This window comes from Halomonas sp. AOP43-A1-21 (assembly GCF_052376775.1).
Classification (GTDB): domain Bacteria; phylum Pseudomonadota; class Gammaproteobacteria; order Pseudomonadales; family Halomonadaceae; genus Vreelandella; species Vreelandella colorata.
In genome coordinates this window covers 115,344-172,450 of sequence record NZ_JBQSWC010000001.1, presented here as the reverse complement: position 1 = coordinate 172,450, position 57,107 = coordinate 115,344, and the positions used below count along the sequence as shown (strand labels likewise).

General features: G+C 55.0%; 53 protein-coding genes and 1 other RNA gene (1 of these 54 only partly in view). 44 read left to right on the top strand and 10 right to left on the bottom strand.

From position 1 onward, the window contains the following. The 4 genes from ACT3R7_RS00805 to ACT3R7_RS00790 form a co-directional block, all read left to right on the top strand. Positions 1-712, top strand: the 3' portion of a protein-coding gene (locus ACT3R7_RS00805; RefSeq protein ID WP_192537202.1) for a cytochrome b. The gene continues 542 nt to the left of window position 1, outside the view; 712 of the gene's 1,254 nt are visible here — the last part of the coding sequence; its start codon lies beyond the left edge, outside the window; the stop codon is at positions 710-712. Continuing rightward, positions 712-1,437: a cytochrome c1 gene (locus ACT3R7_RS00800; RefSeq protein ID WP_192537204.1), complete on the top strand. Its 726-nt coding sequence runs from the start codon at positions 712-714 to the stop codon at positions 1,435-1,437. The genes ACT3R7_RS00805 and ACT3R7_RS00800 overlap by 1 nt, the downstream gene beginning before the upstream one ends. 143 nt (positions 1,438-1,580) lie before the next feature. Continuing rightward, complete coding sequence (gene sspA, locus ACT3R7_RS00795; RefSeq protein WP_192537210.1) at positions 1,581-2,207, top strand: stringent starvation protein SspA; 627 nt, start codon at positions 1,581-1,583, stop codon at positions 2,205-2,207. Between the two features lie 62 nt (positions 2,208-2,269). Beyond that, the gene (locus ACT3R7_RS00790; protein ID WP_496198709.1) at positions 2,270-2,758 is read left to right on the top strand and encodes a ClpXP protease specificity-enhancing factor; all 489 of its coding nucleotides are present in this window, start codon (positions 2,270-2,272) and stop codon (positions 2,756-2,758) included. A gap of 80 nt (positions 2,759-2,838) precedes the next feature. Here ACT3R7_RS00790 and ACT3R7_RS00785 read toward each other — a convergent pair whose 3' ends face one another. From ACT3R7_RS00785 to ACT3R7_RS00770, 4 genes are read right to left on the bottom strand one after another with little or no spacing between them, the layout of a single operon-like run. Next, the gene (locus tag ACT3R7_RS00785) at positions 2,839-3,411 is read right to left on the bottom strand and encodes a BON domain-containing protein (protein ID WP_192537214.1); all 573 of its coding nucleotides are present in this window, start codon (positions 3,409-3,411) and stop codon (positions 2,839-2,841) included. A 50-nt stretch (positions 3,412-3,461) separates the two neighbouring features. After that, positions 3,462-4,055, bottom strand: a complete 594-nt coding sequence (locus ACT3R7_RS00780; RefSeq protein WP_018915763.1) for a phosphoheptose isomerase — start codon at positions 4,053-4,055, stop codon at positions 3,462-3,464. A gap of 24 nt (positions 4,056-4,079) precedes the next feature. After that, positions 4,080-4,448, bottom strand: coding sequence for a YraN family protein (locus ACT3R7_RS00775; protein ID WP_018915764.1), 369 nt, complete (start codon positions 4,446-4,448; stop codon positions 4,080-4,082). After that, a complete protein-coding gene (locus ACT3R7_RS00770; protein WP_192537216.1) occupies positions 4,441-5,946 on the bottom strand; it encodes a penicillin-binding protein activator in 1,506 nt (501 codons plus the stop codon). The genes ACT3R7_RS00775 and ACT3R7_RS00770 overlap by 8 nt, the downstream gene beginning before the upstream one ends. Positions 5,947-6,056: 110 nt before the next feature. On the opposite strand from ACT3R7_RS00770, the gene rsmI reads away from it, so the two are divergent. The 17 genes from rsmI to lpxC all read left to right on the top strand — a co-directional run bounded on the left by rsmI (position 6,057) and on the right by lpxC (position 25,059). Beyond that, positions 6,057-6,914, top strand: coding sequence for a 16S rRNA (cytidine(1402)-2'-O)-methyltransferase (gene rsmI, locus ACT3R7_RS00765; protein WP_192537218.1), 858 nt, complete (start codon positions 6,057-6,059; stop codon positions 6,912-6,914). A gap of 32 nt (positions 6,915-6,946) precedes the next feature. After that, positions 6,947-7,320: RNase P RNA component class A (rnpB, locus tag ACT3R7_RS00760), an RNA gene on the top strand. Positions 7,321-7,373: 53 nt separating this feature from the next. Next, on the top strand, positions 7,374-8,330 hold the full coding sequence (rsmH, locus tag ACT3R7_RS00755) for a 16S rRNA (cytosine(1402)-N(4))-methyltransferase RsmH (protein ID WP_192537220.1): 957 nt from the start codon (positions 7,374-7,376) through the stop codon (positions 8,328-8,330). 2 nt (positions 8,331-8,332) lie between these two features. Continuing rightward, positions 8,333-8,668 carry a cell division protein FtsL gene (gene ftsL, locus ACT3R7_RS00750; RefSeq protein ID WP_192537222.1) on the top strand — a complete coding sequence of 112 codons (336 nt, stop codon included), beginning with the start codon at positions 8,333-8,335 and terminating at the stop codon, positions 8,666-8,668. A gap of 20 nt (positions 8,669-8,688) precedes the next feature. Further along, the gene (locus tag ACT3R7_RS00745; RefSeq protein ID WP_225736069.1) at positions 8,689-10,374 is read left to right on the top strand and encodes a peptidoglycan D,D-transpeptidase FtsI family protein; all 1,686 of its coding nucleotides are present in this window, start codon (positions 8,689-8,691) and stop codon (positions 10,372-10,374) included. Positions 10,375-10,392: 18 nt separating this feature from the next. Next, complete coding sequence (locus ACT3R7_RS00740) at positions 10,393-11,889, top strand: UDP-N-acetylmuramoyl-L-alanyl-D-glutamate--2,6-diaminopimelate ligase (protein ID WP_496198708.1); 1,497 nt, start codon at positions 10,393-10,395, stop codon at positions 11,887-11,889. Continuing rightward, on the top strand, positions 11,886-13,244 hold the full coding sequence (locus ACT3R7_RS00735) for a UDP-N-acetylmuramoyl-tripeptide--D-alanyl-D-alanine ligase (RefSeq protein WP_192537227.1): 1,359 nt from the start codon (positions 11,886-11,888) through the stop codon (positions 13,242-13,244). The genes ACT3R7_RS00740 and ACT3R7_RS00735 overlap by 4 nt, the downstream gene beginning before the upstream one ends. A gap of 9 nt (positions 13,245-13,253) precedes the next feature. Further along, entirely contained in the window at positions 13,254-14,336 is a 1,083-nt protein-coding gene (gene mraY / locus ACT3R7_RS00730; RefSeq protein ID WP_192537229.1) for a phospho-N-acetylmuramoyl-pentapeptide-transferase, read from the top strand. A 56-nt stretch (positions 14,337-14,392) separates the two neighbouring features. Next, a complete protein-coding gene (gene murD / locus ACT3R7_RS00725; RefSeq protein WP_192537231.1) occupies positions 14,393-15,772 on the top strand; it encodes a UDP-N-acetylmuramoyl-L-alanine--D-glutamate ligase in 1,380 nt (459 codons plus the stop codon). Continuing rightward, positions 15,769-16,950: a putative lipid II flippase FtsW gene (gene ftsW, locus ACT3R7_RS00720; RefSeq protein WP_192537245.1), complete on the top strand. Its 1,182-nt coding sequence runs from the start codon at positions 15,769-15,771 to the stop codon at positions 16,948-16,950. The genes murD and ftsW overlap by 4 nt, the downstream gene beginning before the upstream one ends. 21 nt (positions 16,951-16,971) lie before the next feature. Further along, the gene (murG, locus tag ACT3R7_RS00715; RefSeq protein WP_318782738.1) at positions 16,972-18,069 is read left to right on the top strand and encodes an undecaprenyldiphospho-muramoylpentapeptide beta-N-acetylglucosaminyltransferase; all 1,098 of its coding nucleotides are present in this window, start codon (positions 16,972-16,974) and stop codon (positions 18,067-18,069) included. Positions 18,070-18,104: 35 nt separating this feature from the next. Next, entirely contained in the window at positions 18,105-19,535 is a 1,431-nt protein-coding gene (gene murC, locus ACT3R7_RS00710; protein WP_192537328.1) for a UDP-N-acetylmuramate--L-alanine ligase, read from the top strand. Further along, entirely contained in the window at positions 19,532-20,473 is a 942-nt protein-coding gene (locus ACT3R7_RS00705) for a D-alanine--D-alanine ligase (RefSeq protein WP_192537246.1), read from the top strand. Before murC ends, ACT3R7_RS00705 begins: the two co-directional genes overlap by 4 nt. A gap of 9 nt (positions 20,474-20,482) precedes the next feature. After that, positions 20,483-21,196: a cell division protein FtsQ/DivIB gene (locus ACT3R7_RS00700; protein ID WP_192537253.1), complete on the top strand. Its 714-nt coding sequence runs from the start codon at positions 20,483-20,485 to the stop codon at positions 21,194-21,196. Positions 21,197-21,506: 310 nt separating this feature from the next. Beyond that, positions 21,507-22,796, top strand: a complete 1,290-nt coding sequence (ftsA, locus tag ACT3R7_RS00695) for a cell division protein FtsA (RefSeq protein WP_192537255.1) — start codon at positions 21,507-21,509, stop codon at positions 22,794-22,796. 34 nt (positions 22,797-22,830) lie between these two features. Beyond that, complete coding sequence (gene ftsZ, locus ACT3R7_RS00690; protein ID WP_192537258.1) at positions 22,831-24,012, top strand: cell division protein FtsZ; 1,182 nt, start codon at positions 22,831-22,833, stop codon at positions 24,010-24,012. 135 nt (positions 24,013-24,147) lie between these two features. Further along, entirely contained in the window at positions 24,148-25,059 is a 912-nt protein-coding gene (lpxC, locus tag ACT3R7_RS00685; protein ID WP_018915781.1) for a UDP-3-O-acyl-N-acetylglucosamine deacetylase, read from the top strand. Positions 25,060-25,161: 102 nt separating this feature from the next. Here lpxC and ACT3R7_RS00680 read toward each other — a convergent pair whose 3' ends face one another. Further along, positions 25,162-25,620 (bottom strand): DUF721 domain-containing protein, encoded by a 459-nt coding sequence (locus ACT3R7_RS00680; protein WP_018915782.1) that lies wholly within the window; start codon positions 25,618-25,620, stop codon positions 25,162-25,164. Positions 25,621-25,728: 108 nt separating this feature from the next. Between ACT3R7_RS00680 and ACT3R7_RS00675 the strand changes: the two genes are divergently transcribed. From ACT3R7_RS00675 to ACT3R7_RS00660, 4 genes are all read left to right on the top strand, one after another. Further along, the gene (locus ACT3R7_RS00675; RefSeq protein ID WP_192537260.1) at positions 25,729-26,091 is read left to right on the top strand and encodes a hypothetical protein; all 363 of its coding nucleotides are present in this window, start codon (positions 25,729-25,731) and stop codon (positions 26,089-26,091) included. A 72-nt stretch (positions 26,092-26,163) separates the two neighbouring features. Continuing rightward, a complete protein-coding gene (gene secA / locus ACT3R7_RS00670; protein WP_192537267.1) occupies positions 26,164-28,920 on the top strand; it encodes a preprotein translocase subunit SecA in 2,757 nt (918 codons plus the stop codon). A gap of 34 nt (positions 28,921-28,954) precedes the next feature. After that, entirely contained in the window at positions 28,955-30,184 is a 1,230-nt protein-coding gene (argJ, locus tag ACT3R7_RS00665) for a bifunctional glutamate N-acetyltransferase/amino-acid acetyltransferase ArgJ (protein WP_192537270.1), read from the top strand. A 129-nt stretch (positions 30,185-30,313) separates the two neighbouring features. After that, entirely contained in the window at positions 30,314-31,270 is a 957-nt protein-coding gene (locus ACT3R7_RS00660) for a Nudix family hydrolase (protein WP_225736070.1), read from the top strand. A 149-nt stretch (positions 31,271-31,419) separates the two neighbouring features. Here ACT3R7_RS00660 and ACT3R7_RS00655 read toward each other — a convergent pair whose 3' ends face one another. After that, complete coding sequence (locus ACT3R7_RS00655; protein ID WP_192537272.1) at positions 31,420-32,334, bottom strand: carbon-nitrogen hydrolase; 915 nt, start codon at positions 32,332-32,334, stop codon at positions 31,420-31,422. Positions 32,335-32,343: 9 nt separating this feature from the next. Next, a complete protein-coding gene (locus ACT3R7_RS00650) occupies positions 32,344-33,399 on the bottom strand; it encodes an agmatine deiminase family protein (RefSeq protein WP_192537274.1) in 1,056 nt (351 codons plus the stop codon). Positions 33,400-33,624: 225 nt separating this feature from the next. On the opposite strand from ACT3R7_RS00650, the gene ACT3R7_RS00645 reads away from it, so the two are divergent. Together ACT3R7_RS00645 and ACT3R7_RS00640 are read left to right on the top strand one after the other, a co-directional pair. Further along, entirely contained in the window at positions 33,625-34,866 is a 1,242-nt protein-coding gene (locus ACT3R7_RS00645; protein WP_018915789.1) for a lipoprotein-releasing ABC transporter permease subunit, read from the top strand. Between the two features lie 10 nt (positions 34,867-34,876). Then, entirely contained in the window at positions 34,877-35,638 is a 762-nt protein-coding gene (locus ACT3R7_RS00640; protein WP_407648019.1) for an ABC transporter ATP-binding protein, read from the top strand. On the opposite strand, the gene ACT3R7_RS00635 is transcribed toward ACT3R7_RS00640, so the two are convergent. After that, positions 35,635-36,186 (bottom strand): DUF2062 domain-containing protein, encoded by a 552-nt coding sequence (locus tag ACT3R7_RS00635; RefSeq protein WP_192537276.1) that lies wholly within the window; start codon positions 36,184-36,186, stop codon positions 35,635-35,637. The two genes, ACT3R7_RS00640 and ACT3R7_RS00635, sit on opposite strands and share 4 nt — an antisense overlap. A gap of 96 nt (positions 36,187-36,282) precedes the next feature. Between ACT3R7_RS00635 and ACT3R7_RS00630 the strand changes: the two genes are divergently transcribed. The 7 genes from ACT3R7_RS00630 to murB are packed head-to-tail and all read left to right on the top strand — an operon-like array spanning position 36,283 to position 43,865. After that, positions 36,283-38,550: a DNA internalization-related competence protein ComEC/Rec2 gene (locus ACT3R7_RS00630; protein ID WP_192537277.1), complete on the top strand. Its 2,268-nt coding sequence runs from the start codon at positions 36,283-36,285 to the stop codon at positions 38,548-38,550. Between the two features lie 56 nt (positions 38,551-38,606). Next, on the top strand, positions 38,607-40,343 hold the full coding sequence (gene msbA, locus ACT3R7_RS00625) for a lipid A export permease/ATP-binding protein MsbA (protein WP_192537279.1): 1,737 nt from the start codon (positions 38,607-38,609) through the stop codon (positions 40,341-40,343). Next, positions 40,340-41,335: a tetraacyldisaccharide 4'-kinase gene (gene lpxK / locus ACT3R7_RS00620; protein WP_192537281.1), complete on the top strand. Its 996-nt coding sequence runs from the start codon at positions 40,340-40,342 to the stop codon at positions 41,333-41,335. Before msbA ends, lpxK begins: the two co-directional genes overlap by 4 nt. A 13-nt stretch (positions 41,336-41,348) precedes the next feature. Continuing rightward, positions 41,349-41,558, top strand: a complete 210-nt coding sequence (locus ACT3R7_RS00615) for a Trm112 family protein (protein WP_018915794.1) — start codon at positions 41,349-41,351, stop codon at positions 41,556-41,558. Then, positions 41,558-42,328: a 3-deoxy-manno-octulosonate cytidylyltransferase gene (gene kdsB / locus ACT3R7_RS00610; protein ID WP_192537283.1), complete on the top strand. Its 771-nt coding sequence runs from the start codon at positions 41,558-41,560 to the stop codon at positions 42,326-42,328. Before ACT3R7_RS00615 ends, kdsB begins: the two co-directional genes overlap by 1 nt. 41 nt (positions 42,329-42,369) lie before the next feature. After that, positions 42,370-42,840: a low molecular weight protein-tyrosine-phosphatase gene (locus tag ACT3R7_RS00605; protein WP_192537285.1), complete on the top strand. Its 471-nt coding sequence runs from the start codon at positions 42,370-42,372 to the stop codon at positions 42,838-42,840. After that, entirely contained in the window at positions 42,837-43,865 is a 1,029-nt protein-coding gene (gene murB, locus ACT3R7_RS00600; RefSeq protein ID WP_318782739.1) for a UDP-N-acetylmuramate dehydrogenase, read from the top strand. Before ACT3R7_RS00605 ends, murB begins: the two co-directional genes overlap by 4 nt. A 57-nt stretch (positions 43,866-43,922) precedes the next feature. On the opposite strand, the gene rne is transcribed toward murB, so the two are convergent. Beyond that, positions 43,923-47,285 carry a ribonuclease E gene (gene rne, locus ACT3R7_RS00595; RefSeq protein ID WP_192537287.1) on the bottom strand — a complete coding sequence of 1,121 codons (3,363 nt, stop codon included), beginning with the start codon at positions 47,283-47,285 and terminating at the stop codon, positions 43,923-43,925. A 695-nt stretch (positions 47,286-47,980) separates the two neighbouring features. Between rne and ACT3R7_RS00590 the strand changes: the two genes are divergently transcribed. The 3 genes from ACT3R7_RS00590 (at position 47,981) to sppA (ending at position 50,784) form a co-directional block, all read left to right on the top strand. Beyond that, a complete protein-coding gene (locus tag ACT3R7_RS00590; protein WP_018915799.1) occupies positions 47,981-48,922 on the top strand; it encodes an RluA family pseudouridine synthase in 942 nt (313 codons plus the stop codon). A gap of 9 nt (positions 48,923-48,931) precedes the next feature. Then, entirely contained in the window at positions 48,932-49,582 is a 651-nt protein-coding gene (locus tag ACT3R7_RS00585) for an HAD family hydrolase (RefSeq protein WP_192537289.1), read from the top strand. Positions 49,583-49,644: 62 nt separating this feature from the next. Next, positions 49,645-50,784 carry a signal peptide peptidase SppA gene (gene sppA, locus ACT3R7_RS00580; protein ID WP_192537291.1) on the top strand — a complete coding sequence of 380 codons (1,140 nt, stop codon included), beginning with the start codon at positions 49,645-49,647 and terminating at the stop codon, positions 50,782-50,784. A 5-nt stretch (positions 50,785-50,789) separates the two neighbouring features. Here the strand turns inward: sppA and ACT3R7_RS00575 are convergent, their stop codons facing one another. Beyond that, positions 50,790-51,392, bottom strand: a complete 603-nt coding sequence (locus ACT3R7_RS00575) for a Maf family protein (RefSeq protein ID WP_192537294.1) — start codon at positions 51,390-51,392, stop codon at positions 50,790-50,792. Positions 51,393-51,539: 147 nt separating this feature from the next. Between ACT3R7_RS00575 and ACT3R7_RS00570 the strand changes: the two genes are divergently transcribed. From ACT3R7_RS00570 to fabF, 7 genes are all read left to right on the top strand, one after another. Next, positions 51,540-52,088 (top strand): YceD family protein, encoded by a 549-nt coding sequence (locus ACT3R7_RS00570; RefSeq protein ID WP_018915803.1) that lies wholly within the window; start codon positions 51,540-51,542, stop codon positions 52,086-52,088. A 36-nt stretch (positions 52,089-52,124) separates the two neighbouring features. Further along, positions 52,125-52,295 (top strand): 50S ribosomal protein L32, encoded by a 171-nt coding sequence (gene rpmF, locus ACT3R7_RS00565; protein ID WP_192537296.1) that lies wholly within the window; start codon positions 52,125-52,127, stop codon positions 52,293-52,295. 43 nt (positions 52,296-52,338) lie between these two features. Beyond that, complete coding sequence (gene plsX / locus ACT3R7_RS00560; RefSeq protein WP_192537298.1) at positions 52,339-53,358, top strand: phosphate acyltransferase PlsX; 1,020 nt, start codon at positions 52,339-52,341, stop codon at positions 53,356-53,358. Between the two features lie 188 nt (positions 53,359-53,546). Then, the gene (gene fabD, locus ACT3R7_RS00555; protein WP_192537300.1) at positions 53,547-54,506 is read left to right on the top strand and encodes an ACP S-malonyltransferase; all 960 of its coding nucleotides are present in this window, start codon (positions 53,547-53,549) and stop codon (positions 54,504-54,506) included. A gap of 69 nt (positions 54,507-54,575) precedes the next feature. Next, entirely contained in the window at positions 54,576-55,319 is a 744-nt protein-coding gene (gene fabG, locus ACT3R7_RS00550) for a 3-oxoacyl-ACP reductase FabG (protein ID WP_192537302.1), read from the top strand. A 124-nt stretch (positions 55,320-55,443) separates the two neighbouring features. Further along, positions 55,444-55,677: an acyl carrier protein gene (gene acpP, locus ACT3R7_RS00545; protein WP_008956801.1), complete on the top strand. Its 234-nt coding sequence runs from the start codon at positions 55,444-55,446 to the stop codon at positions 55,675-55,677. 191 nt (positions 55,678-55,868) lie between these two features. After that, positions 55,869-57,107, top strand: a complete 1,239-nt coding sequence (fabF, locus tag ACT3R7_RS00540; RefSeq protein ID WP_192537304.1) for a beta-ketoacyl-ACP synthase II — start codon at positions 55,869-55,871, stop codon at positions 57,105-57,107.

Genomic DNA, 57,107 nt, shown 5'->3' with positions numbered 1-57,107 from the left:
CCTGGTATCGGGTGTTACCTTGAATCGTTTTTTTGCGTTACATGTCGTCGCCTTGCCGCTGGTTATTCTGGGCCTGGTAGTGCTGCATATTGTGGCGCTGCATGAAGTAGGGTCGAATAACCCCGACGGTATTGATATTCGAATGCGCATCGACGATGCGGGTAAACCGCTGGATGGTATCCCATTTCATCCGTATTATACCGTCAAGGATTTACTTGGCGTGGCGATCTTCTTGTGCGTTTTTTGTGGGGTTATTTTTTATTTTCCAGAAGGCGGCGGTTATTTTATTGAGCAGCCAAACTTTGAGCCGGCCAATCCGCTGCAAACGCCTGATCATATTGCGCCGGTTTGGTACTTCACGCCCTTTTACGCCATTTTGCGTGCGATCAACTTTTCAATATTTGGTTTGGACGCCAGGTTTCTGGGCGTCGTTTTCATGGGCGGCGCCATTGCAGTACTTTTTGTTGTGCCGTGGTTGGATCGTAGCCCAGTTCGTTCCATGCGCTACAAGGGCTGGCTATCAAAGCTAATGTTGGGGCTGTTTGGGGTAAGTTTTGTCGCTTTGGGTGTGCTGGGTATGTTGCCATCCACGCCTGTGCGAACGCACTTGGCGCAACTGTTTACCGCGACTTACTTTGCCTATTTTCTGTTCATGCCTATTTATACCCGTTTGGAAAAAACCAAACCTGTGCCCGAAAGGGTGACCGGCTGATGAAGCATCTATGGATAGCAGTATACTTTTTGCTAATGCCCATAATAGCAGTAGGCGGGCAGGGCGAGCGCGAATTACGCTCGGGGGCGCCTGACTTGCAGGATCAGGCGTCACTACAGAATGGCCTAAAGCTTTACGTCAATTATTGCTTGGGTTGCCATACGCTGAGCTATCAGCGATTTTCACGCACAGCCAATGATCTGGATATTCCTCAGGCGCTGATGGAGGAGGCCGTCATGTTTTCATCGGCGGCCGACTTTAATGACCCTATGCATAATGCCTTGAGGGCGGAAGAAGCAGCGCAGTGGTGGGGCGTTGCACCGCCGGATTTGTCGCTGACGGTACGTCTGCGGGGGGCTGACTGGGTGAATGCTTATCTGCTGGGGTTTTATCAAGACTCTAGTCGTCCGAATGGCGTCAATAATACGCTGTTTGACTCAGTGGCCATGCCCAATGTGCTTGAGCCGCTTCAGGGGGTACAGGTGCTGGATTGCTCTAAAGCTGAGCAGCAAGGATGCGATCGCTTGAAAGTGATAACACCTGGGGTGATGGCGCCCGATGAGTTTGAAAGTGCGGTATACGATATTACTAATTTCTTAGCCTATGTTAGTGAACCTTATCGACTGAAAGCTCAAGCTGTGGCGCCTAAGATTATGATTTTTTTATTTATTTTTAGCGTCATTGTCTACTTTCTTAAGCGTGAGTACTGGAAAGATGTGTATTGACGTGGTTGGACGTAAATAAGTTGGCAGCATAAGCCATGCTTATGTTGTTTTGATGTCAAGCAGTAACCCAAAACGGGCTGCCTTACCATAAGGTGGCTTTGGCGTGTTATTATCCATAATTGTTTTGATGCGAGGATGCTTTCATGGGTGTTGTGGCCAAGCGGTCGTCGATGATTTTTTACTCAGGTAGTGATGATCATTTCAGTCATCGCGTGCGCATTGTGCTGGCTGAGAAGGGGGTGGCTGTTGATATCGTTGATGTTAACGTGGAACAACCACCTGAAGATTTAGCAGACCTCAACCCGTATAATAGCGTACCTACGCTTTTAGATCGTGATTTAGTGCTTTATGAGTCTAAGGTCATGATGGAGTATCTGGATGAGCGTTTTCCGCATCCTCCTTTACTCCCTGTTTATCCTGTTGCCCGTGCGCAAAGCCGTTTGTGGATGCACCGTATTGAGCGTGAATGGTGCCCCATGGTCGACCAGATTCGCAGTGGCGGGAAAAAAGAAGCTGAAAAAGCGCGTAAAGAGCTACGTGAAAGCCTGATTGGTATTTCGCCTATTTTTGAAGATATGCCCTTCTTTATGAGCGAAGAATTCACGTTAGTAGATTGTTGCCTTGCACCGATCTTGTGGCGCCTTCCCGACTTGAATATCGAATTGCCTGAAAAACAGGTAAAACCACTGTTAAGTTACATGTCGCGAGTATTTGAGCGGGAAGCGTTCAAAGCATCCTTGAATGAGCATGAAAAAGAGATGCGTGCTTGAATTTACATGGCCCCGTCGCCTGAGAAAGGCCGGGGTCTTACTTGTTAGGAGGAGGGAGTCTTATGAAGTCGAGTCGCCCCTATCTCGCCCGAGCGCTCTATGAGTGGCTGTTGGATAATGAGTTGACGCCCTATTTGGTCGTTGATGCGACGCAAGCCGGGGTCGAGGTGCCGCGTCAGTTTGTGCAAAATGGTCAGATTGTCTTGAACGTAGCGCCGACGGCTGTGCGCGATCTGTTTATGGAAAATCAAGCCATCAGTTTCAATGCCCGCTTTGGTGGCCAGCCAATGCAGGTGATGGTGCCGATTCCGGCGCTTATCGCTATCTATGCGCGTGAGAACGGTGTGGGCATGGTCTTTGGTCATGAGCCGGAATTGGGTGAAACGACGGATGATGAGGAGGCTTTATTTAATGAAGTACCCGATGCGCCTTCCAAGCCTGAGCTATCTGTGACGGATCCGGTGCCTGAAAGCGAGCTTGATGATGTTTCTGAATCATCATCGGCGCCTTCAAAGCCCAAGAAAAAACCGACGCTTCGGGTGGTTAAATAACTAAGCATCGTGATTGACCTGGTCATAAAAAAACCTCGCACAGACAATGTGCGAGGTTTTTTTTGACTAGCGCTGAGCGTTTAGTCGATATATTCAAATACCTTGACGATTCGCTGAATTCCGCCGACCGATGACGCGGCGTTGACTATCCGGTCGGCTTCTTCGTGAGTCACCATGCCCATCAGGTAGACGCTGGCATTTTCAGTCGTCACCTTGAGCTTGGATGAATCGATGCGATCGTTGGTCGCCAGTGTGCTCACCACGTTGGTGGTTAACCAGGTATCTGTCAGGCGTTGGCTGGCCGGAAGGCGAGCGGCGATGGTGAGTTCGTTATGCACTTGATTAACGCCGCGCAAGTTGCGTGCAACATCGCCGGCTTTCGTGCGAAGCTCTTCGCTGGGCACCTGGCCCACTAATAACAGCGAGCCGTTGTAACTGTGCGCGCGAATGCGGGCATCGCCCAGGCGTGCATCGGCGCGATCCAGCGCACGTTCAGCCTCACGCTCAATGGTGGCGTCCACTGCTTGCACGTCATCACTGCGTTGGCCGTAGTTGGACGGGTTTGACGCAGTATTGGTCGCACAGCCGCTAATAAGTGCAGCAGATAACAGGGTCGCGACCAGCAGCTGGCGAGTAGAAAAACGTATGGCCATGGTGAATGACTCCTTATCTTAATGAAAGTAATAAGAGGTGAGGCGACGAGTTATGCCGCGCTGCCGAACAGCTGCTCATCAATAAGATCGCACAAGCAGTGAATGACCAGTAAATGAACCTCTTGAATTCTTGCCGTTGATGTCGCGGGAACGCGAATCTCGCAATCATCCTGACCAAGTAGAGAGGCCATATTACCACCATCGCGCCCGGTCAGAGCCACCACGGTCATTTCCCGATCATGAGCGGCCTGGATCGCTTGCACGATGTTCGCGGAATTGCCGCTTGTTGAGATCGCAAGCAGAATATCGCCGGGCTGGCCCAATGCGCGGATCTGCTTGGAGAACACCTCGTTATAGCTATAGTCGTTAGCGATAGAGGTTAGCGTTGAAGTGTCGGTGGTTAATGCCAGGGCCGGCAGGCTGGGGCGTTCACGCTCAAATCGATTAAGCAGCTCCGACGAAAAGTGCTGACTGTCACCGGCGCTACCGCCATTGCCACAGGCAAGAATCTTTCCTTCACTCACTAAGCACTGCACCATCATTTGGCTGGCAACTTCGATAAACGGTGGCAGTACTTCGCTAGCATAGGTTTTCGTATCAATGCTGGCGTTAAAGTGGTCAAGAATACGCGATTGAAAGTCCATTAGGGCTTCCTAGTTAAAATAGAATCAGTAGGCATCAAAAGCCGCTTTTTCCCAGTGGAACTCAAGGTTGGGCGGCGCGCCAGTAATAGCAAGAATATCAAAGCGGCAGGGAGATGTAAGGCCGTATTTGCCAATATATAGCTGGGCCGCACGTATCAGGCGCTGCCGTTTTGTAGCCGTTATGGTTTCCAACGGGTGGCCGTAGCGGGTGGTTACCCTATGTTTGACCTCTACAAACACCAACGTGCTGCCGTCACGCATCACGATATCCAGCTCGCCACCTTTGACATGGTGGTTTTGAGCCACAAGCGTCAAGCCCTTCTGCTGCAGCCATTGAGCGGCTAACTGCTCAATGGCTGCACCGCGCTTGCGCGCCGTTTGGGCGTTATTCATTACCGCTGGTTTGACTCGGGATCAAGATGGGAGAAGGCGTGCCATTTTGGAACTTGGCCCACGGCAGTTCGCGGTATATACGACCGTCGCCGGTTAGGTAGAGCGTACCAGTGCTGCCGCGCATGCCGTCAAGCGAGGCGATATCCGATAGGTGAGTCGCGATTTCATAAGCATCCACGCCCATGGCCATCAGGCGGAACATGGACGCATCGGCTTCTTCGCTCAAGCGTTGATAGGTGGGGTAAAAGGGCAGTATTTCTTCGCCACCCACCGCAGCATCAGGAATTTGCCAAGGGATATCCACGAACATAACATCGTTTAGATCCTGGTCGCGGCGCGTTTGCAAACGGCCTTCATGCAGGTGTGAGGTTGCATAGATAGGTAGGTTGGGCGCGTAGTAGTAATCCAGTGTGGGCGGTACCTGGCGTGCGTAGTCGGGCAGCGCGAGCAGGAAAAGAGCGTCGATGCTGCCAAGCTGGGCGCGCTCGCCACTCACATTCAGGGCCGTTTTTACGGCATTGGCGACCGGACTTTCGGGGTTATAGCGAACGGCGTTGGTAACCTCGCCTCCTTCGCGGTGGAATTCATTCCAGAAAGCCTCGCCCACGCGGCGTCCCCAGTCGTTGTCAGGCACCATCACCGACATGCTGCGGCGGCCGTCTTGATAGGCGCGACGGGCAGCTTGACGGGCTTCGTCCTCAGCGGAAAGCCCGTACTGGAACAGGCGCGCAGCACGGTTTTGCTCACCACTACCATAGTTAAGCGCGAGGGTAGGCAGCGGCACGCTATTACGCTGTTCCAGCTGGCTAACCTGTTCTTTTTCAAGCGGGCCGATGACCAGTTGGGCATTCATCTGTTCAGCACGGCTATAAAGCTCATCCATGGAGTATTGAGAGGCGTCTAGGAAGCTCAGCTGTACGTTGTCTCCCTTGATCTCATTATGGCGGCGCATTGCGGTAGCTAATGTGTTTGCAACGCTGCTAAGCGGGCCGGACTCAGGCAGGGCAACCACGATGCGGCGGATATCCTGGCCTTCAAGGCCGGGCAGCGCTAGGTTGTCAGGGTCAAGCTGATTTAAGGCATTACGTGCCCAGCTCTGGCGGTCGATCAGGGTTTCCTGCTGGTCATCCTGCATTGGCAGGTCATCGTTGAGCACCTGGGTTGCGCGTAATACGGCGCGCGGGTCATCCATTGCGCGAGCGAGTTCTGAGAAAAGCAGCGCCCAGCGAACGCGATCCGTTTCTGACAGCCTGGCTTCATCGATGGCATCGGCGGCTGCAAAGGCATCTTCCCGCTGGCCTTGTTGCGCCAAAATAGTGGCCGCTTCCAGACGCGTCTTGGCGGCTTGATCCGGGGCTTGCTGTTCCGCCTGACTTAGCAAGCGGCTCGCTTCCTGATCATCCGCGCGGTCAACCACGCTAGGTGACTGCATCGCACAGCCGGTCATGAGAAGTGCTATGAGGGCAGTGGCGAGTACGCCACGCAGAGACTGTTTCATGTATCCTTCCTTAGTTTTCATTTGCGCTGTCGCCGCTTGTTGGCATTTCGTTGGCATTGCACAAGCATAGCGCACCGTCAGAGCAAGCCATTAACAAATCTGGAGTCACGATGACACACCACAATCCGGGCACATTGTACGTGGTTGCCACCCCAATTGGGAATTTGGACGATCTATCGCCGCGTGCAGCTCGGGTATTAGCGGAAGTATCGCGCATCGCGGCAGAGGATACGCGCCATAGTGCACGCTTATTGGCCCATTTAGGGGTTAATACGCCCATGTTGTCGCTGCATGAACATAACGAGGCGCGCCGGGTGGATACGCTGGATGCCTACCTGCAGGCGGGTGAAAATATTGCCTTGATAAGTGATGCGGGAACGCCGCTTATCTGCGACCCGGGCTTCGTTCTGGTGAGAGAGCTGCGCCTCCGCGGTCGGCATGTGGTGGCATTACCTGGCCCGTGTGCGTTGGTAACGGCGTTATCTGGCGCCGGCTTGCCTACAGATCGCTTCACCTTTGGCGGCTTTTTACCCGCCAAGCCGGGGGCGCGCCGTCAGGCGCTGGAAGAGTGGCAAGCCCGGGAAGAGACCCTGGTGTTTTACGAGTCGCCGCACCGTATTGTGCATACCCTTGAAGCGCTGCACGAGCAGATGCCCGAGCGCAGTGTAGTGCTTGCCAGAGAGTTGACCAAAACGTTTGAGACATTTTTGCAAGGCACGCCTGAAGAACTGCTGGCCCAGTTGGCTGACGATCCTAATCAGGCAAGGGGTGAGTTTGTCGTCATGCTGGCGGGCGCGCCACCGGTTACACAGAGTGAGCATCAGGATATTAGCGCCGATCAGCTGATGAAGGTACTGCTGGATGAGGGAGTGGGGGTCAAGCAGGGGGCGGCGATAGTGGCTCGAATGCTGGGTGGGCGCAAGCAGGAATGGTATGCAAGATTGCAGGCAATTAAAACCGAGCATTGAGGCGAAGCGAGGGCGCTGGTATGCTTGCCGCCGGAGTTGGCCAGACAGTCGCCGCTAACCCATCTTTTGGATGGGCTGGGGGAGGAAAGTCCGGGCTCCATAGGGCAGAGTGCCAGGTAACGCCTGGGCGGCGTAAGCCGACGGAAAGTGCAGCAGAGAGTAGACCGCCTAAGCCCTTTGAAATAAACCTCAAGGGGCCGGTAAGGGTGAAAGGGTGCGGTAAGAGCGCACCGCGCGCCTGGCAACAGTGCGTGGCATGGTAAACCCCACTCGGAGCAAGACCAAATAGGGACCCAATGGCGCGGCCCGCGCTGGGTCCGGGTAGGTTGCTTGAGCGCTTTGGTGACAAAACGCCTAGAGGAATGACTGTCCACGACAGAACCCGGCTTATCGGCCGACTCCCCATTTCCATAAAGGGGCTCGCACTAGCGTGCCCTCTAAATATTGTGTGAGAGTAACATGCCTTCTCCTGACGCTGACCAGGTCGTTTCCCCGTTTCGCCATACCAGCGTATTACTGGAAGGGGCTGTCGATACCCTTATACATAATCCCGATGGCGTTTATCTGGATGGCACGTTTGGCCGAGGAGGCCATTCGCGGCTGATCTTGTCGCGCCTGGGTGAACAGGGCCGCCTCATGGCGATGGATCGCGATCCTCAAGCCATTGCGGCTGCCGCTGAAGTTAATGATGCTCGCTTTCAAATTACCCAGCGTGAATTTGCCCACTTGGCAGACTATGCCCGTGAGCAGGGCGTATACGGAAAACTGTCCGGTGTATTGCTGGACGTCGGCGTTTCTTCTCCACAGCTGGATGATCCTGAGCGAGGGTTCAGCTTTATGCGCAATGGTCCATTGGATATGCGCATGGACCCCACTCAGGGAGAAAGCGCTGCTGAGTTTCTCGCGCGCGCGAAGGAGGCCGATATCGCCCAGGTATTTAAAACGTATGGTGAAGAGCGCTACGCCAAACGGTTGGCTCGTGCTGTGGTCGAGCGGCGTGTTGAAGCGCCGTTTACCCATACGGTCGATTTGGCTGAGGTGTTGAAAAAAGCCCATCCCGCCTGGGAAAAGGGCAAGCATCCGGCGACAAAAGCATTTCAAGGGTTACGAATTTATTTAAATGGCGAACTTGATCAGCTAGATGCTGCCTTAGACGCAGCGCTTGAAGCGCTGGCGCCGGGTGGTCATTTGGTGATTATCAGTTTTCACTCGCTGGAAGACCGTCGCGTAAAACGCTTTATCCGTCATCACGTACGTGGCGATACCCACCTGCCGCGCGGTGTACCTATCCGTGATGACCAACTAAACCGTCGCCTTGAAGCGTTAAGTCGAGGCGTACGCCCGAGTGATGATGAGGTAGCTGGTAATCCACGTGCGCGGAGCGCCGTTATGCGGGCTGCCCGAAAACGAGTATAAGCATGAGCATGGATCGGATTGAGCGTTGGGCCTCAACGCTACGCACCGAATGGCCTTTCAAGTTACGTCTTCGTACGTGGCCCATTATTATTTGTCTGCTGTTTTTTCTTTGCATCATCAGTGGGTTGGCAACGGTTGCCGTCACCCATATGACGCGCGTTCAGTTTGCCCAACTGCAGCATCTTCAGCAGGAAAAAAACCAGCTGCAAACCGAGTGGGGGCAACTTTTATTGGAAGAGGGTGCGTGGTCGACGCCTGCCCGGATTGAGCAAATTGCCACGGAACGCCTGGATATGCGTATTCCTGACGTGCATGACGTTGAGGTCATTCGGCCATGAGAAACGAGCGTCGGGGAGGTATGTCCCGTCAGCAGCCTATTGCTCCACCGCTGAGTGGCGGCCGTTTTGTGTTTATATTGATCATGGTCGGTTTAGTGACGTGCGTTCTTATTGGGCGGATCACGTTGCTGCAGGTTATCGACCGGCCTTTCCTGCAAAGCCAGGGGGATGCGAGAACGCTTCGCCATGAGGCGATACCTGCCCACCGCGGTATGATCACTGACCGCAACGGTGAGCCTCTGGCTATTTCAACGCCAGTCGTGACGCTATGGGCGAATCCTCAGGAACTGCCTTCCGACGGTATCCAACGCTTTATGCTGGCGCAGGCGCTGGGCATGTCACTAGACGATTTCGAGTCCCGGGTTGAGCGCTACAGAAGCCGCGAATTCATGTATCTGCGCCGTCAGATGACGCCAGAGGCGGCGCAGCGCATCCTTGATTTACGCACTCCAGGTGTTTACCCGCAACGAGAGTACAAGCGCTACTACCCCGCAGGGGAAGTGGCGGCGCAGATACTCGGCGTAACCAACGTTGACGATGTGGGGCAAGAAGGCCTGGAGCTTTCCTACCAGCCGTTTTTGGCCGGGCACCCAGGCCAGCGCCGCGTGATTAAAGATCGTCGTGGCCGTTTGGTGCGTGAGCTGGGCGTTATGCGCGAAGCCCAACCAGGCGGTGATCTGGTGCTGTCGATCGACCAGCGTATTCAATATATGGCGTATCGTGAGCTACGCGCAGCCGTTGCCAAAAACGATGCCGACGGCGGAGTGCTAGTTACCATGGATGCCCGCACCGGTGAAGTGTTGGCGATGGCTAACCTGCCCTCCTATAACCCTAATAATCGCACCGGGCTTGATCCGCGTGGCCTGCGTAATCAAGCATTGGTCGATGTTTTTGAACCGGGTTCCGTTATGAAACCGCTGGCCATGGCCGCTGTATTGGAAAGCGGTATTGTTGACCGTGATGCGGTGGTGGATACTTCGCCTGGCTGGATGCGTATCGATCAATTTACCATTCGCGATTTTCGTAATTATGGTGACTTGACGTTAGCGGGTATTCTGGAGCACTCATCCAATATCGGTATGTCGCGCTTGGCGCTGCAGCTAAGCGATACGGCTATCTGGGAAAAATACAATCAGCTGGGGCTTGGGCAGGCACCTGGCACGGGGTTCCCCGGTGAGGCAAACGGCAGCTTGCCAGCGCCCGTGCGCTGGTCGCGCAGTGAGCGGGCAGCGCTGTCTTACGGTTACGGCCTGTCGGTTACCGCCGTTCAGCTGGCGAGTGCTTACACGGCATTAGCCAATGGCGGCATGCGTTTACCACCTTCTTTATTGCGCCTGTCTGAGCCACCCCAGGGAATACCCGCGATTGATCCTTCAGTCGCCAACGATCTGCTGAGTATTCTGGAAACATCTGTTGCCGCTTATACCGGTGGCCGACGAGCCCGCGTGGAAGGCTATCGAGTAGGTGGTAAAACCGGTACGGTGCGTAAATCCGGCCAAGGCGGTTACACCATGGATGCCTATCGCAGCGTGTTTGCCGGCATTGCGCCTATTTCTGATCCCCGTATTGTGACCGTGGTAATGATCGATCATCCGAAAGCCGGCGAATTTTATGGTGGTGCGGTTGCCGCGCCGGTCTTTTCAAGCGTGACGGGTAATGCGTTGCGCTTACTTGACGTGCCGCCAGACCATGAGGTCGAAGAGTAGCATGACTAAGGAGATTGCATGACGTTGGCTCCCAATGATTTATGGGAAGCGCTGGGTAGCGTATGGCCGAATGAGCCCTTTACTCAGACACTACCCGCACTGCCTGAGTCGCTGCGTTTGATTACCGATTCACGCAAGCTGGCAGCAGGTGATGTGTTTGTTGCCGTGCCGGGTAGTCAGGGCGATGGGCGTGACTATATTGAAGTGGCGCTGGAGCAGGGCGCTTCGCTAGTGTTAGCGCATACCAAGCAGCCCCATGCTGTTTGGGAAGAACGAGTACTCTACCTGCCTCACTTATCCGTACGTTTAGGCGAGCTGGGCAGGCAGCTTTTTGATGTGCCTACTGATCTTGAAGTGATCGCCGTAACAGGCACCAATGGGAAAAGCTCCGTCACACATTATATTGCGGCGTTGAGCGAGGCCCTGGGTACTGCTGCTGGTGTGATCGGTACATTAGGCGTTGGCCGCCCTGGCCAGCTGGCTGATAGTGGCTTGACCACGCCAGGTCCTTTGGCATTACAGGCAACGCTTGGCGAGCTTTCCCGCCAGGGGATCAAGCGAGTGGCGCTTGAGGCCTCCTCGCACGCGTTGGATCAATACCGCCTGGACGCTGTCGACGTAAAAGTTGGCGTATTTACCAATCTGACCCGCGATCATCTTGATTACCACGGCAGTATGGCTGCCTATGCGGCAGCTAAAGCCAGGCTTTTTCGGCGTAGCGAGCTCGAGCTTGCCGTTGTGAATGCGGACGATCCTCTGGCCCGGTTGATGCTGGCTGGCTGTGATCAGCGCGTGCGCGTATTAGCCACCGGCCAGGATGAAGCTGTTACCTTTCGGGTGCTGGATGTCCAACTGAAAGAAACGGGCCAGCAGGCGCTAATTGCCACGCCGGAAGGCGAACGCGTATTGACGCTAGGCCTGATGGGCCGTTTTAACCTGGATAACGTCCTGTTGGCGATGGCTGTGCTTTACGGTCTGGGTCAAGCGATTGACCCGTTGTTCGAGGCGGCCGCAGCACTTGATCCAGTACCTGGGCGTATGGCGCTGTACCACGCGAAATCAACGCCCAGTGTTGTGATTGATTATGCCCATACGCCGGATGCGCTGCACAGTGCATTGCAAGCCCTGCGCGCGCACTTAGGTCAAGCGGGTAAGCTTTGGTGTGTGTTTGGCTGTGGCGGTGAGCGCGATACGGGTAAGCGTGCAGAAATGGCCAAAGCGGCGGAGCTGCTCGCAGACCAGGTAGTTGTCACCGATGACAACCCGCGGGGCGAGCCAGCAGAGCAGATTCGCCAGCAAATTATCGCGGGGCTCTCCTCGGCTGCGGTACCAATCGAAATAGGTGATCGTCGTCATGCCATTAGCCAAACGATTCAACAGGCTGGTGACAACGATGTGGTGCTTATTGCTGGAAAAGGCCACGAGGCCTATCAGGAAATCAATGGCGTACGCCATGCCTATAACGATGAAGATGAAGTGTTACGGGCCTTCGCGTTACGGAGCCATGCACCATGAGCTGGACGCTTGCTGAGGTAGCAACGGCGCTGGGTGTAGCAATATCTGAAGATCAAGCCGCGTTAGAGCTGACGGCTGTGGCTACCGATACCCGAAAAATTGTGCCCGGCTGCCTGTTCGTAGCGTTGAAAGGGCCGCGCTTTAACGGTCATGATTTTATCGGACAGGCCTACGAGCAGGGTGCTGCCGCAGCATTGGTTGAAGAGCAGGTAGATAGCCCGCTGCCCCAGCTTGTATGTCCGGATACTCGCCTTGGATTGGGGCTTTTAGCCGGTGCCTGGCGTGGCCGCTGGTCTATACCGTTGGTCGGCGTCACGGGTAATAGCGGTAAGACAACGGTCAAGGAAATGACCGCTGCCTTGCTGGCGCCTCTCGGTGACGTGCTGGCGACCCAAGGCAACCTCAATAACGATATTGGCGTTCCGTTAACGCTTTTAAGACTAACCGAAGAGCATCAAGCGGGCGTAGTCGAGCTGGGGGCGAACCATCTGGGCGAAATTGCCTGGTCTAGCCGTTTAACGCTGCCTGATGTGGCTATTATCACCAATGTTACGGGTGCGCACATTGGTGAGTTTGGCGGCATGGGCCATATTGCTCAGGCGAAAAGCGAGCTGCTCAACGGTTTAAGCGATCAGGGCGTTGCGGTACTTAATCGCGATGACCATTACTACGCCTTCTGGGCTGCCTGTGCGGCTCCCCGGCGCGTCATCAGCTTTGGGTTTGATAGCTCAGCGGATGTATGCGCGTCGGCGCTTTCTTGTGACTCCCAGGGGCGGTATGCTTTCACGCTTGTTCAGCATGGTAAGCCGCTGGGTAATGTACAGCTTGCTTTGCTGGGTAAGCATAACGTCAGCAATGCGCTGGCAGCAGCGGCGGCTGCATTGGCGGTCGGTATTACGCCTGCCGATGTTATGGCCGGTTTGCAAAATCTGCCGGTACTTAACGCGCGACTAAGCATCGTACCCGGATTGCACGGTGCCACGCTGCTCGACGATACGTATAATGCCAACCCCGGAGCGGTCAAGGCTGCGATGGAAACATTGATGCGTTTTCCTGCGCCACGCTGGTGTGCGCTGGGCGCCATGGGTGAACTTGGCGATGACGCTGAAACATTGCATGCCGAGGTTGGCCGTTACGCGGCTGAGCTTGGCATCGACAGGCTGCTGACGCTGGGTGATGCTGCGCGTTCGGCCTGTGACGCCTTTGGTCACGGGCAGCATTTTGACGACCACGAGACGCTAACGCGTCATGTCATTAATACTTTGCCGCCCGCCACCACGCTTCTGGTGAAAGGGTCGCGCAGCGCGGGTATGGAGCAAATCATTGCTGCGCTGCGCTCGGATGAAATAAGGTAAACGCCGTTCATGTTACTTCACTTGGCGAATTTTCTAGCTCAGTACCAAACGGGCTTTCAGGTTTTCAACTATCTCACTTTGCGCGTCATCTTGGCGGCACTTACCTCTCTTATGCTCTGCCTTTGGTTGGGGCCGTGGGTAATCCGTCGGCTCGTTGAAGGCCAGATAGGCCAGGCCGTGCGCGATGATGGTCCGCAATCCCATCTTTCAAAAGCGGGCACGCCTACCATGGGTGGCGTGATGATTTTGCTGGCGATGGCTATCAGTACTTTCATCTGGGGCGATTTAACCAACCATTATGTGTGGGTGGTGCTAGCCGTAACGCTGGGATTCGGAGCCATTGGCTGGGTTGATGATTACCGCAAGGTGGTTGAGAAAAATCCCCGCGGTCTGCCCGCTCGCTGGAAGTACTTTTGGCAGTCAGTGGTCGGGCTTGGTGCGGCATTTGTGCTTTATTTCACGGCAGCGACGCCGGCCGAAACCAGCCTCCTCGTGCCGCTGTTTAAAGATATCGCGCTGCCGCTGGGCGTGTTTTATATCGTGCTGACCTACTTTGTGATTGTGGGTAGTTCCAACGCGGTGAACCTAACCGATGGTTTGGATGGCTTGGCGATCATGCCCACCGTGCTGGTGGCGATGGGCTTGTCAGTCTTTGCTTATGCCAGTGGTAATGCTGTATTCGCCAACTACCTGCATATTCCGTTTATTAACGGTACCGGGGAGCTTGCGATTTTCTGTGCGACCATCGCCGGAGCAGGGCTCGGCTTTTTGTGGTTCAACACCTATCCCGCCCAGGTATTTATGGGCGATGTAGGCGCGCTTGCGTTAGGTGCAGCGCTTGGCGTGGTCGCGGTAATTGTTCGCCAGGAAATCGTCCTGTTCATTATGGGCGGTATTTTTGTCGTCGAAACCCTGTCGGTCATACTGCAGGTGGGGTCTTATAAAATGACCGGACGGCGTATTTTTCGCATGGCGCCGCTACATCACCACTTCGAATTGAAAGGCTGGCCGGAGCCACGTGTCATTGTGCGTTTCTGGATCATTACCGTGGTATTGGTACTACTGGGCCTCGCGACGCTCAAGGTTCGTTAATCGATGCGGTGATAGGGCCGCTGCAGCCTTAAGCGTATAACGCAAAGGAGCCAGATATGGTGCGAGTACCTAACGGAATGAGCGTTGTCGTTGGCCTAGGGCTTTCAGGTCGAGCAATTTGTCGGCATTTGGCACGCACGAATATGCCCTTCATGGTGGCGGACACTCGCAGTGAGCCGCCGGGCCTTGCGGCTTTTCATGCGGCTCATCCCGGTGTGGATGTGGTGTGTGGCCCGCTAACCGCGCTGGATTTTACCGATGCCCATGAAGTGGTGCTTAGCCCTGGTGTTGATCCCGCAACGCCCGGGCTGGAGGGCTTGGCTGAACGTATCAACCCGCATACAGGGGACTCGATGGTGGTGGGCGAAACCGCTCTGTTTGTGCGGGCCAACCAAGTGCCGATTGCCGCAATTACCGGCTCTAATGCTAAATCCACGGTGACCACATTACTGGGTGAAATGGCCAAAGCCGCTGGCTTGCGGGTAGCGGTGGGGGGGAATCTCGGCACTCCCGCGCTCGACCTGTTAGCCGACCAGCCCGATGCCGAGCTGTATATTCTAGAGCTTTCCAGCTTTCAGCTGGAAACCACGCCAGCGTTAGGCGCCAAGGCCGCTGCGTTTTTAAATCTTTGTGAAGATCATTTGGACAGGCATGGCGATATGCAGGCCTACCGCCAGGTCAAACAGCGCATCTTTATCGGTGCACAGCATGTCATTGTTAACCAGGATGACCCTTTGACCTGGCCTTCCCAGGAAGACGTGGCGACTATCCGGTTTTCAGTGAATGCGCCCTTAGACAACCACTGGGGGCTCGTTTGGGAGGAGGCTGATCTCAAACTAATGCAAGGGCAGACTCAGTGGCTTTCCGCTCGCGAATTGAAAATGGCCGGCCAGCATAACTATGCCAATGCCTTGGCAGCGCTTGCCATGGGCCAGGCGTTAGGGCTTAACGCATCTGCCATGATCGATACCCTTAAAACGTTTACCGGACTGCCGCATCGTAGTGAAACGGTGGCGCATATTAACGACGTTACCTGGGTAAACGACTCTAAAGGTACCAACGTGGGCGCCACATTGGCGGCGATCCAGGGGCTTGGCGCTACGCTTGAAGGTCGCCTAATCTGGCTTGCCGGTGGCGTTGGTAAGGGGGCTGACTTTACACCGCTTGCCACACCTTTGGCGCGCTGCGCGCGTCAGGCGCTACTGTTTGGCGCAGATAGTGGTCGCATCGCCCAGGCTATAACCTCGCAGGTGCCGGTGCGGCAAGTGAGGGATTTAACGCAGGCGATGGAGGAGGCTTTCGCCTTAGCCAGGCCCGGTGACTGCGTACTCTTATCGCCTGCGTGCGCGAGTTTTGATCAGTTTGCCGGCTATGAGGCCCGCGGTAAGGCTTTTCGTGACTGGGTCGAAAACAAAGCGGCGGAGGTATCCTTATGAGCCGAGTACAGCGCTTGCATCGCGTACTAACTACGCGTGATTTACCCTGCGATATATGGTTAATTGCCGCCGCTGTGGCACTCGCCGGCTTAGGCTGGGTGATGGTTAGTTCTGCCTCGGTAGGCCTTTTAGATAATAGTTTTTACTACTTCCGCCAGCACGGCATTTTCTTGGTGGTGGCAGCGTTAGGCTGTCTGTTTATGCTCAGCGTACCGCTTGAGGCCTGGCGGCAAAATGCGGCACTTATTTTCTTAATCAGTATTGGGCTGTTGGTGGTGGTATTGCTGTTCGGTCAGGAAATTAACGGCAGTAAGCGTTGGATAGCGCTGCCCGGGCCGCTGCCTAACCTCCAGGTGTCAGAGCTTGGCAAGATTGGCCTTATTTTTTACATGGCGATGTTTATGTCGCGCTTCACCTACGATTTGCGCCTTCGTGCGTTTACGCTATGGCGGCCTATCGCGGTATTGGCCGTGCCGGCCAGTTTGCTGTTTTTAGCACCCGACTTTGGCGGTATGGTGGTGTACTCAGTATGTGTGATTGGCATGCTGATGATGAGCGGCGCATCGCTTGTTTTACTGATTGGTAGTGGCGGGGCACTCGCCGCCGGGGCGGTGATGTTGGTGGTATTAGAGCCGTATCGCTTAGCTCGCTGGACCAGTTTTTTAGACCCTTGGGCCGATCAGTTCGCGACCGGGTATCAGCTTACCCAGGCATTGATTGCCTTTGGACGTGGTCATGTAACCGGCACCGGGTTAGGCAATAGCGTTCAAAAGCTGCACTATCTACCCGAAGCCCATACTGATTTTATCTTTGCGGTCATTGCCGAAGAGCTGGGCATGATTGGGGCAATCGTAGTCATACTGCTGTTTGCGTTACTGGTTAGCCGGGCCATGCTGATTGGACGTAAGGCTGAGCTCGCGGGTCATCTTTTCGGTGCCTATGTGAGTTACGGTATCGGCTTTGTTATTGCCTCTCAGGCATTTATTAATATGGCGGTTAGCTCAGGTTTGTTGCCCACCAAGGGGCTGACGCTACCGCTGGTAAGTTATGGCGGGTCGAGCCTGCTGGTCATCGGTATGATGATTGGCTTATTGCTGCGCGTAGATGCGGAAACCAGACACCGGCCGCGCCGTACGCCAACCCCTTATAAATCGCGCAGCGAACCGCGATTATCGTAATACTTTGTTAAGGAGTCGTTTGTGACGACGCACGCACATCGGCGCGTTTTAATCATGGCAGGAGGAACCGGGGGGCATGTCGTGCCCGCGCTTTCTCTGGCTCGTGCGCTCAAAGCACAGAATATCGAGGTTGAGTGGCTGGGCAGCCCCCGCGGCATTGAAAACCGGCTGGTGCCTGACGCTGGTATCAAGCTGCACACTATTGCGGTGAGCGGATTGCGCGGTAATGGCGCGGCTGGATGGCTCAAAGCACCGGTCAACCTTACCCGGGCGGTATGGCAGGCACGCCAGGTTATTAGCACGTTTAAACCTCAGCTGGTCGTCGGGCTGGGTGGTTTTGCCAGTGGCCCCGGTGGGCTTGCCGCCTGGCTGTCGCGTATACCGCTGGTAGTACATGAACAAAATGCCGTCGCGGGGCTAACCAATCGCGTGTTATCACGCTTAGCCACACGCAGTTACGCCGCCTTTCCCGAAGCGTTTGGCGAGCGTGCTGAGGTGATTGGTAACCCCGTGCGCGAAGAAATTGCCACGCTGGGTGAAACGCCGCGTACCGTGCAAGTGCTGCAGGGCCGCCCGCTGCGCCTGTTGGTGGTGGGGGGGTCCCTGGGGGCGGTAGCTTTAAATGAGCGTTTGCCTCAGGCGGTTGCCAGTTTGCCGACTGAAACGCGTCCTGAAATTCGCCACCAGGCGGGCAAGTCGCGGGATGTGCTAACAGCCGAAGGCTATGCCAAATACGGTATAGACGCTGAGGTGACGCCCTTTATTGATGATATGGCGGCGGCTTATGACTGGGCTGACCTTGTGGTATGTCGGTCAGGCGCGTTGACGGTAGCGGAGCTTGCCGCGGCAGCCAAGCCGTCACTGCTGGTGCCTTTTCCGTTTGCGGTGGATGACCATCAGCGGGTTAATGCCGATGTATTGGTCAAAGCCGGTGCAGCCCTGTGTGTTGTCCAGTCTGCGTTAACGCCTGATCGGTTGGCGCATTACTTGAGCGACTTGTTAGAGCCCGCGACGCTAGCACTGATGGCATCACGCGCGCGCCAAGCGGCCTATTTAGACGCCACTGAGCGATTAGCCGAAGGATGTCTGGCGATATTACCGAAAGGAGAAGCAGTGTGACCGACTCAGTAACTCAGCCCTTACCGCAACGGAGTATGCCCAGCGGCCCAGCGATGCGCCGTATTCAGCACATCCATTTTGTAGGCATTGGCGGTGCGGGTATGTGTGGTATTGCCGAAGTATTGGCAAACCAAGGTTACAAGGTTAGCGGCAGTGATATGAAAGCCTCTTCCGTTGTCGAGCGGTTGCGCCAATGCGGTATTCGCGTTGATATTGGCCACGCTGAAGCCAATGTGGAAGGGGCGGACGTAGTCGTTGTTTCAAGTGCCGTGGATACGACCAATCCTGAAATTCGCTGGGCGCATGAGCATCGCGTGCCCGTGGTGCGGCGCGCTGAGATGCTGGCTGAATTAATGCGCTTTCGTCATGGCATTGCGGTCGCTGGAACGCATGGTAAAACCACAACCACGAGCCTGACGGCGACGCTGTTGGCCGAGGGCGGCCTGGACCCGACCTTTGTGATTGGCGGGCGTTTAACCAGCGCCGGCGCGAATGCCCGCTTGGGTGAAGGCGATTATCTGGTCGCTGAGGCCGATGAGTCGGATGCTTCATTCCTTCATCTTCAGCCGATGATGTCGATTGTAACCAATATCGACGCGGATCATATGGCTACTTACGGCGGCGATTTTGAGCGTCTAAAAAGCACCTTCATCGAGTTTTTACATAATCTGCCTTTTTATGGACTGGCCGTACTGTGTATTGATGACCCGCACGTCCGTGAACTGTGTGAGCAGGTTAAACGGCAGTTTGTGACCTATGGGTTTGACGCCGATGCGGATTACCGCATTGTGGATTTTGCCCAGCAGGGCGGTGAAGTCACGTTTACCGCGCTGCGCCCTGGTAGCGCCGAGCCTTTGCATATTTGTTTGGCCATGCCAGGGAGGCATAACGCGCTAAACGCGATGGCGGCGATTGTGGTCGCAACCGATGCAGGCGTGAGCGATGCGGCTATCCTGCGTGGCTTGGCAAGCTTTGCCGGGGTAGGGCGGCGTTTTCAGGTTCACGGCCATTTTCCGGCGCCTAAAGCCTCCGGCGAAATTATGCTGGTAGACGATTACGGCCATCATCCCCGTGAAGTGGATATGGTTATCAAAGCGGTGCGTGCAGGCTGGCCGGAGCGTCGTTTGGTCATGCTTTATCAGCCTCATCGCTATAGCCGGACGCGTGACTTGTATGAAGATTTTGTTAGGGTCCTTTCACAGGTCGATACGCTGGTACTTCTAGATGTCTACAGTGCCGGTGAAGCCGTTATACCTGGCGCTGACGGGCGTGCGCTTGCCGGCTCGATTCGCCAGCGTGGCGAAGTGGATCCGCTGTTTATCGAGCATAAGCAGGAATTACCCGCACTGCTGGCGAACGTATTGCGTCCAAACGATATTTTAATTACTCAAGGGGCGGGCGATGTTGGCGGGATTTCGCTCTCTTTAGCCCAGGCTGAACTGGTATTAAGTGAGGTAGAGCTGTGAGCGCAGATAACGCCCAAGTGGATCGCTCTCGCGTAGTCGTGGTGTATGGCGGCTCCTCTGCTGAACGTGAAGTGTCGCTTAAAAGTGGCGCGGCCGTTCTCGAGGCCCTAAAGCGCCAGAAGGTGAACGCAGAAGGCTATGATCTGCGTGATAAGGGGTTGGTCGGGCTAGAGGCGCTGGCACCCTCGGCGGTGTTCATTGCTCTGCACGGTCGGGGCGGTGAGGATGGCACGCTGCAAGGCGCGCTCGAGCTCTTGAACATTCCCTACACCGGTAGCGGCGTACTCGCCTCGGCGCTGGGCATGGACAAGCAGCGTACCAAGCAGGTGTGGCAGGCCATTGGGTTGCCTACCCCAGAAAGCATCATGCTCAATAAGGGCTCTGATTGGGATGGTGTCGTGGCAACGCTTGGCTTGCCAATGATGGTAAAGCCGGTGCATGAAGGTTCCACGCTGGGTATCAGTATCGTCAAAACGCGCGAGGCGCTGGAAGCCGCCTACCGCGAAGCCGCTCAGTTTGATGCCCGCGTCATGGCCGAGCGCTTTGTGGTAGGTGATGAATATACCGTGGCACTGCTGAATGAGCAGGTGCTGCCCGCCATTCGTGTAGAAGTGCCCGGCGGCTTTTACGATTTTGAGGCCAAATACGTTTCCAATACCACTCAGTACCACTTGCCCTGCGGGCTCTCAGGCGCGGATGAAGCCGAGCTTGCCGGGCTGTGCCGTGAAGCCTTTGCAGCAATCGGCTGTGAGGGCTGGGGGCGGGTAGACGTCATGCGCGATGCAAAGGGGCAGTTCTGGCTGATCGAAGTCAATACGGTGCCGGGCATGACCGATCACAGTCTTGTACCGCAAGCCGCTGCGTATGCCGGTATCGAATTTGATGACCTGGTCGTACAGATCCTGCAAACGGCTGGCAAGCAGAGCGCCGCATCATGAAGAGGCCTTATGAAAAGGCGTAATGCTTGGTTTGGCCTCATACTCCTGGCGCTGTTGCTCGGAGCGGGAAGCCGCGCGCTATGGCTATGGCTCGATCGCCCCATCGAGCGGGTATCGATTCGCGGCGAATGGGACTACGTTAGCGCTGATTATTTGCGCACTCAGCTGGCGCCATTGGTCCAGGGGGCTACATGGTTGTCGGCTGATTTGGGCGATTTACGTGACCGTGCCCTGCAGGTGGGCTGGCTTCAAGAAGTGCGTATTTCCCGTGAATGGCCTAACGCTTTGGTGTTTGAGTTGGTTGAGCAAGCGCCGGTTGCACGTTGGAACGATGATTTTTTACTTAACCCAGAAGGCGAACCTTTTTCCTTTGCGCCTATTGATGTACCCAAAGGGCTTCCTGATCTGGCTGGGCCTAATGGAAGTAGTGAAGAAGTCTTAAGTTACTATCATCGTTTAATGCCGCACTTTGAAGGTTTATCGCTGTCGCTTGCCCAGTTACGTTTAGAGCCGCGGGGAGCATGGCGGTTACAGTTAGATAACGGCGCCTGGGTAATGTTGGGTAGACGCGATCATGAGGTGCGTTTGGCACGGTTATCGGCTTCCTGGCAGCGAGAACTATCCAGGTCCGGCGAACATATCCGCTATATTGACCTGCGTTACCCTAATGGCGTTGCAGTTGCCTGGCATGGTGAAAGTGATTTTGAGGACTCAGAAGAGTAATCTTCGGTTTACTTAACGCTTTTTAACCAGAGTTAGTGATCGCCAACGTGGAAAAACCCATTAATGGGGTTTAAATTACTTGCCAAGCCCATTATTGTGGGGTGTCGCTAGTCGTATTCTGGCGATTGTTTCTATACTATGGGCCAGTGAAAGTTTTTTGTGGGTTTATTCTCTCTCATCGGCGTTTAATGATAATTAGTCATCAACGCTTGTTGACTGCTAAGTTGTAATCATTAGGCGATGAGTTGAGTTAAGTGTCCCTTATTTATTTTACTATTTAAAAAAAGATTATAAGGAGTATTCCCGACTCATGGCAGGCTCACCCAATGCATCTAATATGGTGGTCGGGCTGGACATTGGAACGTCCAAGGTCGTCGCAATCGTCGGGCAACCTACCGATGATGGCGGCATCGAAATTGCGGGTATCGGCTCCCACCCCTCACGGGGCATGAAACGTGGCGTCGTGATTAATATTGAGTCAACGGTTCAGTCCATTCAACGTGCCGTGGAAGAAGCCGAGCTAATGGCGGGCTGCGATATTCACTCAGTATATGTCGGTGTCGCCGGTAGCCATATTAGTTCGATGAATTCCGACGGCGTGGTGGCTATTAAAGAGCGCGAAGTTACGCCCTCCGATATTGACCGCGTTATCGATTCCGCCAGAGCCCGGGCCGTCTCAGAAGGTCAGCGTGTTTTACACGTGCTGCCTCAAGAGTTTTCAATTGACACTCAGGGCGGTATTCGTGAACCCTTGGGTATGTCGGGTGTCAGGTTAGAGGCGCAGGTTCATCTGGTAACTGCGGCACTTAATGCAGTACAAAATATTGAGAAGTGTGTTCGCCGCTGCGGTTTGGATGTTGATGCCATTATCCTGGAGCAGCTGGCTTCCAGTATGGCGGTATTAACCGAAGACGAGCGTGAGCTCGGTGTGTGTATGGTGGATATTGGTGGTGGAACCACCGATATGGCTATCTTTACCGAAGGTGCTATCCGGCATACTGCGGTTATACCGATTGCTGGCGACCAGGTAACCAACGATATCGCTATGGCCTTGCGTACGCCAACTCAGCACGCTGAAGAGATTAAAGTTAAGTATGCCTGCGCACTAACGCAGCTGGCATCCAGCGATGAAATGATCAAAGTTCCTAGTGTGGGTGACCGCCCCGCGCGTGATTTATCACGTCAGGCGCTCGCTGAAGTAGTGGAGCCACGCTATGAAGAGCTATTTACACTGGTAAGAGACGAATTACGCCGTAGTGGCTATGAAGATATGGTGGCCGCTGGTGTGGTACTTACTGGTGGCACCTCACGCATGGAAGGTGTGAGTGAGCTGGCAGAGGAAATATTTCATATGCCGGTTCGTATCGCCTGTCCGCAAAATGTTCGAGGTTTGGCAGATGTCGTGCGTAACCCCATTTATGCGACAGGTGTCGGCTTACTGCATTATGCGTTGCAAGAAGTGCGTCATGGGCGAGGTCTAGAAAGCCACGGGGGAGTGGTTGCTGCCCATAAAGGACGCAACGAGCTTGCCCGGCGTGATATCAAGGAAGGCCATTCGGCGCTGGCCAGAGTTAAAGGCTGGTTTAAAGGAAATTTCTGACAGGGCCGCAAGCGCGGTTCAGGAGACGGGGCTTATGTTCGAATTGGTAGATAACGCACCCTCGAGTAGTGCGGTCATCAAAGTAGTCGGTGTTGGTGGTGGCGGCGGTAATGCCGTCAACCATATGGTCGAAAGCAATATTGAAGGCGTTGAGTTTATTTGCGCCAATACCGATGCCCAGGCACTTAAACGCGTATCCGCGAAAACAGTCTTACAGCTCGGTAGTGAAATCACTAAAGGGCTAGGCGCTGGTGCTAACCCAGAAGTGGGGCGCCAGGCCGCAATGGAAGATCGAGATCGTATCGCCGAGCTATTGCAGGGCGCCGATATGGTCTTTATCACTGCTGGTATGGGCGGTGGTACAGGTACTGGCGGCGCTCCCGTGGTTGCTCAGGTGGCCAAAGAGCTAGGTATTCTAACCGTGGCAGTGGTTACACGGCCTTTCCCGTTTGAGGGTCCCAAGCGTATGCGCGCGGCCGAAGAGGGCATGAAAGAGCTCTCCGAGCACGTCGACTCGCTGATCACTATCCCCAACGAAAAACTGCTTTCCGTATTAGGCAAGAACGCTACGCTGCTCACGGCGTTCAGCGCCGCGAATGATGTACTGCTAGGTGCCGTACAAGGTATCGCCGAGCTGATTACCAGTCCCGGCATTATCAACGTCGACTTTGCTGATGTGCGCACCGTTATGTCTGAAATGGGCATGGCGATGATGGGCACAGGCGGGGCTACCGGTGAAAACCGTGCCCGCGAAGCAGCCGAAAAAGCTATCCGCAGCCCGCTGTTGGAAGATATCGATCTGCATGGCGCACGGGGTATTCTGGTCAATATTACTGCTGGCCCGGATCTTTCGATTGGCGAATTCAACGATGTGGGTGCCACGGTTCAGGAATTTGCGTCGCAAGAAGCCACCATCGTGGTCGGAACTTCCATTGATATGGAAATGTCCGATGAGCTGCGTGTAACGGTGGTTGCTGCCGGCTTGGATGGTAGCAAGTCTTCTAAAGCGTCAGCAACGCGCGAGCCGGTGCGCCGCTCCGCCACGGACTCTTCTGATTATCGCAAGCTCCAGCAGCCAACAGTAATGCGCCAGCAGGCCACGGCTCGTGCAGAAGCGCCGGAACATGCGCCTAAGCCGCGGCCTGAAAAAAGCCGTTCAGCTGATGCTGATGACTATCTGGACATTCCAGCGTTCTTGCGCCGTCAGGCTGACTGATTGTTTCAATCGGTGTCAAATACATCAAACGAGTGTTTTATTGGTTAAAACGCTCGTTTGCTGTTAAAGTGAACACTGTTTGATAACTTCCCCTTTCCTTACGGTACTGCCGTCATTAGAGTTCGACCACTGCCCATGATCAGACAACGCACCCTACAAAACGTCATCCGCGCCACTGGAGTGGGTCTGCACTCCGGTAAAAAAGTCCATTTGGCTTTGCGTCCGGCGCCGGCAAACACCGGGATTGTGTTTGTTAGAACCGATCTGGATCCCGTGGTACACGTACCCGCACGTGCCGAGCTTGTCGAAGATACAAAGCTTTGCACTGCACTTTCGTTTGAAGGCGTCAAAGTGGCAACGGTTGAACACCTGATGTCTGCGTTTGCAGGCTTGGGTATCGACAATGCGTATGTTGACTTAAGTGCGCCTGAAGTTCCTATTATGGACGGCAGTGCTAGCCCGTTTGTGTTTTTGATTCAATCGGCGGGTATTCTTGAACAGGATGCCCCAAAGAAATTTATCCGCATCAAGCGTCGCGTAGCGGTTAGCGATGGCGATAAAGAAGCCGTTTTTCTACCTCATCAGGGGTTCAAGGTCTCTTTTGCGATTGATTTTGATCACCCGGTATTTGAGCAGCAGAAACAAACGGCCCTGATTGATTTCTCGACCACATCTTTTGTGAAAGAAGTTTCCCGGGCGCGTACTTTCGGATTCATGAAGGACCTGGAATTTTTACGCTCTAATAACCTGGCTCTTGGCGGCAGCCTTGATAATGCAATCGTTGTCGATGATTACCGTATCGTCAACGAGGGCGGACTGCGCTACGAAGACGAGTTTGTAAAACACAAAGTGCTGGATGCCATTGGTGATCTGTATCAGTTGGGCCACAGCCTGATTGGCGAATTCCATGGTGTTAAGTCCGGTCATGCGCTGAACAATCAGCTATGTCGTGAACTGATGGCGCAGCCCGATGCTTACGAGATTGTGACGTTTGAAGGCGAGAAAGCCGTCGCGCCTATTTCGTACGCGGCACCCGCAATGGCCTGATGGCTTAGGTAATAGCGCTATTCGAACTTGTGGCACGGTTCAGGTTGGATGTTAAGCACCGCTTTGGCGGTGCTTTTGCATTTCTAGGTATCACGAATACTGTTATTTCTCTGGTGCGTGGGATGCCAGGCGCTCAAGCGCTTTGCGAAGCGCGGGGTTCTGCATGTCGCTTGCGCACTCCGTCAGGGTTTGACCTGCGCTGGCTGATAGTTTGCGCGTGTTGCGCAGTGGGGCTTCAACCGGGTGTACGGGGCGAACTTTAAAGGTAAAGCCGCTTACGGCTTCAAAGCCGGGTAGCTGGTGAAGCAGCGTCAATAAACGCCGCTGCTCAAAGCGTAGCCACGTCAGCCAGCTGGCTTGGCCGCTGATAAGGGTCAGGCGGCCTTCACGAAAGCCGCCCACAAAAATATGCTGGCGCATTTCTTCAGGCAGATGCGCGCGTAGGTGGCTCTGGGCCTGGTCAATAAGACGAGATTGGCGCATTAACTGGCCAATATCGCCAGACTTGTTTAGCAGGCGGGCGATGGGCTGGGCCTGAGAACGCTTAACCTTTATACTCATACGCTTGAATCCTAGGATAACCCTCTCAATATTACTAAGTAGCCATGTAAATTTTTTGACGAGCTACTTATCAGCAGAGCCTAACACGCTCAGGAGCCAACCCACAGCATGTCCTCAACGCTTAATGCCTTTTATGCTTCGCCGCGACGTTACCGTCGTTATGGCCTGGCGCGTTGGTGGCTGGCGGGTCTCCTAGTAAGCTGTCTTTTACCCAGCAGTCTAGTGCCTTCTGATGCTTTTCGCGGTACTGAACGCAGCGTTAGCGTCTGTTTGTGGGTGCCCGCTATTTTACGTGCCCAGTCTCAATGGATCGCCAGAAGGCGGCGCGCCTTAAAGCGTTGGCAGCGGCGCATCAAGCAGGTGAGGGTGCTGCGTCACAGCTTGCCTGCGTACCGCTTTATAAAGCGCCAGGTGGCCGCGCGCGATGTGCTTACCCAGCGTGGCCCGCCTGCTTATTTCACGGTTCACTAAAAACGCACTCTATTTGCCTTATATGGAACAGGGCGAAACCCATTGGGTCGCTCATGATGATGTGGATATTTCATGATTAATAATTTGTTACGTAAAGTAGTTGGTTCTAAGAATGACCGTGAAGTAAAGCGCATGCACAAAAACGTTCACGGTGTGAACGCGCTTGAGGCAGAGTTTGAAAAACTGAGTGATGAAGAGCTTCAGGGCAAAACGGCAGAACTACGCCAGCGGCTGAGCAGTGGTGAAGCGCTGGATAACCTGCTACCCGACGCCTTTGCAATCGTACGTGAGGCGAGCAAGCGCGTAATGGGGATGCGCCATTTCGATGTGCAGATGGTCGGGGGCATGACACTGCATCGTGGGCGTATCGCCGAAATGAAAACCGGTGAAGGTAAAACGCTGGTCGCAACGCTTGCGGTTTATCTGAATGCGCTGCCCGCCAAGGGCGTGCACGTTGTGACGGTGAACGACTATCTGGCGCGCCGTGATGCCGAGTGGATGCGTCCGCTGTATGAGTTCCTCGGACTCTCCATCGGCGTTATCTTTTCGGGTCAGACGGGTGAAGAGAAGCGCCATGCCTACCGGTGCGATATCACCTACGGTACCAATAACGAGTTTGGTTTTGACTACCTGCGCGACAACATGGCGTTCTCCTTGGAAGACAAGGTGCAGCGTGGCCTGCATTACGCCATTGTCGATGAGGTCGATTCCATCCTGATTGATGAAGCGCGTACGCCGCTAATCATCTCTGGCGCAGTGGATGAAAATACCAATCTTTATAACGTCGCGAACCAGCTCTCTTTGCAGTTAGAGCAAGGCGAGGTGTCTGAAGACGACGATGTGCCTGCTACCGGCGATTTCGTGCTGGATGAAAAGCAGAAACAGGTGGAGCTGACCGAGCAGGGGCATAACAAGGTAGAAGAACTGATGCAGGCGGAAGGCCTTCTTAAAGAAGGCGAGTCGCTCTATGCGGCTCAAAACCTTAACCTGCTTCAACATATGCACTCTGCACTACGCGCGCGCTATCTGTATAACCGCGACGTGGACTACATCGTTTCGGAAGATCAGGTGGTCATCGTTGATGAGCATACCGGCCGGACGATGCCGGGCCGCCGCTGGTCTGAAGGCCTGCATCAGGCCGTTGAGGCCAAAGAAGGCGTAACCGTTCAGCGTGAAAGCCAGACGCTGGCATCCACGACCTTCCAGAACTATTTCCGCCTGTATGAAAAACTTGCAGGTATGACCGGTACCGCCGATACCGAAGCGTTCGAATTTCGCCAGATTTACGGCCTTGACGTTATCGTCATTCCGACCAACCGTCCGTTGGCACGGAAGGATCTTAACGATCTGGTCTACCTGAGCGCTGAAGAAAAATACGAAGCGATTATCAAAGACGTTAAAACCGAAACCGAAGCAGGGCGCCCGGTGTTGGTAGGTACCGCTTCAATTGAAACGTCAGAATATCTTGCGCGCCTGATGAATGATGCAGGTCTCAAGTTCAGCGTTCTGAATGCCAAGCAGCACCAAAGCGAAGCGGAAATTATTGCTCAGGCGGGTCGTCCTGGCGCTATTACGATTGCCACCAATATGGCCGGTCGGGGTACCGATATCATGCTGGGCGGTAACTGGGAGGCGGACGCTGCCAAGCTACAGAACCCAAGCCAAGCCCAGATTGACGCGTTAAAAACCGAATGGCAACAGCGCCATGACGGCGTGCTGGCAGCCGGTGGTTTGCACGTTATCGGCTCTGAGCGCCACGAGTCCCGGCGTATTGATAACCAGCTGCGTGGCCGTGCAGGTCGTCAGGGCGACCCGGGTTCGACTCGCTTCTTCCTGTCGCTGGAAGACAGCTTGATGCGCCTGTTCGGCTCTGATCGCGTCAAACGCCTGATGCAGGCGCTAGGCCTTGAGCGCGGTGAAGCCATCGAGCACAAGATGGTATCTAACGCGGTAGAGCGGGCGCAGAAAAAAGTTGAAGGACGTAACTTCGATATCCGTAAGCAGCTGCTTGAATATGATGACGTCGCCAACGATCAGCGCCGGGTTATTTACGAACAGCGCAACGAAGTCCTGGCCTCTGACGATATTTCAGAAGCGATCGTGGGTATCCGTGAAGAAGTGATGGAAGACTCCATCAGCGACTTCGTTCCACCGCAAAGCCTGGCCGAACAGTGGGATTTGCCTGGCTTGGAAGCGCATCTCAAGGCGGAATTTAACCTGGATGCTCCGGTGGTTGAGTGGGCGGCTGAAGATGAGCGTTTCAGTGAAGAGAAACTGCGCGAACGTCTCCAGACCATGCACCGGGAAGCCTATGCGGCCAAGGTGGATGCAGCCGGGGCTACTCTGATTCGTCGCTTTGAAAAGCAAGTAATGCTGCAGGTTCTGGATACGCGTTGGAAAGAGCATTTGCAGTCCATGGATCACCTGCGTCGCGGTATTCATCTGCGCGGCTACGCCCAGAAAAACCCCAAGCAAGAGTACAAGCGCGAATCCTTTGAGCTGTTCCAGCACTTGCTAACCAATATCAAAGCGGACGTTACCCGTATCTTGAGCCATGTCCAGGTACGCCAGCCTGAAGAGGTCGATGCGCTGGAGCAAAAACGTCGTGACGAGCTGGCCCGTGAAAAAGCGGCCGCCGCTACCCGTCACGATGACGCTTCATCGAATGAGAATGCAGCAGCGGGAGCGGAAATGAGTGGCGTCGATGACAATGACGCTGACATGGATGCACGCCCTGTACGTCGCGAAGGGCCTAAAGTCGGGCGTAACGATCCCTGTATTTGCGGCTCAGGTAAGAAGTACAAGCAGTGCTGTGGAAAATTAAGCTAACGAAGCGGGCTGAATAAAGGTAGAGGAGACGATCATGGCGGTGGGTAAAAGTCCCTTTCCGGTGATGCCACCCCTTGCGGGGGTGCGCCTAGGAAGTGCAATGGCGGGTATTAAAAAACCGGGTCGCCGTGACGTGGTGGTGATTGAACTGCCTGAATCAGCTGCGGTGTCCGGTGTCTTTACGCGTAATGCGTTTTGTGCAGCACCCGTAACGGTTGCCAAGGCGCATATCGAGCGCTGCCGCGAGAACGGTCAGTCGCCGCGTTATTGGCTGGTGAATACTGGTAATGCGAATGCGGGCACCGGTAAACAAGGGCTTCAAGATGCCTATGCCAGCTGCAAAGCGTTGGCAGAACAGGCGGGCGTTGCAGAGCATCAGGTGCTGCCTTTCTCAACCGGCGTCATTGGTGAGCCGCTCCCCATGGAGCGGCTGCTGGCGGGCCTGGCCCCTGCGCTTTATTCAACAGCCGAGGGTAGCCAGGCCTGGCAGCAGGCGGGCGAGGGGATTCTCACCACCGATACCCGAGCTAAAGGCGCAAGCATTACGCTTGACGTGAGTGGTGGCACGATCACTATCAACGGGATCACTAAAGGCTCCGGCATGATCAAGCCGAATATGGCGACCATGCTGGGCTTTGTGGTGACCGATGCGACGATTGAGCAGTCGTTGCTGGATCGTCTGCTGCGCGAAACCGTTGATGCTTCCTTCAACTGCATTACCGTGGACAGCGATACCTCCACCAACGATGCCTGCCTGCTGGCAGCTACGGGGGCGGGGGCTGCGGTCATTAATGACGCAGATATCGAGCTGTTTCGTGATGCGTTGCAGCAGGTAATGACCACGTTAGCGCAGGCAATCATTCGTGACGGTGAGGGCGCGACGAAGTTTGTCACGCTTCAGGTCGATGACGCAAAGAGCCGTCAGGAAGCGTTGGATGTGGCATTTACGGTTGCCCATTCACCGCTGGTTAAAACGGCGCTTTATGCATCTGACGCTAACTGGGGTCGTATATTGGCCGCAGTGGGTCGGGCGCCCGTGGATAATTTTGACGTGAGTCGGGTAGTCATTGACTTGGCTGATGTTCGTCTGGTCGAAGGCGGCGGCCGGGCAAGCGGCTACACTGAAAAGGCGGGCAGTGCGGTGATGGCACAAGAAGAGATCACTATTCGCATCAGCCTGGGACGTGGTGACGAGAGCGCCACCGTTTGGACCTCGGATCTTTCCCATGACTATGTGACGATTAACGCGGATTATCGTAGCTAAGGTTATCCTAGCTAGGGTTATCGTAGCTAAGTTCAGTCGAAAGGCTGGATCAGCAGTCATAAAAGGGCTCACGCAGCGAGTTGGCGCTGGCATTAACTTGCCAGCGCGTACACAGTGGATAAAGACGTAATGAATGTAATGGTAAAACGACGGGTTCATGTCGCGGCAGCTGCAATCGTTAGTGCCGATCAGAAAAAAGTATTGATCGCGCGTCGGCCCTCGAATGTCGATCAGGGCGGTTTATGGGAGTTTCCCGGTGGCAAGCTGGCGCCTTATGAAACGGGTCTTGAAGGGCTTAAGCGCGAGCTGCACGAAGAGCTGGGTGTCGAGATTATTCGCGCCCAGCCTTTGATCCGTATCCACCATGAATATCCTGACAAGCATATTTTGCTGGATGTTTGGCAGGTTCATGAGTTTGCGGGCGAGCCGTTTGGGCGCGAGGGTCAGGCGGTACGCTGGGTGCCGATGGAAGAGCTGGTAAAATATCCGTTCCCTGCCGCCAATCTGCCTATTCTGCGCGCCGTCATGCTGCCCACTGAGTACCTGATTACCAGTGAAGAGGCGGATGAAGCACGGTTTGATGCGTTCCTGGAACGGGCGTTGAAAGAAGATAATATTCGTCTTGTGCAGCTACGTGCCAAAGCGCTTGATGAGGCCGCCTACATTGAGCGTGCCGAGCGTGCCTTGCGTATGTGTCGTGAGCATGGCGCTAGCCTGCTGCTTAACGGTGAGCCTGGCTTGCTTGAAAAAGTGGATGCTGACGGTATCCACTTAACCAGTGAACGGTTAATGCAGCTGGACCGACGTCCTATTTCGGAACAGAAGTGGCTTTCGGCATCGACCCATGATCAGATCCAGCTTTCGAAAGCAGCCGTACTGGGCTGTGATTTCGTGACTTTGTCGCCACTGCGTACAACGCCTTCCCATCCAGAAGTAGCCCCCATTGGCTGGCATGATTTCCAGCAGCTGGTTGAGCGTGCCGGTATGCCGGTCTTTGCGCTGGGCGGCATGACCCGCTTTGATGCAAATCATGCCCGTGCTGTAGGCGCTCAGGGTATCGCCTCGATTCGCGATTTCTGGAAGTAAGCTTTTACGTGCTGAGGATAAGTACTTAAAATAAGCACTTAAGATAAGCACTTAAAATTAGCATCTAAGATTAGTACCGAAGATAAGCGCCAAAAAAACGCCTGCCAGAGTCATCTGGCAGGCGTTTGCTTTATGAGCTTGTTACGACCCTAATCGCGAAAGCGGCGGGTTAAATCGCTATAGGCATCTATGCGGCGATCACGCAGATAAGGCCAGATGCGCCGGGTGTTTTCACAGCGCGCCATATCGATAGTGACGACCAGCTGCTCGGCCTCTTCACCTGCATGGGCAAGCAGCTCGCCCTGAGGCCCACAGATAAAGCTTCCACCCCAGAACTGAATGCCGTCACCGACACCTGAATGGTCGGCCTCAAAGCCAATACGGTTAGCGACGATCACCGGCAAGCCATTGGCGACACCGTGGGAGCGCTGAATCAGCGTCCAGGCATCTTTCTGACGTGTCTGCTCGGCGATATCATCGTTGGGGTCCCAGCCAATGGCCGTGGGGTAAAGCAGCAAGTCGGCGCCCGCCAAGGCCATCAGGCGTGCGGCTTCCGGATACCATTGATCCCAGCATACCAAAACGCCTAAACGGCCAAGCGATGTATCAATCGGGGTAAACCCTTCTGCACGGCTCGCGTCATGGTCACCGGGCGTAAAATAAAACTTTTCATAAAAGCCCGGGTCATCGGGAATATGCATTTTACGATACTGACCTACGCGGCCTTTATCGCGGTCATATACCACGGCGGTGTTGTGATAAAGCCCAGGCGCACGTCGTTCAAACAGTGAACCCACCAGTACGATATCCAGCTCGCGGGCTAACGCTTCCAGGCGCTGGCCGGTCGGCCCATCCAGCGGCTCGGCCAAATCAAACAGCGCCGGGTCTTCAAACTGGCAAAAGTAGTGGGTAGCATGCAGCTCCTGAAGCATGACCAGCTGCGCGCCGCGCTTTACCGCATCCCGAATGCCCGCTTCGCTGGCGTCAAGGCTCTGCGCTTTATCGGGCCAGGCAGGCTGCTGAACTATTCCAACCGTTAGGTCAGTTGTCGACTTTATAGACATCGTAGCTCCTTACTGGTTGGAAGAGGCCGCTGTCAGCGTACCTTTGGGTAGCTGCATGGTTAAGCAGTGTAGGCTGCCATGCTGACGAATAACGCTTGAGCACTCAATGGGGATCAACGCATGGTCTGGAAACGCATCGGCTAGCGCCATGAGCGCCAAAGTATCTGCTGGATCACCATAGGTGGGTACCAGCACCGCGTCGTTAATAATCAGGAAGTTGGCATAAGTGGCTGGCAGCCGATGGCCGTCTTCAGGATCAAAGCATGCCTGTGGCCAAGGCAGTGGTACAAGCCGGTATGCTTCGCCGTTACGCTGCCGAAAAGCTTTTAACTCCTGCTCCATGGCCTGTAGCGCGGCATAATGCGGATCTTGCGGATCGTCGCAGCGAACATAGGCAATCGTCGTGGGATTGCAAAAACGCGCCAATGTATCAACGTGGCTATCCGTATCGTCACCTTCTAGGTGGCCGTTGGTTAACCACAGCACGCGGTCGACGCCAAAGTCGTCAGCCAGCAGCGCTTCAACGTCCTGTCGGGTCAAATGCGGATTGCGGTTAGGGTTGAGCAAACAGGCTTCAGTGGTTAAAAGCGTGCCTTCACCATCGGTTTCAATCGCGCCACCTTCCAGCACCATATCGCGTGAAGCAATTGGGCACGCCCAAACGCCTGCGTCCGCTAGCGCTTGTGTCAGCTGGTTATCGTTGCTGGCCGGAAATTTGCCGCCCCAACCGGTGAAGGTGTAGTCCAGCATTACTGGCTGGCCTTCGTCATCAACCACGCTGATTGGGCCGTGGTCGCGTGCCCAGGTATCATCCGTGGGCGCCACTATCAGTAATAGCTTGTGAGCCGGCACGCCGTAGGCATCGAATGTTGCCCGCACCCGGGCGCAGGTTGCCTCATCAGGCATGCTGATAACCACCTGCTGATAACGAACGGTTGCCAGTACAATGCGCTCAAGCGTTGCCTCAATGCGCGATAGCAGCGACTCCCAGTCGCCATCAGGGCGTGGCCAGGTGAGCTGTAAACCGTCTTGTGGATGCCATTCAGGCAGCAGGCGATAAGTCATGTTAGCCAACGTCGCAGAGCCTCTTGGTAAGATCTTTTGATAAACACAAACGCTCGCCGATTGCGCCAGCGTAAATGGGCGCAATGTAGGGGGTCGCGGGGTAACTTGCAAGCCCTACGTGGTTTAAGGGAACGGGCCTGTATTCTGTCGCTCTAATGGCCGTTTGCACATGCAGTATTGCTAAAAAAACCGTACCATGAGCGCTTATTAATAAGGAATGACGCCATGCTTGATCGTTTGCCTTTCCTGGTGGGGCTGCGCTACGTGCGCGCCAAACGCCGGAATCACTTTATTTCATTTATTTCATTAACATCGATGCTGGGGCTCATGCTGGGGGTGGCGGTGCTCATCCTGGTGTTATCGGTCATGAACGGTTTCGACCACGAACTGCGCACGCGCATTCTAGGAATGGTGCCGCATACGAAAATCGAGGCAACCCAAGGGATGGTCGAGTGGGAAGCGCTGGCCGACGAGCTGATCCAGCGCGAGCGCGTCATTGGTGCAGCACCGTATGTTGAGCAGCAGGGTATGTTCTCTGCCGCTGGTCGTAACCAAGGGGCAATGGTCAACGGTATTAACCCTGATTGGGAAGATCAGGTATCCATTATCGGTCAGCATATGCGCCAAGGTGCGCTTGCCGACCTGGTGCCGGGTGAGTGGAATGTGGTGCTTGGCTCAATGCTGGCACGCCAGTTGGGCGTTGGCGTCGGCGATCGTGTGACGCTGCTGGTGCCTGAAGCATCCATTACACCGGCAGGTGTTTTCCCGCGTTTAAAGCGCTTTACCGTTAGCGGTATTTTCAGCGTTGGCGCTGATCTTGATGCCAATCTTGCCTACGCCAATATTGAAGATATGCAAACGCTGGCCCGCCTGGGCGATGCGGTAGGTGGCTTGCGCCTGGAGCTTAACGATCTGTTTATAGCCGGCAGTGAAACTCAGGCTATCGTTAATGATTTAGGGCCGGGCTACCGCGGTACTGACTGGACGTCCTCGCATGGCAACCTTTTCCAGGCCATTCAAATGGAAAAGCGCATGATTGCGCTGCTGTTAACCGTTATTGTGGCCGTCGCCGCTTTCAATATTGTTTCTACCCTGGTCATGGTGGTCACCGACAAGCGAGCGGATATCGCTATTTTGCGCACCATTGGCGCAACGCCACGCTCTATCATGGGTATTTTCATCGTTCAAGGATTGGCCATTGGCCTGATGGGGATTGCCATTGGCGTGGCCGTGGGCATTTTGCTGGCGCTGACAATCTCGGATCTGATCGGTTGGTTTGAAGCGGCCTTTGGTATTCAGTTCCTGGATGCAGGCGTTTACTTTATTAGCGACTTGCCATCTCAACTGCAGTGGGACGACGTTCGCAACATTGTATTGGCGGCCTTCGGTCTAACGTTCCTGTCCACGCTGTACCCCGCTTGGCGCGCTGCTCGTGTTCAACCGGCGGATGTTCTGCGCTATGAATAAGGATGCTTCCATGTCTACTACTACGCCGTTAACTGCCGCGTCGTCTACCGCTACGCCAGGCTCCGGGGCAAAGGCTCAGGAGCCGCCCATTATGCTGAATTGCCATGATTTAACACGCGTTTATAGCGAAGGTCCGCAAGACTTAACCGTGCTTGATAAGCTTGAGCTATCCGTGCGTGCCGGTGAGCGTGTGGCGATCGTGGGCAGTTCAGGGTCGGGTAAAACGACGCTACTTAACCTGCTGGGCGGGCTGGATCGGCCTAGCAATGGCCAAGTAGTGATCGCGGGCGAACCGCTTTCTACATTAAACGAGGCGGCCTTAGGGAAGTTTCGCAATCGCTATATCGGCTTTGTCTACCAGTTTCACCATCTGCTGGCGGAGTTTACCGCGGTTGAAAATGCAGCGTTACCATTGATTATTCGCGGTCAGTCGAAAAAAACCGCTGAAAAACGTGCAATGCAGATTCTTGAGCGAGTCGGGATGAAAGCGCGAGCCGACCATAAGCCGGGCGAGCTTTCTGGCGGTGAGCGTCAGCGTGTGGCAATTGCCCGCGCGCTGGTAACTGATCCAAGCCTTGTGCTGATGGACGAGCCGACGGGGAACCTGGATCAAACGACCGCCGCGACCATTCTGGCCTTGATGGATGAGTTGGCTAAAGAGAGCGCCTGCGCCTTCGTTATCGTGACCCACGACGTGGGCCTGGCGGCGCATCAGGATAGGGTGCTTAAACTGGATGCAGGCAAGCTTATCGAGCAGCCCCGCACGCCTTAATCATCGAACTCAGATTCGACCCGCGCCCGACGCCGCTGCCTGTTTTGGCGGCGGCGTTTCCAGTTATAGGACACGTGCCAACGCCAGATAAGGCGAATGCCGACATTGGCCACCAGCGCCAAAACAATGGCCGTAACAAGTGATCCGACCACCAATGGGGGCAAAATATCGTGCATCTGTTCAGCAATCCAGCGCGTTGAAATACGCGTTGGCGCCTCGCGTACCGGCGCGCCGAGAATGAAGGTACCCAGCCGATAGTTGCAGTAAAAAATAAGCGGCATGGTGAGGGGGTTGGTGATCCAGACAAGACTTACCGACAGGGCCAGGTTACAGCGGCTAAGTCGTGCACCGATAGCCGCGACCACCATTTGAAAAGGTATGGGTAGCATGGCGCAAAACAAGCCGACGCTAAACGCATTGGCAACGCTTCGGCGAGTTAAAAGCCACAGACCCGGGTCAGCAATCAGCGGCGCCATAAAGCGTAGAGATCGCTGCTGCCGTAACATATCGGGTTTAGGCATATAGCGCTGCAGGAAACGGCGCGGCATGTCAGGTACTCTTGCCTATTAGTGCACCCATTATCCATATAGCGTAGTGCTTAGGCTATGCCGAGTGTGTGAAGTTCTTATGCCAAGGAGAGTCGTATGCCGTTGGGCGTTGCGATACCGGCTGCAATGGCGGCCCTGTCAGGCGCTATTATCGCTGGGGTAAGCGGCATGACAGGGCTCATTAATCCTTTTGTAGGCGTTGGTTTGCTGGCTGCGTTGTTGTTAATGGTCTGGCGGCCTCAGGCGGCTATATGGTTATTGATCGGTGGTTGGGTTTTTGTAGGTATTCATCAGGAGTGGGCTAGCCAGCTTCCGGTTGGGCTCAATGGTGAAGATGTCGTTGTGGATGCCACGCTGCTTAGCGTCACCGCATCCGGTGGCTCCCAGCGGCTGCTGCTAAGCGTTAATGCGTGTGAAGCGCCCAGCGATGCGCCTTCTTTCCGGGCGCTCCAAAAAGTACGTGTCACGGCGTATGGCGATAGCGTTTATCAAGCCGGAGAGCAGTGGCGTTTGACGCTGCGCCTGCGCCCCCCCAGTGGTTTTGCTAATCCTGATGTCTTTGATTTTGAACAGTGGCTATGGCGAGAGGGCATTCACGCAACCGGGTATGTGCGTCAGGAGCCAGCAGCGGTAAAACTGGCGGATGCTGGCTTCTCTGTACGCCTAATGGCGCTAGATGTATTGGATAACCAGCCACTGAGCGAGCGGACGCGCCGTTGGCTGGCCGCCTTGACGCTGGGTGAGGGCGACCGGTTAACCCAGGATGACTGGGCGCTGCTCAACGCCACGGGAACCACACACTTAGTGGTGATTTCAGGTTTGCATGTTGGTTTGGTGGCCGGGTTTGCGCTACTTCTGGCGAGAATGGCGTCACGGTTAATCACTCCCACCAACTGGCGGATGCGCGCTTGGCCGTGGTGGGCAGCGGCGGTGGTTACCGTTGGGTATGCGTCATTGGCAGGCTTGGCACCCCCGGCGATGCGGGCCATGGTGATGGCGCTGGTGGGCCTCTGGGTGCTGAGCGGGCGGCATGCGCCGGGCATTTGGCAGGCCTGGTGGCTGGCGCTTGGGTTAGTTGTTGTGATCGATCCGCTGTCATTATGGCGCCCTGGACTCTGGCTTTCATTTCTGGCCGTTGGCTGGTTGATTATTATCTGGCAGGGACGCTCTCGGCCGCGGGGCATTAAAGGCTGGTGCTGGGCACTGCTGCGCTCACAGTTATTGCTGGCTCCGCTAATGGCGGCTGCCGTTCTTATTGCCTTTGAACGTATCGCGCCTGCGTCGCCACTTATCAATTTAATCGCCGTGCCCTGGGTCAGTTCTGTGATGGTGCCTTTGGCGCTGTTGGGTTGGATTTTCGCGCCGCTACCCTTGCTTGGCACAGGCGTCTGGTGGCTGTTTGAGCAGGCGCTGGGCGTTTTTTACGCTTTGCTTACCCAGGTAGTGCAGCTATGGCCGCTATGGGAGCCTGACCAGACGCTCATCTATCCCTTAAGCGGTGTGCTTTTATGGCTGGCGCTGTGCTGGGGGCTGCCGAGTGTGCCTCCCTGGTTAAGAGGTGGACCGGTGCTGCTCGCGGTGTTGCTTCCCTGGTGGTCACCTCAGGAGCCCATGCCCAAAGGTAAGCTGCGCGTGACCGTGCATGACGTGGGCCAAGGCCAGCTTGTTGAGCTGCGCAGCCAGCAGTACCGCCTGCTTTACGATACGGGCCCGCGTTTTCAGGCAGGCTTTATGCCGCTACAAACGCTTTGGTCGCCTAACCAGCATTTTGATCAAGTGATCGTAAGCCATGCCGATATCGACCATGCCGGGGGCATTGGAGCGTTGCTTGAAGACCACAGCGTGGCGCGCTGGCAAGCACCGGTAGGTGAATCATTGCCGGTAATGGCCACCGCCTGCGAGCGCGGGCAAGCTTGGCAGCGTGATGGCATAGCCTATCGCTTTTTATGGCCACCCGCCGGGTCTAATACTTACTCCGCCAATGATCGCTCATGCGTGCTGGAAGTTAGCGTAGGCGAAAAGCGGCTGTTAATTACCGGGGATGTCAGTCGCGATATCGAACGGCGCTTTCTGCGCGATGTTGATTTGCCCGTCAGCGTATTGGTGGCCGGACATCACGGTAGCCGCACCAGTTCCGGCGTTCAGTTTGTTCAGCATGCCGCGCCCCATCACGCTATTTTTAGTGCTGGACGTAACAACCCTTTTCAGCACCCAGTGGATGATGTGGTACGGCGTTTTCGAAAACAAGGCAGCTGCCTGTGGAATACGGGACACGATGGTGCGCTGCGCTTTTGGCTGCAAAAAGATCATCCAGTGATTATCACACCCATGCGCCCGCAACCGGATAGCGCTAAGCGGTGTTGATGCGCCTCGCCATAAGGTAGAATTCAGCGCATTGCACACTATTGCCAGGAGCGCGTGTGACTGATTCAGGTTGGGTTCTTTATAAACGACTGCTGAGCTATGTAAAACCGCATTGGCGAGCATTTGCCCTAGCGGTCATTGGATTTGTGGTTTATGCCGCATCCAGTACGGCGCTTGCGGAAATGATGAAACGCCTCATTGACGGTATTCAAAATCCGGATGCGGCTTTTCGGCTATTTTTGCCGCTGTTTGTCGTTTTAATGTTTGCCGCGCGCGGGGTGGGTACTTTTTTGAGTACCTATTACATGGCGTATGTAGGTCGCTATGTCATCCACACGTTGCGCTGCGATGTATTTGCTCACTTGCTGCATTTGCCAGGGCGCTTTTTTGACCAGCACTCAAGCGGTCATCTCGTTTCCCGGGTAACGTACCATGTCGAGCAGGTGGCCGGGGCGGCAACCAATGCCGTTACCGTTATTCTGCGCGAAGGTCTGTTTGTCGTCGGGTTGATTGGCTATCTGTTCTGGACGAACTGGATGCTGACGCTGCTGTTTTTAGGCGTTACGCCAGTCATCGCCGCGGTCGTAAGCTATGTCAGCAAACGCTTTCGGAGTATCTCCAAGCGGATTCAGAGCTCAATGGGCGATGTCACGCATGTTGCCTCAGAAGGCTTGTCGGGTTATCGGGTGGTGCGCACCCACGGCGCGGAAGATTACGAAAAGCAGCGTTTCAAAAGCGTAAGCGAAGAAAACCGCAGGCAGAGCATGAAAGAGGCCAAGACCCGAGCGATAAGCTCTCCTGTCATTCTGATGCTGGTCGCCATTTCCATGGCGCTGCTGGTGTGGTTGGCCATGTCACCGGCATTAATGGCCGATATGACTCCAGGTGAATTTGTGGCATTTATTACGGCCGCTGCCCTGATGATCAAGCCAGTGCGTCAGCTCACCGAAATTAATAGCGATATTCAAAAAGGTATTGCCGCGGCCTCTGAACTGTTTGGGCTGATGGATTTGGCGCCCGAACAGGATACCGGCACACGCATACCTGGGCGTTTACGCGGTGAAGTGGCCCTGGAGAACGTTAGCTTTCGCTATGCAGACGAGCAGCCGGGCGTGCTTCACGATATCAATTTGCACGTCGCGCCAGGCGAACTGGTGGCGATCGTGGGCCGCTCGGGCAGCGGTAAATCAACGCTGGTCAGTCTGTTGCCGCGTTTTTATCGTCTCAATGAAGGGCGCATTCTAATTGACGGCGTGAATATTGATGAGTACGCGTTAGGGCCCCTGCGTCAGCAGATTGGTCTGGTCTCACAGCAGGTAACGCTGTTTAACGCCACGATTGCCGATAATATTGCCTATGGCACGTCGAATCCTGATCGTCAGGCTATCGAAGCGGCGGCAAAGGCTGCCTATGCCAGTGAGTATATCGAAAAGCTTCCTCAAGGTTATGAAACCGTAGTGGGGGAAAACGGTGTCATGCTGTCTGGCGGCCAGCGGCAGCGTCTGGCAATTGCCCGAGCGATCTTTAAAGATAGCCCGATACTGATTTTGGACGAGGCTACTTCGGCACTCGATACCGAGTCAGAGCGTTATATTCAAAAAGCCCTGGAGCATGTATGCAAAGGGCGTACCACGCTGGTAATCGCCCATCGGCTATCAACGATTGAGCGCGCCGACCGTATTCTGGTCATGGATCAAGGACGGATTATTGAGCAGGGCACTCATCAGGCGCTGCTGGAAGCGGGTGGCGCCTATTCGGCCTTGCATCAACTGCAGTTCCAGGAAGCGCCATGACGCTAGCCCAACGCTGGCTTGAAGGGGGCTATCATAATAGCCCTTGGCTTATCCCGTTACGCCCCTTGGGGGCGCTTTATCGATACATCATGAAGCGCCGTGAAGCCGCGTATGCCAGTGGGAAAAAGGTCAGCTGGCGAGCGCCGGTACCGGTGATCGTGGTAGGTAATATCACGCTTGGCGGTACGGGTAAGTCACCTTTGGTCGCGTGGTTGGGCCGCTGGCTGGTGGCACAAGGCTGGTCGCCGGGCATTGTGACCCGCGGCTATGGGGGTAACGCTGAACACTACCCGCTTCACGTTACCCCGGCTACTGACCCGGCACAAAGCGGTGACGAGCCGGTCATGCTTGCCCAGCAAACCGCGCTGCCTGTCGTTGCAGACCCAAAGCGTGCCCGCGGCACGCAGGCGCTGGTGGATCTCGGCTGCGATATAATTTTAAGCGATGACGGCTTGCAGCACTTGGCGCTTGAGCGCGATATAGAGCTTGTGGTGATTGATGGCGCGCGGGGGCTGGGCAATCAACGCTGCCTGCCTGCAGGGCCGCTACGCGAATCACCCCGGCGGTTAGCGCGTGTCGATGGCGTGATCGTGAATGGTGAAATGCGCCACTCACTGCCAATTGATGCAACCTCAATGCAGTTAATGCCGGTCGCTTGGCGGCGCCTGAAAGATGGTGAGCGTTTTCCACTAACCCCGTTACCCTTTAGTCTGCCTGTGTATGGCGTTGCCGGCATTGGCAACCCTGAGCGGTTTTTTACCACGCTGCGCGAACTGGGTGTGGAAGGCGAGATGCTGGCGCTTGCAGATCACCAGCGCTTTAGTGAGGCTATATTTTCCCCTGCTAAGCAGCGCCCCGTGGTCATGACCGCCAAAGATGCGGTGAAATGTAAAGAGATTGCCCCGTCCAATAGCTGGGTATTAGAAGTGGAAGCCACGCTTCCGCTAGAATTCGAACACTGGCTGACAGTCAAACTGTCGGCTTTATCCTGAAGGGGATGCACGCATGGATAAGGAACTGCTGGCGATGTTGGTCTGTCCGTTATGTAACGGCAAGCTAAAATACGACCGCGAGTCGCAAGAGTTGCGTTGTCATTACGATGGCCTGGCTTATCCGATACAGGAAGGCATTCCCGTGATGCTGCCTGAAGAAGCCCGGGTAATGGATGCAGATGAAAAGCTGCCAACCTCACCAGGACGCACGGGAGACCTGTAATGGCGTTTCCCACGTTTACGGCCATTGTGCCGGCCCGCTTTGGATCGACCCGGCTGCCGGGTAAGCCACTGCTTGATATTGCCGGTGAGCCCATGGTTGCTCACGTATGGCGGCGCGCCTGTCAAAGTCAGGCCAGCCGCGTGGTAGTCGCCACCGATGATGCCCGCATTCGCGACGCTATGGTGCACTACGGAGCAGAAGTCGTCATGACCCACGCGGATCATGCTTCGGGCACTGACAGGCTGGCTGAAGTTTCCCAAATCCTGGCGTTGCATGACGATGAGCTAGTGGTGAACGTGCAGGGCGACGAGCCGCTGATCCCCCCTACATTGATTGATCAGGTAGCGTTACGCTTGGCTGAGGATCCCGAGGCATCTATCGCTACGTTGGCTGAACCGATCAACGATGTCGATTCGCTGTTTAATCCTAACGTGGTCAAAGTAGTGCGCTCCTTGCAGGGTCGCGCACTGTATTTCTCCCGGGCACCGATTCCCTGGGATCGTGAGCAGTTCAAGCAACCGCCTGCGATGCTTGAAACGGATGCTTGGCTACGCCATATCGGGATTTACGCCTACCGGGCAGGTTTTTTAGCCGCTTATCGTGACTGGCCAGCGTCAGCACTTGAGCAGTTAGAGCAGCTCGAGCAATTGCGTGCGCTACACAATGGTCACCTAATTCAAGTGGCACTGGCCTGCGAGGTTAATCCTGCCGGGGTCGATACTCAGGAAGATCTGGATCGCGTACGCGCTTTGTTAACGCCGGATGATTAAAACATTTTTTTAAATACTCTCAACGTACAAGGAAGCGCTGTGTGACGCGGGTACTGTTCGTTTGTTTAGGCAATATTTGTCGCTCGCCCACTGCCGAGGGCGTTTTTCGCCGCGCGCTGGAAGACGCGGGCATGGGTGAGCAGGTAGTGATCGACTCTTGCGGGATAGGCAACTGGCATGTGGGCAAAGCGCCTGATCAACGGGCGCAGGTGGCGGCCAAGCGCCGGGGCGTCGATTTGAGCCCGCTATGCGCTCGTCAGTTAACGGCCAGTGATTTCTTAGACTTCGATTACATCTTGGCTATGGATAACGCTAACCTTCAAGCAATGCACGCCTTGAAGCCTTCTAAAAGCCAGGCGTATGTGGGGCTTTTCTTGGACTTCGCGGGTACGCCAGGGGCAGAGGTACCGGATCCTTACTACGGTGGTGACCAGGGGTTTGAGGACGTGCTGGATATGATTGAAGCCGCGTCGCACGGTTTGATTCAACATTTAAGAAGTGACTCCGCGTGATAGCTTTAGCTACGCAAAAAACTGCGCTAATCGATGAGTGCGTTGATCTCACCTCTGCCAATACGTTGCGCCTGCCGTGTATTGCCGACTATTACGCTGAGCCTGCATCGCTTGACGCTTTACGCCGTACGCTGGCCTATGCCAGACGTAAGCAATGGCCGGTAACCCTGCTGGGCGGTGGGAGCAACGTATTATTGCCGCCCCGTTTGGCCGGGCTTGCGATACGCCCGGCATTAAACCAGTGGTGGCTGACCCGCGATGGTAATGATGTGCTGGTGCATGTGGGGGCGGGCGTTAACTGGCATGCGTTGGTGCTTAATACGGCTGCCCGTGGCCTATGGGGCATCGAAAACCTGGCCCTCATTCCCGGTGACTGTGGTGCAGCGCCGGTGCAGAATATTGGTGCTTATGGCGTTGAACTTGCCGATAGCCTTCAGGCTTTGCAGGTCATGGAACTTGCAACGGGAGAAACGCGCTGGCTCAACAATGCCGACTGTGCGTTTGGCTACCGCGATAGCCTATTTAAAAATGCTTTAAATGGGCGCGTCGTGATTACCCAACTGGTGCTGCGGCTTTCCAGGCAGCCTGCGCTTAAGCTTCACTATGGCGATCTTGCCTCGCGTTTATCTAATGCGCCGAGCCCGTTGGATGTCGCCAATGCAGTATCGGCTATCCGACAAGAGAAGCTGCCTGACCCCAAGCAACTGGCGAACGCAGGCAGTTTTTTTAAAAATCCGATTGTTTCATCCCAGCAGGCGCTGGCGTTACTCGCTTGCTACCCAGGCATGCCGCATTTTCCGTTAAGCAATGGTCAAACCAAGCTGGCCGCAGGCTGGTTGATTGATCAGTGTGGTTTAAAAGGCACGCGTGAAGGCGCTTTTGGCGTGCATGACCGCCAAGCGTTAGTGCTGGTGCATCTAGGGGGTGGTGACCGAGAGGGGCTTATGCGCTTTGCTGACTCTCTTGTCGAGCAGGTAAATGCGCGTTTTAACGTGTTGCTAGAGCCTGAGCCGCGTCTGATCTAATGCTTTTGATGCATAAAAAAACCCCGCCTCGGCGGGGTTTTTTGCGCAGTTAGCAAATTACTCTTTGCTAGCCTCTTGTGCTTGCTGCCTACGCAGTTCGCGAGGATCGTTATGCGCACGGGTACGACGACGAGGTTTAGGCGTCTCTTCAGCCGTTACTTCGTCGCTAGTCGATAGTGTGGCCTGAGCTTCTGAAAACGGTGCTTTTTCAGCATCGATGGCATCAGTGGTCACGTCCGGGGCCGAATTAATAGCGGGCGCGGTATCTGTCTCAGGTTGGCTTGCATTAGCCTCCTGAGCAGGCATCGCGTCTGCCTGGGCGCTTACCGGGGCAATCTCTTTTGGCTCATCGGCTACGCCGCTTTCAGCAAGCTCCGTAGGAGAGGGGGCCAGCGTTTTATCGGCGTGGCTGTCTGCTTCGTTATCGGCTTCGTTCGCTGTCTCGCTATGAGTCTCGGCGATAGGCTGAGAAATAACGTCTGCGCCGCTGGCTTCAGGAGCAATGGTTTCAGAGGTATAAGCTGGTTTTTCATCGGCCTGTGGCTGAGCATCTGCAGCTATCGGCTCGTCGCCTTTTGCTGCGGTTGCCAGCTCATCGCTTAAGCGCTCTTCTACAGCTGCTTCTTCGGCAACCGATTTCTCAACAGTAGGCTCTTCAGCAATCAGCGTTGCAGATGCAGGCTTTTCTATAGCCAGTTCTTCAGGCTTCGCCTCGCTATGCTTGTTTGCTTCAAGGCTGGTTTCTTCAAAGCTGTTTTCTTCAAAGCCGGGTTCTTTAGAGCTAGTCTCTTCAAGCTTGGTCTCTGCAAGATTAGGCTCTTCAAGGACAGTCTCTTCAGACGGCGTCGTCTCGGACGTTAGCTCTTCAGGCTGAGAGGCTTCAGGCGTAGACACAGGCGCTGCCGCTGAGGTGTTTTCCTCGGCGGGGCTGGCTTCCTGCGCTTTGGCACTTGCGCTTTCGTCGGTCGGCTGAGCATCCGGCAGCTGTGTCGCTGTAGCGCTGGTAAGCGTTTCTTGCGGCGCGTTAGCTTCAGGTGTTACCGGCTCTGCGGCAGCCGTATCAGCGTTTGACGCTTCTTCGGCTGCTTGAGTCTGCAGCTGTAGCTGTTCTGCTTCTGCCTGCGGGTTAACGGCCTGTTTGCGTGAACGACTACGCGGGTTATTGCGCGTGCGTTTAGGCTTGTCATCCTCTTTCGCTACTGGCTTCTCTGCTTCGTTGCGTGCCGCCTCTTTGGCAGGTTTGGCATCGCGCTGAGTGTCGCGTTGGGTCTCGCGACGAGGCTCTTTCTGCGCCGCTTTGGGGGCGTCGCGGCTTTCTTCTTTTACCGCAGGTTTTACCGCAGGCGTGTCTTTCTGACGGTTGTTCTTGCTGGTGTTATCCTGCGTTTTTGCATCATCTTGCTGCGGGTTGCGACGCCGATTGCGGGTGCGGGTAGGGCCGCTACGCTTATCGTTGGCATCGTCACCGGCATTGTTGTTGGTACTGGTATTGGCGCTGGTATTTGCATTACGCGACTGGCTATTGCGTTGCTCAGACTTGCTGCTTTCGCTGCGCTCGTTGCGGGCAGGCTTTTGCTTAGTCTCGCTGCCTGGCTGGGCCGCTTTTTGGCTACTGCGTTCGGTCTGGCGACGAGGTGCCGGTTCTTTTGGCTTATCCGCAGGCTCTGCGGAACTGCTGTCATCGCTGCCCAGGAGTTTTGCGAAACCGCGAATAAAGCGTCCGATAACGCTCGGCTGCTCTTCCGTGTTGACCACAGGCGCGGCTGCTTTTGCTTTAGGGGCAGGTTCTTCGGTTTGTAGTGACGCCGGGGCCGGTGCGTTATGTGTGACACTTTTAACGGCGGCTTCAGCACGCTGAGTCGGTGGCGCAAAGCTTGGGTCTGGCTCTTTGCCTACTTCGGTATCGGTCGATAGCTCGAAGCTCGATAGCGTTTGGGTGTCGTCTTCGTCTAAATGATCATCGCGCAAACGCTGCACGTCGTAGTGAGGCGTATGCATTTCCGGGTTGGGCAGCAGCACAACGCGCACACCCTGGCGCGACTCGATATCGGCCAGTACGCTACGTTTTTCGTTGAGCAGGTAGGTAGCCACTGGCACCGGGAGAATCGCGCGGATCTGCGCACTACGCTCTTTCATGGCTTCTTCTTCGATCAGGCGCATGATCGAGAGCGAAAGCGAGCGTACGTCGCGGATAGTGCCCTGACCGTTACAGCGCGGGCATACCACGCCGCTGGTTTCACCCAGTGAGGGGCGTAGTCGCTGACGGGACATTTCCATCAGACCAAAGCGTGAAATGCGCCCAATCTGTACGCGAGCGCGATCAAGCTTCAAGGCGTCGCGCATGCGATTTTCAACTTCGCGTTGATTGCGTGCCGGGCCCATGTCGATAAAGTCGATAACCACCAGGCCGCCGATATCACGCAGGCGTAGCTGGCGGGCGATTTCATCGGCCGCTTCAGAGTTGGTTTGCAGAGCGGTTTCTTCGATATCGCTGCCGCGGGTTGCCCGGGCGGAGTTGATGTCGATCGACACCAGCGCTTCGGTATGATCGATCACGATCGAGCCGCCAGAGGGGAGTTTTACCTCACGCTGGTAGGCCGTTTCGATCTGTGATTCGATTTGAAAACGCGAGAAAAGCGGCACTTCGTCAGCATAAAGCTTAATTTTCTGCTGGTATGACGGCATCACCTGGCGGATAAAGCCCAGCGCTTCAGCGTGAATCTCGGGGCTGTCGATCAGCACCTCGCCAATGTCCTGGCGCAGGTAATCACGCATGGCCCGGATAATAACGTTGGATTCACGGTAAATCAGGAACGGGGCAGGCTGCTTGGCTGCTTCAGTGGTGATCGATTCCCATACCTGGGCCAGGTAGTCCAGATCCCACTGAAGTTCTTCCGGATTACGGCCGATGCCCGCTGTGCGCACGATCAGGCCCATCTTGTCGGGTACGGTGAGCTGGCCCATGGCGTCTTTCAGCTGGGTGCGCTCTTCCCCTTCAATACGGCGGGAAATACCGCCTGCACGGGGGTTGTTGGGCATCAGCACCAAAAAGCGGCCTGCCAAACTGATAAAGGTGGTAAGCGCTGCGCCTTTATTGCCGCGCTCCTCTTTATCCACCTGCACGATAACTTCCTGGCCCTCTCTTAGTACCTCTTTGATACTTGGGCGACCAGAGACGTCTTTAACGAAGTATTCGCGGGAGATTTCTTTGAGCGGGAGGAAGCCGTGGCGTTCTGCACCAAAGTCCACGAAGGCCGCTTCAAGGGAGGGTTCAACGCGGGTAATTTTGCCGCGGTAAATATTGGCTTTTTTCTGCTCTCGTGCGCCTGATTCAATATCCAGATCGTAAAGGCGTTGTCCATCAACCAGCGCGACCCGAAGCTCTTCGGGTTGGGTCGCATTGATAAGCATCCGTTTCATGTTGTCTCGCATAGCGTTGAGTACCGGCGAACCGCCCAAAAGGGGGACGTAGACGAATCGCAGGTGCTGCGTGCTTGTGCTCGGCGCATGGTTATGCTGACACGGCAAGCCGGGAAGGCATGATCGCCGACCCGGCTGACAGGTTGAGTACGTGGCGGAGGCAGGACATGTTTCGGTGGCTGTCACGTCCATCCGGCCCTGCTGACACCGCCTACACCTAGCATTTATCGATTCGCCAACGCCGGCCACCGGCACAGCGTTGAACTTGTCACCCAGAATTGGCCAATGCCTTGTGACGAAAAGGCGAAGCGGTTCTGAGTGTGGCGTTTTTATTAAGCAATCGCTTGCCGTTTTAGGCTAAGCGTTAGCAAATCTGTCGTCCTTATCTGTCGTACTTGTGAATAAGGGCGGCAGAGTAACTACATTTTTTAATACGTTAAGAATCAGGCAGTGCGTACACTGACGCCGCTTCTTGTGCTCAGGCCTGCGTGTTGGTCGGGCAGGCGCTTAAGCTAAACGCGGCATTAACACTTGTGAAAACAGGAATACTCAACAAGCCTTCCGCGCTTAGCGGGTGAACGATTTGGAATATAACAGTAAAGACAACCACCAGCAATTGACGCAATGCCCTTGGGTCTACGTTAGAATGCCGTTTTTAGCCTAGCATCATCGAGACACAGCAGGAGTGCGCGGCAATGGCCGAAGGGCGTGAAGTACAGTGGGTGGATATCGCCCCGGAACAAGCGGGTCAGAGAATCGATAATTTTTTGATGACTCGCCTGAAAGGTGCTCCTAGAGCGCTGATATACCGCATCGTGCGTAAAGGTGAGGTGCGGGTTAATAAAAAGCGCGTCAAAGTAGATTATCGCCTCCAGGCAGGAGATATGGTGCGTGTGCCACCTTTGCGTCTGGCGCCTCGCGAAGCCGTAAAGGAAGTTAGCGATAATCTGCGTGATGTCTTGGTGGGCAGCGTCATTATGGAAGGCCCTGACTGGATGGTGCTCAACAAACCTTCCGGGCTTGCCGTGCACGGAGGCAGTGGCGTGAAGATTGGTTTGATCGAGGCGCTGCGGCAAGTGCGTGATGATTTGAGCTTTTTAGAACTCGTTCACAGGCTTGATCGTGATACATCGGGCTGTTTACTGCTGGCTAAATCTCGCGATGCACTAGTAACGCTCAACGAGTCGTTAAAAAAGCACGGCATGGACAAACGCTATCTGGCGTTAGTCAATGGCCGTTGGCCTGCGCGTAAAACCTATGAAAGTGCTCGTCTTGACCGTTTCGATGCGGGTAACGGCGAGCGGCGGGTGCGGGTCGATCCTAACGGCAAAGTATCGCGTACCCATTTCGCCGTTGTTGAAACCTTTGAAAAAGCCACGCTGATTGAAGCTGAGCCGGTCACCGGGCGAACGCACCAGATTCGCGTTCATGCTGCTCATGCCGGACACGCGCTATTGGGCGATGACAAGTATTCAACGCGCGAAAGTGCTCATTTGACGAAGCACTTGGGGGTTAGTCGCCTATTTCTGCATGCCCGCTCCTTAACATTTCCAGAGCCTACCAACGGCCGCCCGGTGACGGTTAAAGCGCCGCTGCCGGATGTGCTGGAAGACATACTGAAACGCGCACGCCGATAAGGAGCGTTCATGCGCTACGAGCTGATTATTTTTGATTGGGATGGCACCTTGATGGATTCGGTGCCCAAGATTGTTGCCTGCATGCAGGCAGCAGCCCAGGAAGCAGAGTGGGGCGAGCTTGAAGCCGCAGCGGTTGAGGATATTATTGGTTTGGGGCTGCCTGAAGCCATTGCCAAGCTATGCCCGGGTATTTTGCCTGCTCAGGCGGAACGCTTGCGCCAGCGCTATTCGCACCACTTTGTGAGTGGGAATACAACGCCCATGCCGTTTTTTAGTGGTGTTGAGGCGCAAGTAGCGCGCCTGCGTGAGCGCGAGCAGCAGCGTCTGGCTGTGGCTACAGGTAAAAGCCGCCGTGGGCTTGATCGTGTTTTTACCGAAACGGGAAGCGGTGCCTGGTTTCATGCCAGTCGTACCGCTGATGAAACGCGCTCAAAGCCGCACCCGCAAATGCTTAACGAGATACTTGTTGAGCTTGGCGTACCCGTAGAGCGTGCGGTAATGGTGGGCGATACGGAATATGATCTGGAAATGGCGAGGGCCGTCGGCATGGACCGTGTGGCGGTAACGTACGGTGTTCATACGCCGGCGCGGTTAGCAGCAAGCCAGCCTAAATGGGTCGCTCATAACGTTGAGGATCTTTTTGGCTGGCTGTATGGATAGATGATGCGACGTTGGGTGGATGGTCAATGACCTGGCGTTCCTAGACTCAAAAAGGATGATATATGAGTGATGATTGGCGCCGCAGTGATGCTGATGGGTACCAAAGTCCTGCAGACCAAAGTCCTGCAGATAGGCCCGCGCCTGGTCGATCAGATCATGATCGCTGGACACAGGGCCCTGACGTGGCGGCTTATACAGATGAAGCTGCTTCGGTGGGTGCCGCAGGCGATGATGCTGAAACGCTACGTGAGCGACAACGGCTGGCTCAAGTCGAGATGATGGATCGCTGGATTGGCGGCGTATTGACCGAGCAGCGTCGTTCGCGGCGTTGGAAGCTGTTTTTCCGGTTTATGACGCTGTTTCTGATATTAGCGCTAGTCGCGACCGTCGTATATAACGTCTTCTGGGCGCCAGCGGGCGATTCATCTACCTTGCAACGTCACCTGGGCGTCGTTGAAGTTAATGGCGTTATTGCCAGCGATGCACCGGCAAATGCCGAGCGGATCATTCGGGGGCTGAATCGCGCCTGGGATTCAGATAATACCGAAGCCGTTGTGCTGCATATCGATAGCCCTGGCGGAAGTCCGGTACAGTCACAGCGCATTTACGCGGAAATTATGCGTCTGCGTGAACAGGGCGATAAGCCGATATTGGCGGTGATCGAAGATATTGGCGCGAGCGGGGCTTATTATATCGCCTCGGCAGCCGATGAAATTATTGCATCACCGGCGAGCTTGGTGGGCTCCATTGGGGTTATTTACGCAGGGTTTGGCTTTCAGGATGCCATTAGCCGTATCGGGGTTGAGCGCCGCGTTATGACGGCTGGCGAGAACAAAGCCTTTCTAGACCCTTTTCAGCCTTTGGATGATGACGCTGAGGCGTTCTGGCAGGGCGTGCTAACCCAGACCCATCAACAGTTTATTGATGACGTCAGGGCAGGGCGTGGCGATCGTCTAAGCGATCGACCAGAAATTTTCTCGGGCCTGGTATGGAGCGGCGAGCAAGGTCTTGAGTTAGGGCTTGTCGATCAGATGGGCAGTCTTGAGGAGGTCGCCCGCGCTCATGTCGGTGAAGCAAGTTGGGAAGACTATACGCCGCGCCTTGATCCGTTTGATCGTTTGACGCGACGCTTTACGCAAGTGGCAGCCAGTGTATTAGGCCTTCAAGCGCCTAACTCACCGCTTCGCTATCAGGCCCAGTAGGTTTGCTATTCAGCGCCAAGCGGGCTGATGCCCACTTGGCGCAGCATGCTGCAAAGGGCAATTAGCGGCAGGCCTATCAGTGCATTGGGGTCGCGGCCTTCTAAGGCCTCAAATAAGGTGATCCCTAAGCCCTCCATGCGAAAGCTGCCTGAGCTGTCCAGCGGTTGCTCGAGCGCGACATAGCGCTCGATCTCGCGCTCGGTTAGCGAGCGGAAGACCACATAGAAAGGCTCGATATGGGTGTAGTGGCGCTGCTGGCGCGTATCAAGTAGGGCAAGGCCGGTTAAAAAGGTAACCCGCTGGCCTGAAAAGCGTGCCAGATTGGCGCAGGCGCGCTCCTGAGTATGCGGTTTGCCAAGAATATCGCCTTCAAATACCGCCACCTGATCTGAGCCGATAATATAGTGGTCAGGAAAGCGTTCTGCCACGGCGTTGGCTTTACTGAGTGCGAGGCGATGCACAAGCGCTTTAGGCGACTCATTCGCGTGCGGCGTTTCGTCGATATCTGGCGAATAACACTGATAGGGAAGCTGCAGGCGGTCCAGTAGTTCTCGCCGCCAGCGAGAGCTTGATGCCAATACTAATGACGCGTCTTGGGTAAGCGGCACGCTCTTTCTCCTAAGCCATTGGGAATGAAAAGTGAGTGTAGCTAAACCCGATAGCCGTGCCTAATTTGCAGGTTTGTGCGATAAACCATGAAGAATTATGCTGACAGCTTTGACACCAGCGGGGGGAGTGCCTATCATTGCGCGCCTATGTTGACCTCACAACTCCCCAGCCGGGTTGAGCCTTATAAGCTTGCAGCCCGCCACGAACGACTAGAAGGCTTAGTGGCACTTACTAAGCTGCCACGGCTTGCCGAAGAGGCAGGTGACCAAACAGGCGACTGTCATGTTGTCCTGGAATTTGGTGTGGATGCCCAAGGTCGTCGTGAAATTCGTGGCCATTTGCAAGCGACGCTGGCATTGCCCTGTCGTCGCTGCTTGGTGCCGCTAAGTCAAGACGTGTCCAGTGACTTCCTGCTTGGGATGATTACTGACGAAGCCTTGGCCGCCGAGCTGCCTGCCAGCCATGAGCCGGTGCTGGTGGAAAATGAACAGCTGGATCTACTCACGGTTGTTGAGGATGAGCTTATCCTCAGCTTGCCGCAGGTGGTCTATCACGAGGAGACTGAATGTCATGTCTCGGCGGAGCAGCTGGTCAGCAAAACAGGCGGCGAGGCGGAAGAAGCGGCGCCCGCCACGAACCCTTTCGCGGTGCTCAATGTCTTGAAAAGCAAAGACGCCTTGAAGGGCAAAAAGTAAGCACCACTTATCCTATATACCTTGGAGTAAACACCCATGGCAGTTCAAAAGAACCGTAAAACTCGTTCCAAGCGCGGCATGCGTCGTAGCCACGATGCGCTGACCGCTCCGACACTGTCTCAGGACCCGGAAACCGGTACTAAGCACCTGCGTCACCACGTAGCTGCCGATGGTTTCTACCGTGGTCGTAAGGTAGTTGAGGTATAAGCCTTAACTGTCCGGTAAAGCGGCCAAATAGAGTGGGTGCTACGTGCGCCTAGCGATTGATGTGATGGGGGGCGACCAAGGCCCTCGTGCCGTTATCGAAGGCTCGGCAAGAGCAGTGATGGAACATCCTGATCTTGAGCTGACTCTGTTTGGCCCGCGTCAGCAAGTGATTGCTGAGCTTTCACGCTTGCCGCAGCCTTTGGCTGCGGCAACGTCACGTTTAGTGGCAAGTGATGCGCCGTTAAGTATCTCCCAGACATCCAGTGCTGCCTGGGCGCTTCGCCATGGGCAGACGAGCAGTATGGCCTGTATGCTAAGAAGTCTTAGCCTTGGTGAGGCCGATGCCGGTGTCAGTGCAGGCAATACAGGAGCATTAGTAGCCCTTGCGCGACGCGAGCTGGGCACGCTTCCCGGAATTTCCCGGCCTGCAATCAGTACCGCGATTCCAGCGCGCCACGGCCGCCGCTGCTATCTGTTGGATCTGGGGGCTAACGTGGATTCGCCGGCGCACCGTCTGGTTGATTTTGCGGTAATGGGTGCTGCAATGGCGCAGTGCGTCGATGACGTAAAGCTGCCCCGCGTCGCGTTGCTTAATGTGGGCTCAGAAGCCACCAAGGGTAATGCTTGTGTGCGCGAGGCCGACAGGATTTTGCGTGAGTATCCTGATGACACGGCCTTTGCCTATCAGGGGTATGCCGAGGGCGGTGATCTGTTTGATGGCGAGCTTGATGTGGTTGTCTGCGACGGTTTTGTAGGCAATGCAGTGCTTAAAGCGAGCGAAGGTTTGACCCGTATGCTGGTAGAGCGTGTACAGATGGCGTTTGAATCACGCCTGAGTGGACGTCTGGCAAGCCTACTGGCCAAGCCTGTGCTTAGATACCTGAAGCAGGAATTAAATCCTGTGCGTTACAACGGGGCAAGTTTGCTTGGCCTGAAGGGTATCGTGGTGAAAAGCCATGGTGGTACCCAGGCGGATGGTTTCTACTATGCTATCCAGCGTGCGCTAAGCGAGGTGGAGCATAATCTGCCCGCACGAATCGCCGGCCGCTGGGAGCGTCGCTAATGGCGCAGGTGTGAAGCCTAGATTTAGGTGCCCGATAACTGAACGTAGGCATCAGAGTAGGGATGTTACTCGACTAGATAATAAAACGTTAGAACGTATTTTGCGGGTTACAGGTGGCAGCAGGATGTGCCCGTAACCGCGCCTATCGCTCAAATGAGCAAATGCCTACAAGAGCAAAGGTGAACGACATGTCTCAACCCCTTGCCCTCATTTTTCCCGGGCAGGGCTCTCAGCAGCTTGGAATGCTGCGAGAGCTGGCCGAGCGCTACAGTGTGGTGGGAACAACTTTTGAGGAAGCTTCGGACGCACTTGGGTACGACTTGTGGAAAGTCGTCCAGGAGGGCCCCGAGGCAACGCTAAACGCAACTGCCTGTACGCAGCCTGCGCTGCTTTCTGCTAGTGTTGCGATTTGGCGGGTGTGGCAGGAGCTGGAAGGCCCGCGGCCCACTATCATGGCCGGGCATAGCCTGGGCGAATATAGCGCCATGGTGTGTGCGGGCGTGATGGGCTTTGCTGAAGGTGTTCAGCTGGTTCGCTTGCGTGGCGAAGCCATGCAGGACGCCGTGCCTGTCGGCGAAGGTGGTATGGCGGCCATTTTGGGGCTTGCTGATGATGCGGTAGAAGCAGCTTGTGCCCATGCTGCACAGGGCGATATTGTTTCCGCTGTTAATTATAATTCGCCTGGTCAGGTTGTCATTGCCGGTAGTAAGGCGGCCGTTGAGCGTGCCATTGTGGCCTGCCAGGAAGCGGGCGCTAAGCGAGCGATGGCGCTACCGGTTTCAGTGCCGTCTCATTGTGAATTGATGCGCCCGGCGGCCGAGCGGTTGGCGGAGGCTATGCAAAGCGTTGAGTTTCGTGCCCCGCGCTATACTGTCGTGCAAAATGTCGATGCGAAGGCGCATGCTGATATTGATACACTGCGCACACGGCTGATTGAGCAGCTCTACCAGCCGGTTCGTTGGTCATCATGTGTTGAAACCATGGTAGCTCAGTCTGTTAATGTGTTTATCGAGTGTGGGCCTGGTAAAGTGTTAACCGGGCTAAATAAACGCATCGCCCGCGGAGCCAAAGGCTTGGCGGTAAATGACCCGGATAGTTTGGATTCAGCGCTTGAGTTGGCTCGTGAAGCACAGGCTAACGGTGCTTAATACGCCGCAATTTTTCGCTATCCTTGCTTTTTGAGTGGTTAAAAAGCAAATAGTTAAAGGCTAAACGTTATGACGCAAGAACGCAGGGTTGCGCTTGTTACTGGTGCCAGTCGTGGTATTGGTCGGGCGATCGCTCATGAGCTGGGTCGCCAGGGCCGTATAGTGATTGGTACCGCGACCAGCGAGGACGGTGCCCAAAAAATCGATGCTGATTTAAAGCAAAACGGTATCGAAGGCGCTGGTGTTTGTCTGAATGTGACAGACCAGGCGAGCATTGATACAGTGCTCAAAGATATTGCCGAGCGTTTTGAAGCGCCGACGATTCTGGTCAACAATGCAGGGATCACTCGCGATAACCTACTGATGCGCATGAAAGAGGATGAATGGGATTCGGTAATGGATACCAATCTTAAATCCGTCTATCGTGTAAGCAAGGCATGTTTGCGCGGTATGACTAAAGCACGGTTTGGACGTATTGTGTCAATCAGTTCGGTAGTGGCAACCATGGGTAACCTGGGCCAGACTAACTATGCCGCTGCGAAAGCAGGCATGGAAGGCTTTAGCCGTGCGTTGGCTCGTGAAGTGGCTTCCCGTGCGATTACCGTTAACGCGGTAGCGCCTGGCTTTATTGCTACCGATATGACCGAAGCGTTGCCAGAAGCTCAGCATGAAATGCTGTTGAAACAGATTCCGCTGGCCCGCTTAGGCGGTCCAGAAGAAATCGCTGCCGCAGTAGGGTTTCTTACCAGCGATGCTGCAGGATACATCACTGGTGAAACCCTTCATGTGAACGGCGGCATGAATATGCGTTGATGGCCTTAGGCTTAGCGGTTGCTTCTGTCTAAGGGCGTCTATAAACTACCCCGCAGCTTTTGGCTTGCGGTTTCCAAATAGCTGGTTATCCAAAACGGCTAATGTGAACGACTGGAGTACGTTAATGAGTACTATTGAAGAGCGCGTTAAGAAAGTTGTAGCAGAGCGCCTGAACGTTAAAGAAGAAGATATCCAGAACAGCTCTTCTTTCACTGAAGACCTGGGTGCTGACTCGCTTGACACTGTTGAGCTGGTAATGGCTTTGGAAGAGGAATTCGATACTGAAATTCCTGATGAAGAAGCGGAAAAAATTACCACTGTTCAGGAAGCCATCGACTACGTAAACGCCCACCAGTAAGGGCAAGTTGATGCATCAAACGAGGGTGTGGTGCTAGCACCCCCCTTAAAAGCCGCCCTTTTAAAGGGCGGCTTTTTTGCTTTGTGCTTCACCGTGAACATAACGTTCAATCTCCGTTATACTAGTCATCTGATTTCTGCTGAAAATGACCCGGATGGGTCGAGTCACCATGGATGCCTGGAGGAAAGCTAATGGCGCGAAGAAGGGTAGTGGTAACTGGGTTAGGCCTGGTGACCCCAGTGGGCAATAGCGTGGATGAAACGTGGGCGAATATTACGGCCGGTAAGAGCGGTATCGCGCCCATTGAGCACTTTGATACAAGTAGCTTTAATACACGCTTTGGTGGTTCGGTTAAGAATTTTGATATTAGCCCTTATCTGAATCCTAAAGAAGCCCGCAAGATGGATCTGTTCATTCAGTACGGCATGGCGGCTGGCGCTCAGGCAATACAAGATGCGGGCATTGCCTGCACAGAAGAGAATGCACCGCGTATCGGGGTGGCGATGGGGTCGGGCATCGGTGGCCTGCCCATGATCGAGCATAACCACAATGCGCTGAATAAGGGCGGCGCTCGTCGCGTATCACCTTTTTTCGTGCCGGGCTCCATCATCAACATGATCTCGGGCAATCTGGCGATTCAGCATGGCTTCCAGGGCCCTAATATTGCCATTACGACTGCGTGTACCAGTGGCACGCACAATATTGGCTATAGCGCGCGTACCATTGCCTATGGTGATGCAGATGTCATGATCTGTGGCGGTGCTGAAATGGCGACTACACCGCTTGGCCTGGGAGGTTTCTCGGCCGCCCGAGCGCTTTCAACGCGTAATGATGATCCTGAAGCGGCAAGCCGCCCGTGGGATAAAAATCGCGACGGTTTTGTACTTTCTGACGGTGCCGGTGTGCTGGTGCTTGAAGAGTACGAACATGCCAAAGCGCGGGGCGCGAATATCTACGCCGAACTTATCGGGTTTGGCATGAGTGACGATGCCTATCACATGACGGCACCGCCTGAAGATGGCCGCGGGGCTGCGCTTTCCATGAGTAATGCGATTAAAGATGCTCAAATGGATCCTTCCGAAGTGCATTATATCAACGCACATGGAACCTCCACGGCAGCGGGCGATCTGGCTGAAAGCCGGGCTGTTGAGCGGGTAATGGGCAGCGCTGCTCAGAATGTGGCGGTAAGCTCTACCAAATCCATGATTGGGCATCTGCTGGGAGCTGCTGGCGCTGTTGAGGCGGTATTCAGCATTCTGGCCATTCGTGATCAGGTGGCACCGCCCACGATTAACCTGGATAACCCCCAGGAAGGCTGCAACCTGGACTATGTGCCGCACACTGCGCGTAACATGCGTATTGATGTTGCGCTGTCCAACTCGTTTGGGTTTGGCGGCACCAACGGTTCGCTGTTGTTTAAAAAGGTATAA

Coding starts and splice junctions, on each gene's coding strand:
- ACT3R7_RS00800 (WP_192537204.1), top strand. CDS start 712: ATGAAGCATCTATGGATAGCAGTATACTTTTTGCTAATGCCCATAATA.
- ACT3R7_RS00735 (WP_192537227.1), top strand. CDS start 11,886: ATGAGCTGGACGCTTGCTGAGGTAGCAACGGCGCTGGGTGTAGCAATA.
- murC (WP_192537328.1), top strand. CDS start 18,105: ATGCCCAGCGGCCCAGCGATGCGCCGTATTCAGCACATCCATTTTGTA.
- ACT3R7_RS00660 (WP_225736070.1), top strand. CDS start 30,314: ATGAATGTAATGGTAAAACGACGGGTTCATGTCGCGGCAGCTGCAATC.
- ACT3R7_RS00675 (WP_192537260.1), top strand. CDS start 25,729: ATGTCCTCAACGCTTAATGCCTTTTATGCTTCGCCGCGACGTTACCGT.
- acpP (WP_008956801.1), top strand. CDS start 55,444: ATGAGTACTATTGAAGAGCGCGTTAAGAAAGTTGTAGCAGAGCGCCTG.
- ftsZ (WP_192537258.1), top strand. CDS start 22,831: ATGTTCGAATTGGTAGATAACGCACCCTCGAGTAGTGCGGTCATCAAA.
- ACT3R7_RS00635 (WP_192537276.1), bottom strand. CDS start 36,186: ATGCCGCGCCGTTTCCTGCAGCGCTATATGCCTAAACCCGATATGTTA.
- ACT3R7_RS00740 (WP_496198708.1), top strand. CDS start 10,393: ATGACGTTGGCTCCCAATGATTTATGGGAAGCGCTGGGTAGCGTATGG.
- ACT3R7_RS00640 (WP_407648019.1), top strand. CDS start 34,877: ATGTCTACTACTACGCCGTTAACTGCCGCGTCGTCTACCGCTACGCCA.
- ACT3R7_RS00780 (WP_018915763.1), bottom strand. CDS start 4,055: ATGGACTTTCAATCGCGTATTCTTGACCACTTTAACGCCAGCATTGAT.
- ACT3R7_RS00615 (WP_018915794.1), top strand. CDS start 41,349: ATGGATAAGGAACTGCTGGCGATGTTGGTCTGTCCGTTATGTAACGGC.
- ACT3R7_RS00650 (WP_192537274.1), bottom strand. CDS start 33,399: ATGACTTATCGCCTGCTGCCTGAATGGCATCCACAAGACGGTTTACAG.
- ACT3R7_RS00570 (WP_018915803.1), top strand. CDS start 51,540: ATGTTGACCTCACAACTCCCCAGCCGGGTTGAGCCTTATAAGCTTGCA.
- ACT3R7_RS00680 (WP_018915782.1), bottom strand. CDS start 25,620: ATGAGTATAAAGGTTAAGCGTTCTCAGGCCCAGCCCATCGCCCGCCTG.
- ACT3R7_RS00630 (WP_192537277.1), top strand. CDS start 36,283: ATGCCGTTGGGCGTTGCGATACCGGCTGCAATGGCGGCCCTGTCAGGC.
- ACT3R7_RS00655 (WP_192537272.1), bottom strand. CDS start 32,334: ATGTCTATAAAGTCGACAACTGACCTAACGGTTGGAATAGTTCAGCAG.
- murD (WP_192537231.1), top strand. CDS start 14,393: ATGGTGCGAGTACCTAACGGAATGAGCGTTGTCGTTGGCCTAGGGCTT.
- ftsW (WP_192537245.1), top strand. CDS start 15,769: ATGAGCCGAGTACAGCGCTTGCATCGCGTACTAACTACGCGTGATTTA.
- secA (WP_192537267.1), top strand. CDS start 26,164: ATGATTAATAATTTGTTACGTAAAGTAGTTGGTTCTAAGAATGACCGT.
- ACT3R7_RS00745 (WP_225736069.1), top strand. CDS start 8,689: ATGTCCCGTCAGCAGCCTATTGCTCCACCGCTGAGTGGCGGCCGTTTT.
- ACT3R7_RS00585 (WP_192537289.1), top strand. CDS start 48,932: ATGCGCTACGAGCTGATTATTTTTGATTGGGATGGCACCTTGATGGAT.
- lpxK (WP_192537281.1), top strand. CDS start 40,340: ATGACGCTAGCCCAACGCTGGCTTGAAGGGGGCTATCATAATAGCCCT.
- fabD (WP_192537300.1), top strand. CDS start 53,547: ATGTCTCAACCCCTTGCCCTCATTTTTCCCGGGCAGGGCTCTCAGCAG.
- fabF (WP_192537304.1), top strand. CDS start 55,869: ATGGCGCGAAGAAGGGTAGTGGTAACTGGGTTAGGCCTGGTGACCCCA.
- ACT3R7_RS00785 (WP_192537214.1), bottom strand. CDS start 3,411: ATGGCCATACGTTTTTCTACTCGCCAGCTGCTGGTCGCGACCCTGTTA.
- ACT3R7_RS00700 (WP_192537253.1), top strand. CDS start 20,483: ATGAAAAGGCGTAATGCTTGGTTTGGCCTCATACTCCTGGCGCTGTTG.
- ACT3R7_RS00645 (WP_018915789.1), top strand. CDS start 33,625: ATGCTTGATCGTTTGCCTTTCCTGGTGGGGCTGCGCTACGTGCGCGCC.
- ACT3R7_RS00590 (WP_018915799.1), top strand. CDS start 47,981: ATGGCCGAAGGGCGTGAAGTACAGTGGGTGGATATCGCCCCGGAACAA.
- ACT3R7_RS00790 (WP_496198709.1), top strand. CDS start 2,270: ATGAAGTCGAGTCGCCCCTATCTCGCCCGAGCGCTCTATGAGTGGCTG.
- rpmF (WP_192537296.1), top strand. CDS start 52,125: ATGGCAGTTCAAAAGAACCGTAAAACTCGTTCCAAGCGCGGCATGCGT.
- ACT3R7_RS00775 (WP_018915764.1), bottom strand. CDS start 4,448: ATGAATAACGCCCAAACGGCGCGCAAGCGCGGTGCAGCCATTGAGCAG.
- ftsA (WP_192537255.1), top strand. CDS start 21,507: ATGGCAGGCTCACCCAATGCATCTAATATGGTGGTCGGGCTGGACATT.
- argJ (WP_192537270.1), top strand. CDS start 28,955: ATGGCGGTGGGTAAAAGTCCCTTTCCGGTGATGCCACCCCTTGCGGGG.
- fabG (WP_192537302.1), top strand. CDS start 54,576: ATGACGCAAGAACGCAGGGTTGCGCTTGTTACTGGTGCCAGTCGTGGT.
- mraY (WP_192537229.1), top strand. CDS start 13,254: ATGTTACTTCACTTGGCGAATTTTCTAGCTCAGTACCAAACGGGCTTT.
- kdsB (WP_192537283.1), top strand. CDS start 41,558: ATGGCGTTTCCCACGTTTACGGCCATTGTGCCGGCCCGCTTTGGATCG.
- sppA (WP_192537291.1), top strand. CDS start 49,645: ATGAGTGATGATTGGCGCCGCAGTGATGCTGATGGGTACCAAAGTCCT.
- rsmI (WP_192537218.1), top strand. CDS start 6,057: ATGACACACCACAATCCGGGCACATTGTACGTGGTTGCCACCCCAATT.
- sspA (WP_192537210.1), top strand. CDS start 1,581: ATGGGTGTTGTGGCCAAGCGGTCGTCGATGATTTTTTACTCAGGTAGT.
- rne (WP_192537287.1), bottom strand. CDS start 47,285: ATGAAACGGATGCTTATCAATGCGACCCAACCCGAAGAGCTTCGGGTC.
- lpxC (WP_018915781.1), top strand. CDS start 24,148: ATGATCAGACAACGCACCCTACAAAACGTCATCCGCGCCACTGGAGTG.
- ACT3R7_RS00770 (WP_192537216.1), bottom strand. CDS start 5,946: ATGAAACAGTCTCTGCGTGGCGTACTCGCCACTGCCCTCATAGCACTT.
- rsmH (WP_192537220.1), top strand. CDS start 7,374: ATGCCTTCTCCTGACGCTGACCAGGTCGTTTCCCCGTTTCGCCATACC.
- ftsL (WP_192537222.1), top strand. CDS start 8,333: ATGAGCATGGATCGGATTGAGCGTTGGGCCTCAACGCTACGCACCGAA.